The 53,602-nt window shown below is 65.6% G+C and carries 68 protein-coding genes and 1 tRNA gene (2 of these 69 only partly in view); 45 read left to right on the plus strand and 24 right to left on the minus strand.

The window, feature by feature from the left end; genetic code table 11:
* Positions 1-170 carry the final stretch of an ATP-binding protein gene (locus tag D8896_RS02600; RefSeq protein WP_121820507.1) on the plus strand. Its footprint begins 1,690 nt before the window's first position, so only the last 170 of its 1,860 coding nucleotides appear in the window; its start codon lies off the left edge, out of view; the stop codon is at positions 168-170.
* 90 nt (positions 171-260) lie between these two features.
* Positions 261-689 (plus strand): universal stress protein, encoded by a 429-nt coding sequence (locus tag D8896_RS02605; protein WP_121820508.1) that lies wholly within the window; start codon positions 261-263, stop codon positions 687-689.
* Positions 690-714: 25 nt separating this feature from the next.
* On the opposite strand, the gene D8896_RS02610 is transcribed toward D8896_RS02605, so the two are convergent.
* Positions 715-966 (minus strand): amphi-Trp domain-containing protein, encoded by a 252-nt coding sequence (locus D8896_RS02610; protein WP_121820509.1) that lies wholly within the window; start codon positions 964-966, stop codon positions 715-717.
* Between the two features lie 109 nt (positions 967-1,075).
* Between D8896_RS02610 and D8896_RS02615 the strand changes: the two genes are divergently transcribed.
* Positions 1,076-1,711 carry a hypothetical protein gene (locus tag D8896_RS02615; protein WP_121820510.1) on the plus strand — a complete coding sequence of 212 codons (636 nt, stop codon included), beginning with the start codon at positions 1,076-1,078 and terminating at the stop codon, positions 1,709-1,711.
* A 93-nt stretch (positions 1,712-1,804) separates the two neighbouring features.
* Positions 1,805-2,596, plus strand: a complete 792-nt coding sequence (locus D8896_RS02620) for an alpha/beta fold hydrolase (RefSeq protein ID WP_121820511.1) — start codon at positions 1,805-1,807, stop codon at positions 2,594-2,596.
* Between the two features lie 137 nt (positions 2,597-2,733).
* On the opposite strand, the gene D8896_RS02625 is transcribed toward D8896_RS02620, so the two are convergent.
* Positions 2,734-3,879: a KaiC domain-containing protein gene (locus D8896_RS02625; protein WP_375137046.1), complete on the minus strand. Its 1,146-nt coding sequence runs from the start codon at positions 3,877-3,879 to the stop codon at positions 2,734-2,736.
* A gap of 188 nt (positions 3,880-4,067) precedes the next feature.
* Between D8896_RS02625 and D8896_RS02630 the strand changes: the two genes are divergently transcribed.
* Both D8896_RS02630 and mptA read left to right on the plus strand, forming a co-directional pair.
* A complete protein-coding gene (locus D8896_RS02630; protein ID WP_121820512.1) occupies positions 4,068-4,892 on the plus strand; it encodes an NAD(+)/NADH kinase in 825 nt (274 codons plus the stop codon).
* A 74-nt stretch (positions 4,893-4,966) separates the two neighbouring features.
* Positions 4,967-5,902 (plus strand): GTP cyclohydrolase MptA, encoded by a 936-nt coding sequence (gene mptA, locus D8896_RS02635; protein ID WP_121820513.1) that lies wholly within the window; start codon positions 4,967-4,969, stop codon positions 5,900-5,902.
* 362 nt (positions 5,903-6,264) lie between these two features.
* Here mptA and D8896_RS02640 read toward each other — a convergent pair whose 3' ends face one another.
* Positions 6,265-7,068, minus strand: coding sequence for a TrmB family transcriptional regulator (locus tag D8896_RS02640; protein WP_121820514.1), 804 nt, complete (start codon positions 7,066-7,068; stop codon positions 6,265-6,267).
* A 117-nt stretch (positions 7,069-7,185) separates the two neighbouring features.
* Complete coding sequence (locus D8896_RS02645) at positions 7,186-8,847, minus strand: DUF255 domain-containing protein (protein ID WP_121820515.1); 1,662 nt, start codon at positions 8,845-8,847, stop codon at positions 7,186-7,188.
* A 99-nt stretch (positions 8,848-8,946) separates the two neighbouring features.
* Between D8896_RS02645 and D8896_RS02650 the strand changes: the two genes are divergently transcribed.
* The 12 genes from D8896_RS02650 to D8896_RS02700 all read left to right on the plus strand — a co-directional run bounded on the left by D8896_RS02650 (position 8,947) and on the right by D8896_RS02700 (position 16,731).
* Positions 8,947-9,459, plus strand: coding sequence for an FxsA family protein (locus D8896_RS02650; RefSeq protein ID WP_121820516.1), 513 nt, complete (start codon positions 8,947-8,949; stop codon positions 9,457-9,459).
* A 71-nt stretch (positions 9,460-9,530) separates the two neighbouring features.
* Positions 9,531-9,604 (plus strand) — tRNA-Ile (locus tag D8896_RS02655).
* A gap of 174 nt (positions 9,605-9,778) precedes the next feature.
* On the plus strand, positions 9,779-9,967 hold the full coding sequence (locus D8896_RS02660) for a hypothetical protein (protein ID WP_162991400.1): 189 nt from the start codon (positions 9,779-9,781) through the stop codon (positions 9,965-9,967).
* Complete coding sequence (locus D8896_RS02665) at positions 9,964-10,347, plus strand: hypothetical protein (protein ID WP_121820518.1); 384 nt, start codon at positions 9,964-9,966, stop codon at positions 10,345-10,347. The genes D8896_RS02660 and D8896_RS02665 overlap by 4 nt, the downstream gene beginning before the upstream one ends.
* A 210-nt stretch (positions 10,348-10,557) precedes the next feature.
* Positions 10,558-11,067: a hypothetical protein gene (locus D8896_RS02670; protein ID WP_162991401.1), complete on the plus strand. Its 510-nt coding sequence runs from the start codon at positions 10,558-10,560 to the stop codon at positions 11,065-11,067.
* A 1-nt stretch (position 11,068) separates the two neighbouring features.
* Complete coding sequence (locus D8896_RS20210; protein ID WP_449404861.1) at positions 11,069-11,230, plus strand: DUF7563 family protein; 162 nt, start codon at positions 11,069-11,071, stop codon at positions 11,228-11,230.
* A gap of 53 nt (positions 11,231-11,283) precedes the next feature.
* The gene (locus D8896_RS02675; protein ID WP_121820520.1) at positions 11,284-11,715 is read left to right on the plus strand and encodes a hypothetical protein; all 432 of its coding nucleotides are present in this window, start codon (positions 11,284-11,286) and stop codon (positions 11,713-11,715) included.
* A 187-nt stretch (positions 11,716-11,902) separates the two neighbouring features.
* Positions 11,903-13,654, plus strand: a complete 1,752-nt coding sequence (locus tag D8896_RS02680; protein ID WP_121820521.1) for a hypothetical protein — start codon at positions 11,903-11,905, stop codon at positions 13,652-13,654.
* A 3-nt stretch (positions 13,655-13,657) separates the two neighbouring features.
* A complete protein-coding gene (locus D8896_RS02685; RefSeq protein ID WP_162991402.1) occupies positions 13,658-14,227 on the plus strand; it encodes a hypothetical protein in 570 nt (189 codons plus the stop codon).
* Positions 14,224-15,024, plus strand: coding sequence for a hypothetical protein (locus tag D8896_RS02690; RefSeq protein WP_121820523.1), 801 nt, complete (start codon positions 14,224-14,226; stop codon positions 15,022-15,024). The genes D8896_RS02685 and D8896_RS02690 overlap by 4 nt, the downstream gene beginning before the upstream one ends.
* Positions 15,021-16,190, plus strand: coding sequence for a P-loop NTPase family protein (locus D8896_RS02695; protein ID WP_121820524.1), 1,170 nt, complete (start codon positions 15,021-15,023; stop codon positions 16,188-16,190). The genes D8896_RS02690 and D8896_RS02695 overlap by 4 nt, the downstream gene beginning before the upstream one ends.
* A gap of 154 nt (positions 16,191-16,344) precedes the next feature.
* Positions 16,345-16,731, plus strand: a complete 387-nt coding sequence (locus D8896_RS02700; RefSeq protein WP_121820525.1) for a hypothetical protein — start codon at positions 16,345-16,347, stop codon at positions 16,729-16,731.
* A gap of 28 nt (positions 16,732-16,759) precedes the next feature.
* Here D8896_RS02700 and D8896_RS19110 read toward each other — a convergent pair whose 3' ends face one another.
* The 3 genes from D8896_RS19110 to D8896_RS19115 all read right to left on the minus strand — a co-directional run bounded on the left by D8896_RS19110 (position 16,760) and on the right by D8896_RS19115 (position 18,111).
* Positions 16,760-17,461: a hypothetical protein gene (locus D8896_RS19110; RefSeq protein WP_162991403.1), complete on the minus strand. Its 702-nt coding sequence runs from the start codon at positions 17,459-17,461 to the stop codon at positions 16,760-16,762.
* 111 nt (positions 17,462-17,572) lie between these two features.
* Positions 17,573-17,962, minus strand: coding sequence for a type II toxin-antitoxin system VapC family toxin (locus D8896_RS02705; protein ID WP_121820526.1), 390 nt, complete (start codon positions 17,960-17,962; stop codon positions 17,573-17,575).
* Positions 17,959-18,111 carry a hypothetical protein gene (locus tag D8896_RS19115; RefSeq protein WP_162991404.1) on the minus strand — a complete coding sequence of 51 codons (153 nt, stop codon included), beginning with the start codon at positions 18,109-18,111 and terminating at the stop codon, positions 17,959-17,961. Before D8896_RS19115 ends, D8896_RS02705 begins: the two co-directional genes overlap by 4 nt.
* Before the next feature lie 190 nt (positions 18,112-18,301).
* Between D8896_RS19115 and D8896_RS02710 the strand changes: the two genes are divergently transcribed.
* From D8896_RS02710 to D8896_RS02720, 3 genes are all read left to right on the plus strand, one after another.
* Positions 18,302-18,847, plus strand: coding sequence for a hypothetical protein (locus D8896_RS02710; RefSeq protein WP_121820527.1), 546 nt, complete (start codon positions 18,302-18,304; stop codon positions 18,845-18,847).
* Between the two features lie 301 nt (positions 18,848-19,148).
* Positions 19,149-20,426 (plus strand): hypothetical protein, encoded by a 1,278-nt coding sequence (locus D8896_RS19120; protein ID WP_162991405.1) that lies wholly within the window; start codon positions 19,149-19,151, stop codon positions 20,424-20,426.
* A 182-nt stretch (positions 20,427-20,608) separates the two neighbouring features.
* Entirely contained in the window at positions 20,609-21,214 is a 606-nt protein-coding gene (locus D8896_RS02720; protein WP_121820529.1) for a tyrosine-type recombinase/integrase, read from the plus strand.
* Between the two features lie 17 nt (positions 21,215-21,231).
* On the opposite strand, the gene D8896_RS02725 is transcribed toward D8896_RS02720, so the two are convergent.
* On the minus strand, positions 21,232-21,468 hold the full coding sequence (locus D8896_RS02725) for a winged helix-turn-helix domain-containing protein (protein WP_121820530.1): 237 nt from the start codon (positions 21,466-21,468) through the stop codon (positions 21,232-21,234).
* Between the two features lie 84 nt (positions 21,469-21,552).
* Between D8896_RS02725 and D8896_RS02730 the strand changes: the two genes are divergently transcribed.
* The 3 genes from D8896_RS02730 (at position 21,553) to D8896_RS02740 (ending at position 24,082) form a co-directional block, all read left to right on the plus strand.
* Positions 21,553-22,278, plus strand: coding sequence for a DNA methyltransferase (locus D8896_RS02730; RefSeq protein WP_205596750.1), 726 nt, complete (start codon positions 21,553-21,555; stop codon positions 22,276-22,278).
* Positions 22,271-23,053 (plus strand): DNA-methyltransferase, encoded by a 783-nt coding sequence (locus D8896_RS02735; RefSeq protein ID WP_121820532.1) that lies wholly within the window; start codon positions 22,271-22,273, stop codon positions 23,051-23,053. The genes D8896_RS02730 and D8896_RS02735 overlap by 8 nt, the downstream gene beginning before the upstream one ends.
* Positions 23,054-23,197: 144 nt before the next feature.
* Entirely contained in the window at positions 23,198-24,082 is an 885-nt protein-coding gene (locus D8896_RS02740) for a hypothetical protein (protein ID WP_121820533.1), read from the plus strand.
* Between the two features lie 28 nt (positions 24,083-24,110).
* On the opposite strand, the gene D8896_RS02745 is transcribed toward D8896_RS02740, so the two are convergent.
* From D8896_RS02745 to D8896_RS20115, 5 genes are all read right to left on the minus strand, one after another.
* Positions 24,111-24,344, minus strand: coding sequence for a hypothetical protein (locus tag D8896_RS02745; protein WP_121820534.1), 234 nt, complete (start codon positions 24,342-24,344; stop codon positions 24,111-24,113).
* A 215-nt stretch (positions 24,345-24,559) separates the two neighbouring features.
* Positions 24,560-24,910 carry a hypothetical protein gene (locus tag D8896_RS02750; protein ID WP_121820535.1) on the minus strand — a complete coding sequence of 117 codons (351 nt, stop codon included), beginning with the start codon at positions 24,908-24,910 and terminating at the stop codon, positions 24,560-24,562.
* Positions 24,911-24,970: 60 nt separating this feature from the next.
* Positions 24,971-25,177 carry a hypothetical protein gene (locus D8896_RS19125; RefSeq protein ID WP_162991406.1) on the minus strand — a complete coding sequence of 69 codons (207 nt, stop codon included), beginning with the start codon at positions 25,175-25,177 and terminating at the stop codon, positions 24,971-24,973.
* Positions 25,178-25,282: 105 nt separating this feature from the next.
* A complete protein-coding gene (locus D8896_RS02755; protein ID WP_240451988.1) occupies positions 25,283-25,570 on the minus strand; it encodes a winged helix-turn-helix domain-containing protein in 288 nt (95 codons plus the stop codon).
* A gap of 6 nt (positions 25,571-25,576) precedes the next feature.
* Positions 25,577-25,894 carry a PhiH1 repressor gene (locus tag D8896_RS20115; RefSeq protein WP_121820537.1) on the minus strand — a complete coding sequence of 106 codons (318 nt, stop codon included), beginning with the start codon at positions 25,892-25,894 and terminating at the stop codon, positions 25,577-25,579.
* A gap of 213 nt (positions 25,895-26,107) precedes the next feature.
* On the opposite strand from D8896_RS20115, the gene D8896_RS02765 reads away from it, so the two are divergent.
* Genes D8896_RS02765 through D8896_RS02790 form a run of 6 tightly spaced genes read left to right on the plus strand, consistent with a single transcriptional unit; the run spans position 26,108 to position 30,287 of the window.
* Positions 26,108-26,905 carry a hypothetical protein gene (locus tag D8896_RS02765; RefSeq protein ID WP_162991407.1) on the plus strand — a complete coding sequence of 266 codons (798 nt, stop codon included), beginning with the start codon at positions 26,108-26,110 and terminating at the stop codon, positions 26,903-26,905.
* The gene (locus D8896_RS02770; RefSeq protein WP_121820539.1) at positions 26,902-27,273 is read left to right on the plus strand and encodes a hypothetical protein; all 372 of its coding nucleotides are present in this window, start codon (positions 26,902-26,904) and stop codon (positions 27,271-27,273) included. The genes D8896_RS02765 and D8896_RS02770 overlap by 4 nt, the downstream gene beginning before the upstream one ends.
* The gene (locus D8896_RS02775; protein WP_121820540.1) at positions 27,270-27,518 is read left to right on the plus strand and encodes a hypothetical protein; all 249 of its coding nucleotides are present in this window, start codon (positions 27,270-27,272) and stop codon (positions 27,516-27,518) included. Before D8896_RS02770 ends, D8896_RS02775 begins: the two co-directional genes overlap by 4 nt.
* Positions 27,515-28,420 (plus strand): beta clamp domain-containing protein, encoded by a 906-nt coding sequence (locus D8896_RS02780; RefSeq protein WP_121820541.1) that lies wholly within the window; start codon positions 27,515-27,517, stop codon positions 28,418-28,420. The genes D8896_RS02775 and D8896_RS02780 overlap by 4 nt, the downstream gene beginning before the upstream one ends.
* Complete coding sequence (locus D8896_RS02785; RefSeq protein ID WP_205596751.1) at positions 28,417-29,256, plus strand: DNA adenine methylase; 840 nt, start codon at positions 28,417-28,419, stop codon at positions 29,254-29,256. The genes D8896_RS02780 and D8896_RS02785 overlap by 4 nt, the downstream gene beginning before the upstream one ends.
* The gene (locus D8896_RS02790) at positions 29,238-30,287 is read left to right on the plus strand and encodes a tyrosine-type recombinase/integrase (RefSeq protein WP_205596752.1); all 1,050 of its coding nucleotides are present in this window, start codon (positions 29,238-29,240) and stop codon (positions 30,285-30,287) included. Before D8896_RS02785 ends, D8896_RS02790 begins: the two co-directional genes overlap by 19 nt.
* Before the next feature lie 116 nt (positions 30,288-30,403).
* On the opposite strand, the gene D8896_RS02795 is transcribed toward D8896_RS02790, so the two are convergent.
* The 4 genes from D8896_RS02795 to D8896_RS02810 all read right to left on the minus strand — a co-directional run bounded on the left by D8896_RS02795 (position 30,404) and on the right by D8896_RS02810 (position 35,044).
* Complete coding sequence (locus D8896_RS02795; protein ID WP_121820542.1) at positions 30,404-31,339, minus strand: alpha/beta hydrolase; 936 nt, start codon at positions 31,337-31,339, stop codon at positions 30,404-30,406.
* Between the two features lie 98 nt (positions 31,340-31,437).
* Positions 31,438-32,697, minus strand: coding sequence for an antibiotic ABC transporter permease (locus D8896_RS02800; protein ID WP_240451989.1), 1,260 nt, complete (start codon positions 32,695-32,697; stop codon positions 31,438-31,440).
* The gene (locus D8896_RS02805; protein ID WP_121820543.1) at positions 32,694-33,926 is read right to left on the minus strand and encodes a carboxylate--amine ligase; all 1,233 of its coding nucleotides are present in this window, start codon (positions 33,924-33,926) and stop codon (positions 32,694-32,696) included. Before D8896_RS02805 ends, D8896_RS02800 begins: the two co-directional genes overlap by 4 nt.
* A gap of 2 nt (positions 33,927-33,928) precedes the next feature.
* Positions 33,929-35,044: a GNAT family N-acetyltransferase gene (locus tag D8896_RS02810; protein ID WP_121820544.1), complete on the minus strand. Its 1,116-nt coding sequence runs from the start codon at positions 35,042-35,044 to the stop codon at positions 33,929-33,931.
* Between the two features lie 454 nt (positions 35,045-35,498).
* On the opposite strand from D8896_RS02810, the gene D8896_RS02815 reads away from it, so the two are divergent.
* The 7 genes from D8896_RS02815 to truA all read left to right on the plus strand — a co-directional run bounded on the left by D8896_RS02815 (position 35,499) and on the right by truA (position 40,226).
* Complete coding sequence (locus D8896_RS02815) at positions 35,499-35,702, plus strand: hypothetical protein (RefSeq protein WP_121820545.1); 204 nt, start codon at positions 35,499-35,501, stop codon at positions 35,700-35,702.
* A gap of 560 nt (positions 35,703-36,262) precedes the next feature.
* Positions 36,263-36,520 carry a hypothetical protein gene (locus D8896_RS02820; RefSeq protein ID WP_121820546.1) on the plus strand — a complete coding sequence of 86 codons (258 nt, stop codon included), beginning with the start codon at positions 36,263-36,265 and terminating at the stop codon, positions 36,518-36,520.
* 58 nt (positions 36,521-36,578) lie between these two features.
* Complete coding sequence (locus D8896_RS02825) at positions 36,579-36,929, plus strand: DNA-binding protein (protein ID WP_121820547.1); 351 nt, start codon at positions 36,579-36,581, stop codon at positions 36,927-36,929.
* A gap of 1 nt (position 36,930) precedes the next feature.
* Positions 36,931-37,524, plus strand: a complete 594-nt coding sequence (locus D8896_RS02830; RefSeq protein ID WP_121820548.1) for a DUF7411 family protein — start codon at positions 36,931-36,933, stop codon at positions 37,522-37,524.
* Positions 37,525-37,601: 77 nt separating this feature from the next.
* The gene (gene hisS, locus D8896_RS02835; RefSeq protein ID WP_121820549.1) at positions 37,602-38,906 is read left to right on the plus strand and encodes a histidine--tRNA ligase; all 1,305 of its coding nucleotides are present in this window, start codon (positions 37,602-37,604) and stop codon (positions 38,904-38,906) included.
* Positions 38,907-38,976: 70 nt separating this feature from the next.
* Positions 38,977-39,432 carry an SHOCT domain-containing protein gene (locus D8896_RS02840; protein ID WP_121820550.1) on the plus strand — a complete coding sequence of 152 codons (456 nt, stop codon included), beginning with the start codon at positions 38,977-38,979 and terminating at the stop codon, positions 39,430-39,432.
* Complete coding sequence (truA, locus tag D8896_RS02845) at positions 39,432-40,226, plus strand: tRNA pseudouridine(38-40) synthase TruA (RefSeq protein WP_121820551.1); 795 nt, start codon at positions 39,432-39,434, stop codon at positions 40,224-40,226. Before D8896_RS02840 ends, truA begins: the two co-directional genes overlap by 1 nt.
* Here truA and D8896_RS02850 read toward each other — a convergent pair.
* The gene (locus D8896_RS02850) at positions 40,223-41,608 is read right to left on the minus strand and encodes an outer membrane protein assembly factor BamB family protein (RefSeq protein WP_121820552.1); all 1,386 of its coding nucleotides are present in this window, start codon (positions 41,606-41,608) and stop codon (positions 40,223-40,225) included. The genes truA and D8896_RS02850 overlap by 4 nt on opposite strands.
* A gap of 115 nt (positions 41,609-41,723) precedes the next feature.
* Between D8896_RS02850 and pepF the strand changes: the two genes are divergently transcribed.
* The 5 genes from pepF (at position 41,724) to D8896_RS02875 (ending at position 47,427) form a co-directional block, all read left to right on the plus strand.
* The gene (pepF, locus tag D8896_RS02855) at positions 41,724-43,514 is read left to right on the plus strand and encodes an oligoendopeptidase F (protein WP_121820553.1); all 1,791 of its coding nucleotides are present in this window, start codon (positions 41,724-41,726) and stop codon (positions 43,512-43,514) included.
* 67 nt (positions 43,515-43,581) lie between these two features.
* A complete protein-coding gene (gene pan2, locus D8896_RS02860; RefSeq protein ID WP_121820554.1) occupies positions 43,582-44,820 on the plus strand; it encodes a proteasome-activating nucleotidase Pan2 in 1,239 nt (412 codons plus the stop codon).
* Positions 44,821-45,273: 453 nt separating this feature from the next.
* Positions 45,274-46,356 carry a sulfite exporter TauE/SafE family protein gene (locus D8896_RS02865; protein ID WP_121820555.1) on the plus strand — a complete coding sequence of 361 codons (1,083 nt, stop codon included), beginning with the start codon at positions 45,274-45,276 and terminating at the stop codon, positions 46,354-46,356.
* Positions 46,357-46,493: 137 nt separating this feature from the next.
* Entirely contained in the window at positions 46,494-46,970 is a 477-nt protein-coding gene (locus tag D8896_RS02870) for a pyruvoyl-dependent arginine decarboxylase (protein ID WP_121820556.1), read from the plus strand.
* Positions 46,971-47,031: 61 nt separating this feature from the next.
* The gene (locus D8896_RS02875) at positions 47,032-47,427 is read left to right on the plus strand and encodes a DUF5811 family protein (RefSeq protein WP_121820557.1); all 396 of its coding nucleotides are present in this window, start codon (positions 47,032-47,034) and stop codon (positions 47,425-47,427) included.
* Positions 47,428-47,433: 6 nt separating this feature from the next.
* Here the strand turns inward: D8896_RS02875 and D8896_RS02880 are convergent, their stop codons facing one another.
* The 3 genes from D8896_RS02880 to infB all read right to left on the minus strand — a co-directional run bounded on the left by D8896_RS02880 (position 47,434) and on the right by infB (position 50,504).
* Entirely contained in the window at positions 47,434-47,652 is a 219-nt protein-coding gene (locus D8896_RS02880) for a hypothetical protein (protein WP_121820558.1), read from the minus strand.
* A gap of 100 nt (positions 47,653-47,752) precedes the next feature.
* On the minus strand, positions 47,753-48,427 hold the full coding sequence (locus D8896_RS02885) for an alpha/beta hydrolase (protein WP_121820559.1): 675 nt from the start codon (positions 48,425-48,427) through the stop codon (positions 47,753-47,755).
* Between the two features lie 274 nt (positions 48,428-48,701).
* Positions 48,702-50,504, minus strand: a complete 1,803-nt coding sequence (gene infB / locus D8896_RS02890) for a translation initiation factor IF-2 (RefSeq protein ID WP_121820560.1) — start codon at positions 50,502-50,504, stop codon at positions 48,702-48,704.
* Positions 50,505-50,672: 168 nt separating this feature from the next.
* Between infB and D8896_RS02895 the strand changes: the two genes are divergently transcribed.
* The 3 genes from D8896_RS02895 to D8896_RS02905 all read left to right on the plus strand — a co-directional run bounded on the left by D8896_RS02895 (position 50,673) and on the right by D8896_RS02905 (position 51,632).
* Entirely contained in the window at positions 50,673-50,855 is a 183-nt protein-coding gene (locus D8896_RS02895; RefSeq protein ID WP_121820561.1) for a hypothetical protein, read from the plus strand.
* Positions 50,856-50,921: 66 nt separating this feature from the next.
* Entirely contained in the window at positions 50,922-51,167 is a 246-nt protein-coding gene (locus D8896_RS02900) for a PRC-barrel domain-containing protein (protein ID WP_121820562.1), read from the plus strand.
* Positions 51,168-51,632, plus strand: coding sequence for an NOB1 family endonuclease (locus tag D8896_RS02905; RefSeq protein WP_121820563.1), 465 nt, complete (start codon positions 51,168-51,170; stop codon positions 51,630-51,632).
* Between the two features lie 4 nt (positions 51,633-51,636).
* Here the strand turns inward: D8896_RS02905 and D8896_RS02910 are convergent, their stop codons facing one another.
* From D8896_RS02910 to D8896_RS02920, 3 genes are all read right to left on the minus strand, one after another.
* Positions 51,637-51,789, minus strand: coding sequence for a CopG family transcriptional regulator (locus D8896_RS02910; RefSeq protein ID WP_121820564.1), 153 nt, complete (start codon positions 51,787-51,789; stop codon positions 51,637-51,639).
* Between the two features lie 46 nt (positions 51,790-51,835).
* Positions 51,836-52,990, minus strand: coding sequence for a CPBP family intramembrane glutamic endopeptidase (locus tag D8896_RS02915; RefSeq protein WP_162991408.1), 1,155 nt, complete (start codon positions 52,988-52,990; stop codon positions 51,836-51,838).
* An 84-nt stretch (positions 52,991-53,074) separates the two neighbouring features.
* On the minus strand, positions 53,075-53,602 hold the 3' portion of the coding sequence (locus D8896_RS02920; protein ID WP_121820566.1) for a glucose-6-phosphate isomerase. It continues 765 nt past the right edge of the window; 528 of the gene's 1,293 nt are visible here — the last part of the coding sequence; its start codon lies beyond the right edge, outside the window; the stop codon is at positions 53,075-53,077.

A 53,602-nucleotide genomic window follows, 5' to 3' on the forward strand; every position in this document is an offset into this window, starting at 1 on the left:
TGAACCTCGGCGACGAGGACGCCATCTCCTCGGTGAACATCCCGTCGAACCTCGAGGGGAAGGTGCCGTACATGGAGAAGGGGCAGATGGTCGTCTACTCGCCGGACAACTCCGAGCCGGTCGAGCTGATCGGCCTGCCGACCTGCGTGACGAAACATGGCCGGGAGTAGCGCGGGACCGCGTAGTTGAGAGACTTCCCGGTCGAGCCGGCGGGGCGCAGGGTCGGGGATTTTTCATCATGGGGAGTGCTACCGTCGCGCATGGGAAAGCGGATACTCGTGGCGTACGACGGCTCGCCCCAGTCCGAGGACGCGCTGGACTACGCGCTGACGGAGCACGCCGGCGACGAACTCGTCCTGCTGTACGCCATCGACCCCGGCGAGGCCGGCTACGGCGGCCGTGCGGCGACCCCGAGCTACCCCGAGGAGTGGTACGAGGAAGCCCGCGAGGACGCCGCGGAAACGCTGTCGTCGGCAGCCGACCGCGCCGATGCCGCCGGCGTCGACGCCGAGACGGCCATCGAGGTCGGCGGTCCGGCCAACGCCATCGTGGAGTACGCCGAGGCGGAGGACATCGACCACATCGTCACGGGGAGCCACGGCCGGTCCGGCGTCACGCGCATCCTGCTCGGGAGCGTCGCGGAGGCGGTGATCCGGCGCTCGCCGGTGCCGGTGACGGTCGTGCGCTGACCCACAGGGCTGCTCTCGTCGCCCGCTACGTCCCCTCTCGCCGCGGCTTCCAGCGCATCTCGATGCTCACCGTCTCGCGGTCGCTCCGCAGCCGCGACGACCGCTCCACGACCTCCACGTCGCAGGTGATCGAGTCCGAGGGGTGGAGCTGTACCTTCCGGTTGTCCACCGGCACGGTGACGTTCCCCTCCCCCTCCAGTTCGTCGGCCAGCCGTCGCAGATACCCGCTCAGTTCCTCGCGCGTCATCGACAGCGTGGCGTCCGTCCGCTGAACCATGCCGCCGGATACGACGGATTCCGGCAAAAGAATGCGCCGGTTACCGGGGGCGACCCCCGGCGTCGCCACCACCCCGACCTTTTTCGACGTGTCGGTCCAAGCCGCCGCTGTGAACCGTCGGACGCTGCTCGGGCTGCTTGGCTCCGGGACGGCCGTCGGCGTCGCCGGCTGCGTGAATGTCCCCGAACCGCTCCGGTCGACGCCGACCGTCACGGACGGTCTCCAGCGGCGGGTCGCCATCATCGACCAGAACGCCGTACCGGACGGACACGGCGTTCGGATCCGCGCGGAGCTACTCGACCGACGGATAACGGGGGAGAGCACCGCGACGGTGCGCCTCACGACGACGAACGAGGGGGAACCACGGGAGCTTTCGGTGGGCACCGGCGGGTGCGTACTGCTAAACCGGGAGCGTCAGGGCAGCGACCCGGCAGGACTGTGGCTCCGACGCCGCGCGGGGATGGACCAGTCGGACGACGTGGGACCGCGGTGGGTCGCGACCGACCTGCCGGCGTCGCCGGGCGGGTTCGGCGGGTACGGTTGCGCCGCCCGGACGTACGCCTCGGGGGAGTCAGTCGCCACCGACTACGCCGTGTTGCACGACGGCCGCGTCGACGGCTACCTGTCATCCGACGAGTACCGGTTCGAGGCGGCGGTGACCGTCGGGGAGCCGTCGCCCGACTCCGACGGATCGACTGAGTCGTTCACGTGGGGGTTCTCGATGCGGGTCAAAGATCCCGACTGATACGATGTCCCGACCGCCCCGCACGCGGCCGGGGACCGGTGCTGACAGCTGCGCGATGGAAGGCGTTTTCCGACGAGCGCGTGAGACCGACGCATGACGCTGCCCGACGACTGGACTGCGGGGACCGTCCGGGCGAACGGTATCGACCTCGGGTACTACCGAACGGGCGAGGGGCCGCCGGTCGTTCTCGCGCACGGGATGTTCGACAGCGGCCGACGCTGGGTGCCGCTGGGGTCGGACCTGGCCGACGAGCACGAGGTGATCGCCTACGACGCACGCGGTCACGGCCGGTCGGACGCCCCGGAGTCCGGGTACGACATCGACTCGCGGATCGCCGACCTCGTCGGACTCGTCGAGGGGCTGGACCTCGCCGATCCGGTCCTCGTCGGGCATTCGATGGGGGCTGCGACGGTCGCGCTGGCCGCCGCGGAGCATCCTGACCTGCCTCGCGGCCTCGTGCTCGAAGACCCGTCGCGATTCCGGCGACGCCCGGAGATGAGCGTCGAGGCGGCACGGTCGGCCGCCCGGGAGCGCCTGAAGGAGGCGAAAGCGCAGTCCGTGGCGGAACGGATCGACGAACACTACGACGACTGCGACCCCGACCACGCGCGCCGGCTGGCGGCAGCGGTCGACGACTGCAGCCCCCACATCGCGAAACTCGCGCAGGAACACCGACCGGTCGCGGCGGCGTTCGACGGGATCACCCGCCCGACGCTCGTGTTGCGCCGCGACCTCGACGTCCCGGACCGCGTGGACGACCTGAACGCCGCCGACCGGCTGACCGACGGCCGGCTCGTCCACATCCCCGACGCCGGCCACTACGTGTTCCGCGACGCGTCCGACGCCGCAACTGCCGAACTCCGGACGTTCCTGCGGCGGCTGTGAGCTGACGACCCGCATCCAAGCATCCGCGAGCGACCGGCGGGAGCGCCCGGAGTTTTTGGCCGAGCTTTTTGCCGGGAGGGTGCCCGCAGCGGGGCGAAGCCCCGCGAGGACACCCGACCGGGAAAAAGGTCGTCGTTTTAGAAAATGTTCGCCTGCCGGTAGACGCTGATCCCCTCGTTGGTGATCTCGTAGGGCTTGGTCTCGCGGGAGTGGTTGGCGTCGCGGATCTTCTGGATCTCGACGGCCAGCCGGGTCTCCCGGAAGTCCGAGGGGCGGACGTACTGGAGGACGAACACGGCGTCGGTGAGGTACTCGACGATGCCGTGCCGGGAGGCGTAGGCGTTGTCCTGGCTGGCCTCGCTGGTCAGCATCGTCGTCACGCCGGCGCGCTTGAGGCTCTTGGTGAAGTCGTAGATCTCGTTGCGGCGGGTCGCGCGGTCGTCGTACATCATCTCCAGCAGCGAGACGGAGTCCAGCACGAGCCGCGAGGCCCCGAACTCCTCGATGAGCCGGGGGAGTTCGCTCCGGATCGAGGCGAGGCTGTTTGCCATCTCGATGGGGTCGATGTCGACGATCGCGAGGCGGTCGTCGTCGACGTACTCGTCGAACGCCCAGCCTTTCTCGGTGGCGCTGTTGATCACCCGCTTGCGGCTCTCCTCCAGCGTGATGTAGATGGCGCGCTCGCCGGCCTCCAGCGCGTGGTTGAGGAACTGGAGGCCGAAGGTGGTCTTCCCGGTGCCCGCGCTGCCGATGGTGACCATCAGCGAGCGCTCGGGGACGCCGCCTTGGATCATCTCGTCTAATCCGTCGATGCCGAGTTCGATCCGCGGGAGGTCGGAGTCGAGCCGCTCGTCGTCGAACTCGCCGGCGGACCCGCCGCCGAAGTCGCCGCCGACCGCGCCCATGCCGAAGTCGCCGCCCCCGACGCCGAACTCGTTGCTCACCGGGTCGCCGTCGTCCTCGCCGAACGGTTCGTCCGGCACGTCGAGGGCCTCGCCGAACCCCTCGGCGTCGTCGTCCGGCAGGTCGGTCCTGCCGGCGTCCGACAGCGCGTCGGCGAAGTCGTCCTCGAACAGCGAGTCGTCGTCGGTGTCGGTGTCGTCAGCCGAGGTGTCGGGGTCGGCGGGTGGAGCGTCGTCGGTCGAGGGCTCCGCCTCGGCGGTGCCGTCGGCCGGGTCGTCGGCTCTCGGCTCCGTGTCGTCCTCGTCCGTCTCGTCCGCAGAGCCGTCATCGACGGCGCTCTCGAACCAGTCGTCGTCGAGGCGGTCGCTCACGGCGACCACCCTGGTCGACCGGCGGCGTCGACGGTGTCCGCGTCGCTGGGGAGTGTTGCCGTCGGCCACTCCGCCGTCGTCGCCGCGGTCGTAACGCGCTGGGTCGCCACAGTACTACCGGAGGATTGACCGCCCGGGATAAATAATGCTTGTTGCCCAACGGGGAGTTTTTCACGCGCCGACGGCAACGGGGAGCCATGCACGTCGGGCTCGTCGGACAGCGGGGTAACGACCGCGCCGCCACACTGGTCGCCGACCTCCGCGAGACGCTGTCGGCCGACGGCGTCGACTGCCTGGTCGACGCGGCGACCGCCTCGGCGCTGTCGGTCGACGGTGTGGCGGTCGACCGGATGGCCGACTGCGACCTCGTGGTGAGCATCGGCGGCGACGGCACGTTCCTCTTTGCGGCCCGCGGCGCGGGGTCGACGCCGATCATGGGCGTCAACCTCGGCGAGGTCGGCTTTCTCAACGCCGTCCCGCCGGCGGAGGCGGTCGACGCGGTCCGCGACGAGGTCGCCCGGCTCCGCGAGACCGGGACGGCGAGATACCGCGAGGAGCCCCGCCTGCGGGCGGCGGGCGACGGCTGGTCACTGGAGCCGGCGATAAACGAGGTGGTCGTCCAGGGCCGCCAGCGCGGTCCCGACAACGGCGCGACGATCACGGTCGAGGTCGACGGGGCGGCGTACGCGAGCGGGCACGCCGACGGCGTCCTCATCGCGACCGGGACCGGGAGCACGGCGTACAACCTGAGCGAGGGCGGGCCGCTGGTCCGGCCGGGCGTCGACGCGCTGGTGGTCACGGAGATGTGCGCCGAGGACGGGATGCCGCCGCTGGTGACCGACGACGGGAGCGAGGTGACGGTCCGGATCGAGGACGCCGAAATCGGCTACGCGATCAGCGACGGCCGGACACAGCAGGAGCTGTCGCCGCCGGCGACCGTCCGGGTGACGACCGCGGAGACGCCGGTCCGGATCGCCGGGCCGCCGGTCGACTTCTTCCAGGCGCTCGATAAGCTCGACTGACCGGCACGTCCCGGATCTCGGCAGGACTCCCGGTTCCGAAAGGCCTAATCGCGTTCTTTCCCTAACAGTGTCCGATGAGTGAGCAACTGCCGGACGTGCAGGCCGCCAGTCCGGACGTGACTGTCGGGCTGAGTCAGGTCGGTGTCACCGGCGTCGAGAAGCTCGTGAAGATCGCACGGAACGGCAAGCGCCCGATCGTGTTGAACGCCGAGTTCGAGGTGTTCGTCGACCTGCCGAGCTGGCGGAAGGGTGCGGACATGTCCCGCAACATGGAGGTCGTCGACGAGATACTGGAGGAGGCGGTGAGCGAGGAGACGTACCGCGTCGAGGACGTCTGTGGCGACGCCGCCGAGCGCCTGCTCGACAAGCACGACTACACCACCAAGGCGGAGGTGTCGATGGAGGCGGAGTACGTCGTCCGCGACGAGACGCCCGAGAGCGGCAAGCCGACCCAGAACACCGTCGACATCATCGCCAGCGCGACGGCGAGCGAGGACGGCACCCGCGAGGAGATCGGTGCCCGCGTCACGGGGATGACGGTGTGTCCCTGCTCCCAGCAGATGATGAGCGGGCGCGCCCGGGAGAAGCTCCGCGAACTCGACGTCGCCGAGGACGACGTCCGGGAGTTCCTCGCCGAGGTTCCCCAGGCCGGCCACGCCCAGCGCGGCCACGCCACGCTGACCGTCGAGAGCGAGGGCGCGCCGGAGGTCGACCTGAACGAACTGATCGAGGTGGCCCGCGACTCGATGAGCGCGCGGATCTACAACCTCGCGAAGCGCCCCGACGAGGACCACATGACCTATCAGGCCCACGCGAACGCGAAGTTCGTCGAGGACTGCGTGCGCTCGATGGCCCAGGGCGTCGTCCGGGAGTTCCCGGACCTGCCCGACGAGGCCATCGTGACGATGAAGCAGTCCAACGACGAGTCGATCCACCAGCACAACGCCCACGCCGAGCGCCAGGTCGAGGTCGGCACCGTCCGCCGCGAACTGGCCGCGGACTTCGAGTAACGCGGCTCGTTTCTCACCTTCGGTTCCGACGTGCACTGCCTGGAGCGACCGCCGTATCCAGACCGTTTTGGTTTCAACCGTTGTGGTCACCGATATGGTTACCACATCGGTCACCGATCCAGTCACGAAACCGCTGTACGTAGCGGTATTCGACATTGCCACGCGGCCAGCGCGAGCGCGCGGCGCTTGCACGCGCCGCGGGCGAGCGTCCGGGGAAGGGCAGGCACTCAAAGCGTGCGCTGACGACCGTCAGCGCTCGCGCAAACTAGCGGGCTTGGACCGACGCGCGAGCTACGCGAGCGCGTCGTGGAGGACATTGAAAGGGCGCAGCGCGCCGCGCCAGCGGCGCGCAAGGGCTTTCTTTAGAAGGAAAGGGGTTCGGCCTCCTCCCACGTCGGCTGGAAGGTTTCGTGCACGTCAGCGGCGAACTCGGGGTCCTTGAGGTCGATCATGGCGAACGGTTCGTCGGCGTCGAGCGGGTTGGGCACCTGGATGCACACCTCGATGTCGTCGATGAGGTTGAACGTCCCGGAGATGGCGTCGGTGGTGCGGACGTTGAAGTCGGGGTGGTCCGACAGCGACCGGCGGTAGCGCTTGCCCACGGCCGGGGGGAGCGAGTCGACGAGGCCGGGGGTCATCAGCAGGTCGACCTCGACGCCGCGGGAGAGCGCCTCCTCCAGTTGCTCGGTGATCAGGACGCCCACCTCGCTGATGTCGAACTGCGGGGACTGGTGGGAGGCGACCATCACGACCCGCCGGTCGGCCGCCGAGAGGCGTTCGAGCAGGAGGTCGGTCGTCTCCTCCGGGCCGACCGCGGCGGTCCAGAACTGCTCCTCGACGGGTTCGGCGGCGTCGAGTTCGTCGCTCAGGTCGTCGACGATGCTCTCGTACTGCTCGGCCTTCTCGTCGAGTTCGCGCTTCTTGTCCTCCAGCAGGCGGTCGAGCGCGGTCGACGGCTCGACGGCGACGTACTTCTTCGGCCGGCTCGCCGTCTGGCTCCGGACGAGGTTGTACTGCTCGATGCTGTTCAGCACGTCGTAGATGCGGCCCATCGGCACGTCGCTGGCCCGTGACAACTCTTTGGCGGTTGTCGGTCCCGTGTTCAGCAGCGCACGGTACGCGCGCGCCTCGTACTCCGACAGCCCCAGGTCCCTCAAACTCGCCATACGTCCCGTTCTCAGGCTACAACACCATAAACGCACCGAAGGTTTGTAGGCTCGGTTACAGATGTGGCACGGGAATCCGGCGACGGCCGCGACGGCCGGCGACGACCAGCTGGCGGTCTACTGGACGCGCTCGGCGACGAGGGCAGCAAGTTCGTCCGGCGTCGTGGCCGGCTCCGAGACCGTCTCGGGGTCGGGGACGCCGCCCTCGACGACGTAGGCGCTGCCGCGCTCGTAGGCGTCGCCGGTAGCGTCCGGGACGACGACCTTCTCGTGGTCGGCCATCCGGAGCGCGGCGCGGTGGAGGTCCGACCTGGCGTCGTCGGCGACGGCGACCGTGAGTCCCCCCCGGCGGACGCGCGACGCGACGGCGGCGTAGTGGGCGACCTGCGGCCCGAACCGGTCGCTCGCGCCGGCGAAGGCCTCGACGGCCTCGCGGGCGGCCTCGCGGTAGCGCTCCGCGCCGGTCAGCGCGTGGAGGTCCAGCAGCGCGTCGGCGAACTCGACGTTGGCGTCCAGCGGGCGGAGCGGGCGGTCCAGCAGCGCCGGGCCGCTGGCCGGGCCGTCCGTGAACGACCCCGCCGAACGGAGGTCGTCGAGGACGTAGTCGGCGAGCCGTTCGGCGTCGGCGAGGGTGTCCGCGCCGAGCACCTGCCGGGCGGTCGAGAGCGCAGCGACGACGCGGGCGTGGTCCGCGAGCAGGCCGCGCTCGCCCGTTTCGTCGCCGTCGCGGTAGTGGACCACGCGGTCGCCGTCGACCAGTTCGGTCCGGAGGTGGTCGAGCGTACGCTCGGCGTACTGCCGGGCGCGCTCGTCGTCGGTGTAGGCGTGGAGCGTGAGCAGGCCGTCGACCGCGACCGCGTTCCAGTCGGCGAAGACCGTGTCGTCGACCGGGGGCGCGTCCGCGTCCTCGCGGTCGGTCGGGTCCAGCGTGTAGTACTCCGCGCTCGCCCCGGCCGACTGGCTGCCGGCGAACGCCTCGCCCGTCCACAGCGTGGTCGTCAGGTACTCCAGCGTGCGCTCGGCCGGCTCGCGGTACGACTCGTCGCCGGTGTAGAGGTAGCCGTTGGCGAACGCGCGCAGCAGGGCGGCGTTCGTGTCCAGCACCTTCTCGTACTGGATCCCGCTCCAGTCGGCCTCCGTGGCGTACCGGAAGAAGCCGCCGGCGTAGTCGTCGAGCAGGTTCGCGCTCACGGCCGAGAGCGAGCGCAGCGCCTGCTCGCGCTCCCGCTTCAGCGCGAACTCGACGGTGCGGGGCATCGGGAACTTCGCGTCGGTCCCCCACCCGCCGGCCGTCTCGTCGTAGGCGGCGCGAAGCTGGCCGACCATCCGCCCCTCCACGTCGTCGGTGAGTTCGCCCGCCGGCGTGTCGTTGCCCTGGACGGCGCGGGGGACGCTCCCCGCGCTCGTCCCCTTCGCGTCCCACGTCTTCCGCACGCTGTCTATCACCTGTCGCATCCCGTCGGGGCCGAGGTAGCCCGCCCCCGTCAGCACCTCGCCGTCCGGCGTGAGGAACACGGTCGAGGGGAACCCGCCCATGTTGTACCGCTCGCCGACCCGGGGGTGCCGGTCCACGTCGACCCGCACCGGGACGAACCCGTCGTTGACGTTCGCCGCGATGCGTGGCTCGGAGTACGTCGCCTCGTCCATCTCGTGGCAGTGCGTACACCAGGTCGCCGCCAGCGAGAGCAACACCGGCTTGCCGGCGCGGTCGGCCGCCTCGAACGCCGCCGGCCCCCACTCGCGCCACTCGACCCGCGTCGCCGCCGCGCTGTCGTCCATACCTCGGGGTAGGCGGCCCGCGGCGTAAGGCCTTCGCACCGGCCCTGCGGCCGTCGCGGCTGTATAAAGGGTTTTGAGGCCGGCCCGGGAAGGACGAGTATGATCTGGTGGCTGCTGGCGCTGCTGCTCATCCCGCTGCTCGACGCGCTGTTTCTCATCTACGTCGCCCTCGAACTGCTCGGTGCCGTCGAGACGGTCCTGCTCGTCGTGCTCACGGCGCTCGTGGGGATGTTGCTCGTCCGCGCCGAGGGGCGCCGCACGATGGCGAAGATCCAGCGCTCGCTCGCTCAGGGCGAACCGCCCACCGACGCCCTGCTCGACGGCGGCCTGCTCATCGCCGCCGGCGCGTTCCTCCTGACCCCCGGCCTCGTCACCGACGCCGTCGGCCTCCTGCTTGCGCTCCCGCCGACCCGCGCGCTGATACGGATGGCGCTCAAGCGCTGGGTCGTCACGCCGTACGTCGACGAGAAGACCGGCGGCTTCGCCACCGGCAACGTGTACACGTTCGGGTTCCCCGACGGCGACGCCGACCGGGAGCGCGACGGCCCCGACGACACCTACGATCTCGGCGACGACGCGTACGACGTGGACTTCGAGGACGACGACCGCTAACCGGACGACGGCGGCGTGGTGCAAGAAGGAAACGCTTAAAGGTTCCAACCGACAACGACTGAGTGCGTTCGGGGCCAATAGCTCAATCAGGTTGAGCGCTCGGCTGATAACCGGGAGGTTCGCGGTTCAAATCCGCGTTGGCCCATCTTCAATTTTACCGCTTTTCAGCCGAACTAAAGCGGCGTCTACAGCGTCGTAACCGTCCGTTTTCGGTCGTCTCAGCGAAAACGGAACCGGCCGATCTGAATCAGCCCGGAAGCACCTCTCCCGGTACCCCTCGCAGTCCCTCACTTCCCGTAGCCACGCGGAGGTGGTCCGCGTGACGCTCCGGTGTGAGTGCGGTGGGCCGGTGCGCGTCACGGAGGGCAGCGATCCCGACCGCGACGGCCGCCACTGGGAGGAGTACGAGTGCGAGATCTGCAGCCGCGTCGGGACCTACGAGTTCGGCGGCGGCGTCTCGGACCGTGTCAGCGGGTGCCTCACGAAGACGAGCGAGGTGCCGCTATGAGCAAGGCCGTCGAACAAGCGGCCGCAGAGCTGGAGCGCAAGCTCGGCGAACCCGACCGACTGACGTTCCCCGACGACTGGACCATGTCGGCATCCTGGCGGCGCGCCCAAGAGGAGGCTGACGCTGGCGGGCCAGTCTCGGCCGCTGAGCGGGTCGTGTTGCTCGGCGAGGGAGATCCCCACCGCGTGCTGTTCACCATCTACGACGGTACCCTGCGGGCCGAGTGCGACTGTGACGGCTACCACTACCGCGGCTGGTGCGCTCACGTCGCTTCGTGCTGGTGGCGGTGGGTCCGCTCGGACCTCGCAGTGACCGACCTAGACACCGGACAGACGCACCTCTCGCCGCCCTGGTGGCTCTCTGTCGGGGGTGAACGATGACGGTGCGACGCCGAACGCGGCGGCAGTCACGCGCGGGCACGCCCGAGAGCGCGCACGACACCCCCACCGCATCCCCTGGGGGGTGTGGTACCCACGTTGCGATCACGGGGGTCGGCCGCTCCCTGTCCCGTGGTTTTGCCGTGGTACCACCGCGGTACCAGAGTGGTACCATTCCTGTAAGCAAAGCTAAGAGAAACGGAGGGGTTCGCCGTGAGTAAGCAGATCCACGAGGAGGGCGACCGTCGTAAGCAGGTGAAGTTCCGCGTCGACGAGTCGAAGTGCGACGCACTCGACGAGGTAGCCGACGAACTCGACATCTCCCGCGCCCGGCTGCTCCGGGACGCCGTCGACGACATCCTCGACGAACACGGCGACGCCACCCGCGACGTGGGCGGCGAGTACTGGCCCGACCGTGAGGACCTGACCGAGCTGTACCGGGCCTGCCTCCGGCACGCCAACAAGAAGCTCATCCTGAACCTGCGGGTGAAAGGCGGAATGGTCGCCGAGGACACCCGGTACAACCGGAACGATCTGGTCGGGGCGCTCCGCCCGCTCGAAAAGCGCGGGTACGTCCGCATCCAGTGTAGCGGTGTCTTCGGGCGGAATCTCAACTCCGAGGTAGCTGTACGGGTCAAGCCGAAGTGCGCCGACCCGAAGCAGTGGAAGTACCGGAAGGTCGAAGACGAGAAGGGCCAGCGACAGGCCACGGGGGCGGATTAGCGTGCCAACCTGTCGCTCCTGCGGTGAGGAAGTCAGCTCGAAATACGCCCGTGTCTGCGGTGTCGATGGCGTGGTGACCGACTGCCCGTGGTGCAACTCCCAAGTACGGGACGGACAGCCCCCGAGTGGAACGCTCTACCACATCCGCGCCGAGGGCGTTTAACTTCCACCCTGCTGCATATCCTTTTCCTAGCCGGTTTCGGACAGCGCGGCGGTATGGCACTCAACATACCCCAACAGTACGTGCCTTCCGGCCTTCGCCGGGAGGACGGTATCGACCTCACAGACAGCGTTCTTGCGCCGTTGTTCGTCCTCGCGTCGTTCAGCGTCGGGGCGGTCGGGACGCTTCAGTTCTCCGACCCGCTGAACCTCGCGCTGTCGGACGCACTGTACGCGGCTCACGGCACCGAGATCACGTTCGCGTTCATCGTCAGCATGTCCGTCCTGGTGGTCGGGTGGCTCACCAACGAGAACACGCCTGAGGACTACACGGACATCGAGACGATCGTGATGCTCCTGGCGGTGCTGCTGAACGTCCTGACTGCGCTGGTTCCGGCCGTCAGCGTCGCCGTCGCCGACATGTGGTACATCGGTTGGTTCAGCGTGTTCCTCAACGGCGCGGCGTTCTACCTGATCGCCTACAAGTAAACCTGGATTCGGAGGATTCAGACCATGATAAACCGCTTTTCGACGTTCGTAGAAGAGAACGAAGACATCCTATTGGCGGCGTACGGCGGCGCATCGGCCGCGCTTGCGTTCGCTGCGACACTGCTGGCGCAAGTGGGGGGACTATGACAGCCCATCAGCCCATGCCCAAAGCTGAGAGGGGGAACCGATGACGCGGCGGATCGTCTCTCTCGCGCTCGTCGGGCTGCTGCTCGTCTCGTCGCTGGCGGGACCGGCGGCGGCCGCGGCGACCGCGCCGAGCGCGGACACCAGGAGTGCGGCGACGGCCTCGACGCCGACTGCGACGACGGCGACCGCGCAGGATAACACGTCAGCGGTCGACTACGCGATCGTCACGGCCGCGAGCGTCGGATGTGTCACGAACCCGGTGGGTTGCGCTTCCGGTGCGGCGTTGGCGAGCTATTCGACGGGTGTGACCGCTCAAGACACCAAGGTCAGCATTCACAGCATTGGTACCGGAGAGTACGAGAGCGCGTCGGCGTATTTCTCACTCTTTGGGAACTACTTGCAAGATACCGGAACGGTCGCGTCTATCGATGCTCGGAACGCAATCGCAACCGCGTACGAGCAGGGGAACACGACGACTCAAGCGGACCAGATGGCCCGGTCAGCAATCCGTGATTACTATTCCGTTCATCAAAAGAATCTTGTAAATTACCACAACAAGCAGGTGGCTCAACTCAATCAGGGCGCGGACATTGCACAGAGTTCCTCAGAGATAGATGACACGTTTATCTCCGGGCCGCCTGTGACCGACCACGGAGAGGACGACGAATACGATTCGTGGAATACGACTGCATTGGTCGATGTTCACGAGAACACGGGGACGCTGAACAACGGGACAGAGATCACGTATCTCGTCCCCGAATTTGCCGTTCAGTTTGACGACAATTCGTTCGATGAGGTCGTTAATATCCGGTTCCGTCTTGACCCCCTGTCCGATAAGTACACAGTCACGGACGACGGGCGGATTCGGTTCGATGCTAACGACGTTGCGAAGTTCGAGAACGTTGGTTCGGAAAATAAGAGTGCGGACATTATGGGTTACATCGAAGTTGAGCCGGTTATGACCGTCCAGTCCGTAACCGGGTCGGGCCTTCAATCGGCGACTGTGTACGATTTCGAGCAGTGGTATGAAACCAGCCAAGAAATCCAGACACAGGCGTCAACGGTCGCAGGAAACTACGTCAGCGGGTTCTCCGAAGACATCTACACCGCGCTCGACAACGGGGAGATCTCCGTCTCCGACCTTCGCGGGATCGACGGCCAAGCGCGTCATCTCATCGGCGACGACGACGCGAACGTGACGAGTGACCGCTACGAGACCGCGGCGCTGACCCTGCTCGGCATCGCCCAACCCAACGCGTCACAGACTTCTACGATGGTCGTAGAGTACAGCGGTTATACTGACCGAACCCGGAATGCGACGACCGGCGAGTGGGAGTACACCGGGTACGTCGAGAACCGGACGTATCAGGGCCTCCTATTCGCTCAGAACGTTCCGACTGGCGGGTTCTCGACGGGAACGACGTACAACACGACGACTCTCGGCGGAACCGTCGTCATGGCCAACGAGACAGCCGGTTCGCAGGAACGCTTTGAGAAGGGCGAATTTGTAATCAAATCGATGTTTGATGAGTCCGGCAACTCGGTCAACAAGACGGACTACGACGAACCGCAGTACGATTCCTACAATTCGACTGAGTACATCACCTACATCAACAAGTCGACGGGAGCATGGGAAGATGCCCTGAGCGAAGAAGAATCGGGACCGTCCGCGGGCGGCGGAGGGGCGTCGATCGAACTCCCTGACGGGTTCAACGCCGGGAGCATCTTCGGCGGGGTGGCAATCATGGCCGTCGCCGCCGGAGCCGTCGTCTTAGTCGTCCTGCGAGGCTAACCCATGCGCCGTATTCTTTCCGCGCTGCTGCTGGTGACAGCGGTGGCTCTGGCGATGGGCATGGGCACGTGGGCCGCGGTCGAGCCGGTGGCCGCGCAGGAAAATCAGAGCTCCAATCAGACGACCGCCGCGCCGCCGTCGACGCCGAACGGGACGCTGGCGCTCTCGGACGCGGCACGTATCACCGACTGGGAGTTTCAGAACGACACGGTTCACGTCACGGTCGAACTGGAGATCTCCCGGACAGTGGTCATCACAGACGGCATGGCCGGGGTGAACACCACTGGAGCGACCCGGCCACCGTCGCAGTCGTGGGACCTCTCCCGCGGTACGCATGAACTGACGATGCCGGTCGAGCATGTCCGCGGCGGGTCGTCCGTGACGGTCGCCACCGCGGGCGGCTCCTACCGACTCAGCAACGCGATGGACCCACCGGACGATGAAGCCAACCCCTTCGAGACGTTCGGCGGAGAGTCCGGTCTGTTCTGGGGAGTCGGCATGACCGTCATCGTGGCCGCACTGGCCGCGTGGTACACGATCCGCACCGAGGCGAGCGGGGTGGTCGAGGCATGACCGACACCAGCGGGACGTTTCAGAACTGGCGCGACCGTCTCACCTTTATCATCGCGGAAGCACAGCTACTCGTCGCCGGCCTCCTGGTGTCGGTCGGGATCGTCCTCCTGTGGTACAAACCCACCGTGCCGGGTATCCCGCCGGTCGCAGGCGGAATGTTCGCCGCGCTGCTGTTGCTCGGCCCCCCGCTGTTCGGTCTGTTCGTAAGTGGGGCGCGGTGGCTCCGACGGCGCAACATGGTCGAGGTGTACCACATCAACGGAGTCGACGACACCCGCCGAAAGCTGTACGTCGCTCCCGAACTGTGGGATGAGAAAACCGTCGAAGGGCCGAGCCCGTACGTGTGCAACGACGGCGACGCCTACGAAGTCCGCGAGTTCACCCACCACGACGACGCCGATCAGCTCGTCGTCCGCGGGTGCTACTTCAGTCAACTCGCCGACTCCAAACTCGTCACCACGAAGGCGATGCTGGAGGACATTCACGGCGACCTCGTCGACGCGTTCCTTGAGTACAACCGGCTCCGGGGTCGCATCTCCAAGATGGGGCTGGAGATACAGCGGGACGTAGTGAACGAGGAAGCCGAGGCCGACGAGCGCGGGTTGATGCACCCGCGGACGGCCGTGAAGGACCACTTCGAGGACGCCAAGCAGGACGCCGAGGAGCGCGACGTAGACGAAATCAAGGACGTGACTGAGTACGTCGAAGAGTACACCGAAGCCCACGGCCCGAGGACACCTGTGGCGGCGGACGACTCGACGAACCAGGCGGCAACCGACGGAGGGACCGACCGATGAGCGACGAACAGGACAACTACACGGTCGGCGGCTTTCGGGAGTACCAGGACGGCAACCGCGAGCGCGACCCCGAGGAGGTACTCCCACACACCGGGTTCGTCCGAGACGAGAAGGTCGACCGTCAGTTAGCCATGCGGGCAGTCCACCACGACCCAGAGAAGTGGGATGGGAAGGCCGCGGCCGACTACCTCCAGGTGCAGAAGAACCGTGACATCCTCCGGGCCGAAGGGAGCGACACCGCGCGGAACGCCTTGGAGAACGGTGATACAGTCACACTGAAGCACTACATCGGCGACCCATCCCAGCAGGCCGACATGGCGGGCATCAAAACGGTGACGCGGCTCCAGGAGATCGTTGCCGGCCCCGCCCCGGTCATCGTCGTGTTGGGCGAGATGGGTGCGGGGAAATCCGACTTCGCGGGACTTCTCGGCCAGCTCCGACAGCGGTGGGTCGACGGGAACCTCCTCGTCGGGTCGAACATCCGGACGCTGGACCGCAACGACGACTGGGTTCGGGAGGGCGGGAGCGTCGACGACGGCTGGATACCGAACTATCCGCTGCTGACCAAGTGGGTCGCACAGGACGGTGACCCCGTCGAGAACCCCCAGCAGCCGAAGCTGTTCATCGGCGACGAGTTCAGCAGCGCGGCCAGTGGCTCCGGCGAGCAAGGGCACAAGGTCCGGAAGTTGATGGGGCCGCTGGTGTTCAAGATCCGCAAGTACGGCGGGGCGCTCATCTACATCGGCCACGACGAGAGTTCGATTCACCCGCTCCTCTGGCGCGTCGGCACGATCATCAAGAAGCAGTCCAAGAAGAAAGCCGTCGTCGCGGACCGCATTTCGGGCGGGAAGCTCGTCGACGTCGACCCGCGGCCGCTCGAAGGCATCCCGCCGACTGATTGGAACATGGCGACCGAAGAGGCGTCAGATTGGTCCTGGGAAGCGCCGAGCGGCGAGGAGAAGGACGGCGAGGCGGTCGCCGAGGAGGACGTGAAGCGGGTGGCCATGTGGACGATGAAGGCGTGTCGGGACCGGGGGATGTCGCCGTACGAAATCGAGGATTTCGTGCCGTACACGCGCACTACCGTCAAGAACTGGCTCGACGACTACCAGGACGGTGGCGAGAAACGCGAGTGGGTTTCGACGGTGGAGCAGGTGATCGCATGAGAGCGTCGGGTTCGAAAGTTCGAAAGCGAAAGCAACCCCCCTTTAGCCCATACGTCGCCCGACACCCTGGCGGGCGTCGGACGACCCCGATGGGCGCGCCGTCGGCGCGGCGGCGGAGTAGTATATATATCGGCGCGCGAAGCGCGTGGTCCGCGTGAGTCGGAATCGGTCGCACCGGGCGAACCGGTTCGGGACGCTTGCCGAGCGGCATCTCGCGGAGGAGTACCGCCTCGAACTTGACCGATGCAGCTGGCACGACGCCCGCGATAGCGACGGGCGGCCGTGGGAGCTGAAGGCCGCGATGATCGAACATTCGAACGGCCAGCCCGGCACGTTCAAACTGTACAAGCAGTATCACGGGAGGCTCCGGGACCACGACGGGATGTACGCGTTCGCGGCGTACAAGCCGTGGGGGCGTGGGATTCGGGTTCTCAAGTCGAAAGCGGTTCACTCCTCGAAGTTACCGATACTTCGGTGGCACGGTGGCGGCGATCATCGAGATACGAAGCAGGCGAAAGTTGCGATTGATACGGTATTTTAGTCGGTAAGGAATGCCGGCAATATGGTTTCTACCGCCATTTTTCGTGCATAGTCACACCTAATGGACCGATCTCATCTCTTGTGATGCTACTATCAATTCGATTCCACCGAATCATCCCAAATCCGTTCGCGTCTCTGAATTTCAGTAGATGGAATTTTATCGTTTTGGACTCGTCACTGGGATGATCATATTCTGCAAAACTCCATTGGCTATCCACAGCGATATCGAGCTGTATTGTTTCGTCGGCTTCTATACCTCCCGTTATTCTCCGAATGTTGATGTAGTTATAGAACTCCTGCGCATCTTCTACATTCTCAGCTAATACCGCACTACAGTGCAGAACCTCCGACTTGTTGTCTCCCCGAGCAAAGGCCCGGTTTGACTGTCGCTCAGCACCTGCAAAGACGGGCGGCTCTTTGGATTCCCACCCATCCCCTGGCAGCTCGGACATATTAAGAACCAATTCTTCAGGGGCTTTTTCGATAGGTACCGAATCGTCCCCTTCCGTAGCGAATCGCGACTCTGTTGCAGTTGTAGCCTCTGTCCCCTGTGTTTCTGTGGTCTGGTCTTCAGTAGTCTGGTCAGCTTCAGCCGACGTGTTCTCAGGTTCCGTAGTTTCATCACCAGCACTATCTCGGCCCCCGCTTGAACAGCCAGCCAAGGCTACTACCGTACCAGAACCAACAATTGCTACAACCCGTCTCCGAGAAATCAGTGAGTGATCAGCCACGGTGACAGAGAACACTTGGAGCAGAAACCAAAAATCTTTGATTTAGTTACATAAGATGGGTCCGAACAGGGTTTCATCTGTTTTTGTTTCCTACAGAAGCGCGCAGAGTCCCTACACTACGTCTTTCGGGTGTTCCGCGCCATGGTCGACAAGTTCGGCGTCAAACGAAACGAGAGTAGCGTCGACGGCGTCGGCCGCGGCGAGAACGAGGGCATCCATCGGGTAGAGGAGCATCTCGGACTGGAGCCGGTTGGCCTCCATCATATCGGAGGCGTCGGGAAACGTGACCGTGACGCGGGAGGTGATCCGGTTCTCGATCTGCTCGATCCGGTCGCGCTCGAACTGCTTTTTCTTCGTGAGGACGCTACGGAGTTCCATCAGGTTCAGCACGGAGACGTACGTCTCGTCGGCTTCGTTGAGGAGCTTCACCGCGTCGTCGGACCGCTCCGTGTCACGGGTGACGGCGGCGACGAGAACGTTCGTATCCAGAAGGAGTCTCATAGCCGCTCGCGGACATCACGGACTTCCTCGACGGAGTCGACCTCGACATCTACTGCCAGCTCGTCGAGTGCGTCACCGAGCGGGAGACTCGGATCGTCCTCGGGGTCCTCGGCCATGAACTCGGTGAAGTCGTCCGTGGTGAGGCTCATACCGGCTGATTGGATTGCTGTTTGGAAAAGCCTGCTGGTGGTATGACCCGAGTGGTAAGTGGATGGACGAACTGAGTAATTTCGAACCCGAGAACGTTAGAAGAGACTGACTGACTGTGGTCGATAAACGGGTACATTTCTATCAGTGGTTGCACAACCATTATTATCAGACGGTTCGCTGTAGCTGTCGATGGCCGAGTCCATCCCGTCACTCGTTGCATTTGTGTGCGTGTACGGACTCATCGTGTTCATTCACGAGTTCGGCCACTATAGTGTCGGACGCTTGCTTGTCGGGATTCCGAGATCTGACATCAGGATCGTTCTTCTCGATTTCCCCCAGCACGTTGCATTACGTGACGGAGACGATTGGGTGAAACCACACGAACAGCCTCGATATGGCGAAGCATATTCCGAATACAACGCTGAGAGAGCACAATTCCAACACATCGATCTATACATCGCTGGGGGATTGATAGGGCAGACAGTCGGGGTTGCAGTGATCGGAGGACTCTGTCTCGTTGTCGGCGAACGGCTCTGGGCCGAACTGTTCGTCGAACTATCGATTCTCCTATCCGGCTCGTACTTTCTCTTCGATATTGGATCGTATCTCAGTTCCTCTCGGAAACGCGGATACACTGGCGACTTTTCAGCACTCTGGATGTACTCCCCTGCTGGCATCATTATGGTCATTTCCTTCTTCGTTCTCGTCCACGGGAGTCTCTACTTTCTGTTGTGAGCGAATGTGAACGGTGAATACCGACGTGGCCAGCCGCAATGCACGTTCAGTACGTCCTTCACCGGTGTCTCTCAACTGCGTGTTTGTACAGAAACGTGAGAGTAGAGCCGTATCTCAGGAGATGCTAGCCACGATGGTGGTAAGTGGAGAGGGCATGCTCCCCATTCCGATAACCGTTTCATTCGTTTGCTGAAAGGGGGGAGTGAGTAATACTCCTCGTCCCCCTGTATGACACTCTATACTCTCTCATATGGTTGGAACAGAAATATATACTAATCCAGAGTCGCCATCCTGTGGTGAAATGGATTCAAGATGGTCCCGCCGTGAAATACTTGGTACTTTAACAGCAGGATCCCTGATTGGTCTGGCCGGTTGTAATTCCATCACAGCACGCTTAGACCGCGGCAGTCGGACGAACACTGTTAAAAAAATCTACCAACCAGGCGACCTCTCGGCAACGATCTCGCTGGAGGAGGGCCAGGCAGTATCTCGGAAGACAATAGATGGGGCATCGGTGAGAGTCCCGCACCGATCCGTATCATCGCTCTTCCATAGGGAGACCGGTGAAGAACTTCCATTACGAGATGAAGACGCACCAGGCGCACTTTCGAACGTAAGTGTCGGGTACGCTGACGGGATCGGAGCCCCAGCTAGCGGCACGTATGTCTGTGCCATCGTGCCATTAATGCCGCCGATGGATGGACAGATTGAGACCGATCCGAAAGCAAAACGGAAACTCGAAACGTTTGGGGAGTCCGGTTCGTATAAACCTATTAGTGAGAACCCGTACCCGATCAAGGATGCGGTTGAACTACTAGAAACTGCCCGGGAAAACTTTGGTACGACACCAAAAGGATATAATGGGTATCCACTTGGTCAAGCTGGCTATCCTATCCCGGCATCATACCTCTATTTCCGTACCGATGGTGCAGGGTCGCAACATATCGGTGTAGAGGGAGCACCAGATCCTCCAATCGATGGCGAGGTGATCTATGTCCCCGGGAATAAGTTATTTGAACTCGTGACAGTCGAACTGGTTCGTGCGCGCACTGTAAAATCCCTCTCCGAAAGCAAACGCGAGGAGTACATATCACGCTTGACCGCTCTCCTCCCGGCAGTCTACAGCGAATATGGCCTGATGTTTCAGGGACGGGAACTGACTGCTCAGGAAGACGAATTCATCGACAGTATTACCGACGAAGTGCTTGGTGAGATAGGAACCAGTGCTTCTCGAGTCGCAGAGCGTGTCACTGAAGCGATCTCCGATGAGGTTGGAGGAGATTATGAATGGGAAGTCAGCGAAGTTTCCGAGGAAGCAACCGTTGAGGACCCGACTATCACCGCCACATGGTTCCTGACTGGCGAGTCAGAAATAGACATAAGTGATGATGAAGCCCAGTTTGAACCAATAGAGGACGCACTTCCGGCTGGTGCTTCCCCGGTGTTTGATCTCTCCGTTTCAGTACCGTTCTCGTGTACGACGATGCTCGAACTGACTGACCAATTTCTGGTCGGGTCCGATGTCAGGACGGACAGACGACTGCGAAATGCCCAGATTGATCTAAACTATAAGTCCTGAGCTAGAAACGAAGATGTTTGAAAGGTAACTACACGGTACCTATCAATTGCGTGTTTTTGTAGAAACGTGCAACCACCGCGGCCCACAGCCCACGAACCCCCGCTATTCCGCCGTTCTGAGTGAGTCGGTCGACTGGTCCGGTGGAACGAAGTGCACGTAACTCAAGAAAAGTGCGAAGCGCCATGCGTACTGAACGCAATAGAGACGGGAGCTGGAACGTGTGGATGAGTCGGGAGGAGTACCGCGAGCTACCCCGAGCGGCGGACACCTTCGAGCACGAGATCGCCGTGCGGTTGATGGGCGACTGTGGGCTCCGGGTCGCGGAGGTGCTCGACGTGCGGCCCGAGCACATCGACCGGATGAGCGACGGGCGGCACTACGAGCTGGAGGTAGTCGGCGGGAAGGACACCACCGGCGAGTACGAGGGGGGCAAGCACCGCGAGACGTGGCTCCCCGTCGAGTTCGAGGCGGTCATCAATCGTTACGTCCAGGAGCGTGGGCTCGCCGACGACGAGGCGCTGATCGACCGCTCGAAGCGGACCGTGCAGTACTGGGTGGAGGAGGCCGCGGCTGATGCGGCGGCGGCGACCGGCGACGACGATTACCGGCGGCTGTCGACGCACGACCTTCGGCGCTGCTGGGCGAACCACCTGCTCGTCGAGGAGAACGTGAGTCCGCGGATCGTGATGGCGCTCGGTGGGTGGTCGTCGTACGATGCGATAGAGCCATATCTGGCTGCTCCTACGGAGGAGAACATCATTGACACTATGGCAGTAACTGAGCTCTGAACCAACCGATACCGTGGTTACTCTCCGGCACGTTCCGCCTGAAGGGTCAGTTCTCCTCGTTCGGTGAGTGAATATACCTTTCTTCGACCGTCCTCTCTACTCTCCACGTAACCGGCTTCTTCCAGTTCTTGAAGATGCTCGTACACGGTAGGGCCTTGCTTTCCAAGATCTTTGGCGAGAGCGTAGCCGTGGCGGGGTTCTTCATCTAATAGAGAGAGAATCCTACGCTTTGCATCAGTCAACGTCAGCCCCATCTCCTTCAGGGTTGGAATGGGTTGCTGATAAGCGATGGATACCCGAATACCTATGCATAGGCGTACAGCTATGTATTGGTGAGAATGGTGAAACGGTCAAGTACCCCAGGTGGTAAACTGGATACCAATCAAATGTATCTCGTCGATTTGAGCCGGGTGGTATCTGCAGCCGACTCACAGAACGAGGTTCTTGAGAAGACGCGGGGGGTCTGGGATGGGATCTATGATCGAATGGAGCCGACTGAAACACTGTGGGTCGTTGCTCCAAATGACTACCGCGATGGACGTTTCTGGCCAATTTCGATGGCAGTATCGGATTATGCCCGGCAAGAAAGCTCTCTTACCCTGAAGAACACGATCACGGTCCATCAGTGGAACGAACGCGGCGCCGACATGGAATCGGCGTACGATGAGATCCTGCTTTTGGTTAAAGACAAGAGGCAGTATCAGTTCCACAAGGACGAAATCCGAGTTGCCCACGTGTACGAGGGGAACGAATGGGGCGGTGAGCGAAAAGAGGGAAATAGCGCCTACCATGATACGGAGGTTCGACGTTATAATCCCGACGGGAAGGATCCGGGGAACGTATGGCTGGAGGAGAACCGAACTTTGACTAACAACCAAGAGGTCGACGAAACCGCGTCGATCCCATTGGAAGAAGCTATTCGTCGATGTGTACTCGTGGGCTCCACTGAGGGTGAGACTGTTCATACCCTCTGGGTGAATGACTTTGAGAGCGTTATCACGGGGGAGAACCGGCAGGTCAACCAGCTCGAACCGGAGGAGGTTCAGGTGATACAAAATGACTGATCTGGATTCTTTCGACAATCTGGAAGTCCACTGGGAGTCGAGCGAGGACATGAGTGCAGTTGACGACGGAAGCGTTCAATCGGTCATCACATCACCGCCGTACTGGGATCTGAAGGACTACGGGCACGAAGATCAAATCGGGACCTCCGACGAGTCTTACGAGAAATACCACGACCGAATGGAAGCGGTCTGGAGTGAGTGTTATGACGTACTCTCCGACGACGGGACCATGTGGATCGTCGTTGATACAGTAATGGAACGTGGGGATCTCCAGCTCCTTCCATACCACATCGCTCAGCGAGCAGAAGATATCGGATTCGTCCTACAGGATTTCGTCACCTGGTACAAGCCCACCGCCATCGCGGGGATGACGGATCGGAACGTCGTCAACAAGAAAGAGTACGTCGTTTATCTCTCGAAGAACCGGGATCACAAGTTCAGAGAAGACGGGGTAGAAAATGGGCTTGAAGACCCGGCCATATCGGAAGAGCACCGACTCGGGAACGTATGGCGACATCCCGTGAAACGCGGTTCAGTGGGTCAGAATGTTCTTCACAAGGCGCCGTATCCTGCTTCCCTGATCAACCGTATCGTCGAAATTTCCACAGATCCAGGTGACACTGTCCTCGATCCGTTCTTCGGTAGTGGCACTACTGCCGCTTCCGCACTTGGCCTTGACCGCGCCTGTATCGGATACGAGTTGAACGAGGAGTTCGAGTCGGTGATAGCTGAGCGGCTCGCCTCTTTACAGCAGCGATCACTCACCGAATTCTAAGTCCCAGTTTTTTGCCTGAGACGGCCACTCGGGAATCCGAAGCAGGAAGTGATGAGTGACTACCTTGGATATACAGAGATATTTGCCTATGCATAGGTATTCGCGGATTTATTCGTTATCCCACCGCCGTGTCCGGGATTCTATGTGGCTGATAAGAACCCTTGGACTGACGATCTCGGATTCACCGATTTAGGAACTGAAGAACGCGAGCAGACGTTAGAGGAAATCAAGGATCTAATCAAGACCCTCGGCAACGAACACCCTGAAATCTTCGAAGGCCGGGATATCGACGCTGGCGACTACCAACGCGAATTGAAGGACGCCGTTTTCTCTTTGGGCGGGACGTTTCGGCAATCTCACGGCGCGGATAACGAGGATATCGTCCGAGACGTTTTCCTCGAACCAGCGGCGGAGCAGGGATACCTCACCTTCGACGATCAGCGCGGTAGCGAACGTATCGATTTCAAAGGCCGTATCGAGAGTACCGGAGACGTGTTTGCGATGGACGTGAAGGGCGGTGAAGGCCAAAGTATCGGTCACCTGCTTGTGCCGGAGAACACGGATTCCCTGATGCTGTGGAGCGAACGGAACGCCCGAAACACCAAATCGCCAGCGTCGCGGTTGAACGAAGTCATCAACCGAGCTGTCCGGTGGGGTCTGAACCAAGCCGAGGATCCGCAGTTCATGATCATCCGCGACCCGCCGGCAGGCGCCCGAACTGAGAACGGTCGCGTCATCCCAGACCTGGTAGTGTTCCCTACCGAATATCCGTCGCCTGCGAATCCCGATCCCGAAATGCCCACTTTCGATGACCTCCATTTCGCCGAAATTCTATTCGAGGTGACGACGGGCATCGGAGATCTCGAAGAAGATCAGTGTTTGAAACACATCTGGTGGCACGAAATGGAGTACGAGGACCGCGATGGCGGGAAGATCGAGAAAAACATCTACAACGCATACGACGAGAGTATTCAACTACAGACACACAGTATCGACTATTCCAGGATTTCAGACGTTGAATCGGGCTAATTGCAATTAACCAGCCCACAAAGAGTAATCAGCGTTGACCGCTCCTGACAAGTGAAATCACAATTGCCAGTATCACCGTGATAAAAATAGCCGGCTGAATAGCATTAGCGATTGCATTGATACCCGCTCGGGAAGCAGCGATCATATTGAATTCGGGATTTGTCATCTGTTGAGTCATAACAAAGAGCAGAATAAACGCAGGAATAAGCCCAATTAGCGTTATAATCGCACCAGCATCCTCGAATGCCTGTCCAAATCCCATATTTGGTTCATACACGTTACAGGTAATAAATCGTTCACCGTGAAAACCAGAGAGTCGAGTGCCGACTCGGTCCAGAAGTGGGCTCGACTCGGAGGAGCCACCCTCCGGCCCCGCTGTCCATACTGGGGGGTCAAAAGGTTTCTCGACTGTCGGGATAATTCCTCCAAGTGTAGAATGCTATGCTCGCAAGATTTGGTTCCGTTGGTGAGGAGAGACTACAGTAAGTCGCTATCTTCGTCGACGATCTCCTCATCCCACTCCAAAACAGCTCTCTGGACTGCGAACTTTCGTTCAGTTATATTCATGACTCGGTTTTCTAATTGGTCGATGTAGTCTTCCAATTCATCTTCATCCTGAATAACAAAGTATCCTTTAGTGGAGGCAGCCACGGGGAGGTAGTCATCCATAACCAATTCACGTATTATTGCTCTCGTAGAAGGGAAAGAACCGATGTCATCCACACCGATTTCTTCATTGATTTCGCGGGATGAGATAGGGTTGTCCTCACCTTTGTGATTTAGGAGGATCTGCTTGACTTGTTCTTTTACTGCGGGGTCATCTGCCATAGTACAAATGACTCTCCCCCGGGCACTTAATAATCTAGTACCGAATTGACAGAAAGATAGTTAACGGCCCAGTTGGCAAGCGTAGTAATGCGATTTCAGTTCATTCTCTAAAACTACTGCTAAATTCTGTCTACCGGCTTCTCGTGCCTGTTCAATGGCCTGGACAAGCGTTTCATCTAATTCTGCATCAGCCTCGGTGTCATATTCCCTGTCGGTCGGAAGATCAGTAATCGTGGTACTTTCGTTGACGGATTCTGTGGTTGCCATGCTGGCGTCTATGAGGTCCTCCTATCTAGTTTTTTCGGCGCAGGACCCCCCATAGCACAAATTGAAGTGTTTCCAGGCAAACTGATTTTGCTCTTGGAGTCTCGACTACAGCAACGCGACCTGCGGGCGCGGCAGCCCACGTGCATCCAGCTCGCCATCAAGGAACTCCTCGCCCTTCGTCGTGATCTCGTAGTGTCCCCAGTTCTTGCTAACCGGCGCGGCGAGTTCGGCCCGTACCAGCATGATACATCGTTCTCTCACCCGTCCCGTCGACGCGTATAACGAGACTTCGCGAGCGATGTAGGAGGGCGACGCCATGTCTTCATTGCGGAGGATTTCAAGCGTGCGCTCATCGAGGGGGCACATCCAGGTAGCGGCGTGTCGTGTGGTCATCTTATCTTAGATATCGCCAGTTTCGGATGCTGTTGGCCCGTTATTCTCGCCGTTGCCGTTGATGTAGGCTTCCTCCTCTGCATTGTACTCGCCGTCGAGGTACGCCTCGCCTTCGTCAGTCATTCCGTACACTCCATTTCCGAGGGGGAGAAGTAGACCCTTCTCTGCGAGTTTTCGGCACCGTCGAGATACGTGCGAGTTGGAGACGTGGATAATATCGCTATTGGCTAATTCCCCCACAGAGGCGGATTCACCTTCTGTCTCGCGGATATACTCCAATATACGGTCATCCCATACTGTCATCCACGTCCCGGAATGTCGCATTACCTGTGCTTCTACACTTGTTCCCCTATCAGTTGTCTATTCGGATTTTAGGGTCCAGTTTCCCCTATTCACCTCACCATAACATATATGCAGAATGACCCCGTTTGTGCGAGTGGAGCCGCCGACTCGGTCCAGATGTCGCTCGCCGGTTTCGTCGTGCCGGGCGATGCTGGCACATCGCCCGGCTTAGTGCGGCTCCGTGGAGAAACCGCTATGTCGCAATCAAGCAACGCGGGCACGAAGGCCCGCACGACCCGAGAAGAGTCGTCTCCCAATAAATCCGACGCCGCGCGGACGGTGCTCATCAACCCCGAGTCCGAGCGCGACGCGTTCCACCGCGGGCTCGGCTGTGCCAGCAAGGCCAGCGGCCCCACCCGCTCGGTCTCCCTGTCGTGGGCGCGAGAGCAGGGCCTCGACGCCTGCGGCAACTGCGCGCCCGATCTCGCCCGCGAAGTCGTCACCGACGGCGGCCGCGTCGTCGAGTCCCCCGCCGACGGCGTCGACGACCTCGCCTTCGAGTACGTCCACGACCCCCACGACCCCGAGGCGTTCCTCGTCCGCTGCACCACCTGCGGCGAAATCGACGAGTGCTCCGACCGCGGCGACGCCCACAGCCGGGCCGACACCCACGGCCTGAACTGCTCGGCCACCGGCGTCACGCCCGTCTCCTCGAAGCGCGTCGCCACCGACGGCGGCCGCGATATCTACGGCTGCGACACGCCCGACTGTGACGGCGAGAAGGAAGTCGTCACCCCCGACGGCTACGTCTGCCAAACCTGTGCGGACCAGCTCGCCGCCGAGTACGAGGACGAAGATCCGCGGCTCCTCACCGACGGCGGTGAACCTGCCGAGGAGTGCGATCACGAGGTGAGGTACCTGGAGGACTTCCGGGAGCCGTCTTACGGGGATTCTCACAATGGGCGGGGAGATCTCAGTCTCGAAGCAGACTGCGCTGCGTGCGGGACGGCCGTTCTTATCGACGCGAAGGTGAACGAGGTGATGGAATTTTGAACGAGTCTTCCAGCAGCGGTCAACCCGAGGACCAGTCGATCAACCCGCTCGACCTGCCGTCGTACTGTGACCCCGCGGTCATCCAGACCAAGGCCCGGTCCAACGGCCAGGAAGTCACGGAGAAGGTGGGCGTCGCCAACGTCGACGTACTCGATTCCGGTGCTGCCCGCGTCCGCCAGTGGGACGGCCGCACGAAGGTCGTCCCCGAGTGGCGCTGGTGTACGGTCATCTACCTCCGGACCGAGAGCTACGACAAGAGCCCGGAGGACGCCGAAAACCAGTACCTCCACGCCGAGCGCGTCGTCCAGTCCGACCGCGAGCACGTCCCCGTCGACACCACGCCCACCCGCGAGGAGGTGACGGCATGAGCGACGCCGACGCGACCCGCGAGACGAAGACCTTCCACCGCGCGGTGTGTCCCTCCTGTGACACCGAGAACGGGCTGAACCGCCCGTCAACGCTTCGCGTCCGGGCGAAGGTCGACCGCAAGATCCACAACAACAAGCATCACAGCGGCGCGCCCGTCGCCGAAGTCGAGACCTTCGACGCCGAGGCGATCGGGGCCGTGCCCACCGACGCGCCGCCCCTGCCGGGCGAGGAGGTGGACGCATGAGCCGCGCCGTCGACGCCGACGACCGGACCGACGACCTCGCCGCCGACGCCGACGAGGATCCCGCCGTCAGCATCCTCACGAACGGCGACCCCATCCGGTCGCTGACCGAACTGCTCGACCCCGTCGCCGACGAGTTCCGAGTGCGGTTCGACGAGGACGGCATCCACACGCGGGCCGTCGACCCGGCCAACGTCGCGCTGGTCGACCTGACCGCCCACGCCCAGGGCTTCGACCGGTTCGATGTCCACGAACCCACGACGTTCGGCCTGTCGCTCCCGGCCTTCGAGAACGCCGTGACGTGGGCGCGCAAGCGCGGCGGCGACGGCGACCCCGTCGCCATCGACGTGTTCGACGACCCGGCCCGCATGCGTGTCCGGGTGACTCGCCCCGACCAGGAGATCACCCGCGTCACGGAGTGGTTCGGCGTCGACCCCGACATGCTCCGGGAGGATCCCCACATCCCGACGGATCTCACGCTCCCCTGCCGCGCGGACCCGAGCGTGAAGGCGTTCAACCAGGGCATCAAGGCCGTCGAGAGCAACCACGACCACGCCTTTGTCACCCGCGACGACTCGACGTTCGTACTCGGGAGTCAGGCGGGCGGCGATACGACGCCCTCCGACGACGAGGACGGGCGGACCGACCCCGAGGACGCCGTGATGTTCGCCAACTGCGCGTGGGCCGAGACCGACGACGTGGAACCGTTCTCGACGGTGTTCAGCCTCGACTACCTGACGGACATCGCAACCGGCATCAAGCGCGGGAAGGCCGACCGGCTCCTCGTGAAGTGGGGCGACGAGTTCCCCGCGAAGTTCGAGATCGAACACGACGACTGGGGGTTCGAGGCGACGTACATGCTCGCCCCGCGAATCAAGAAGGACGACCAGGAGGGATCTGCGTGACGCTGAGCGCGTTCCCCTACATCGGCGGTAAGACCCGATTGGCGGACTGGATTACCGACCACTTGCCGCCGCACACTACATACGTCGAACCGTTCGGCGGCTCCGGGGCGGTGCTGCTGAACAAGCCCCGAAGCAAAGTCGAGGTGTTCAACGACAAGGATGACGACGTGGTGACGTTCTTCCGGGTTGTACGCCAGCGCCCGGAGGAGCTGGCCGACTGGTGCCGGATGACGCCGTTCTCCGAACAGCTCCACGGTGAGTGGGCTGATCAGTTCTTCGGCGGTGACCGCCCTGACGACGAACTCAAGCACGCCGGGCGGTGGCTGTTCCTCCGCTACAGCCAGTACGCTTCGAAGGTATCGGGGAAGAGCGGCTTCAAGCGTGAGAGTCCAAACTACGAGACTGGCAGTAAGAACGCACGAAATTGGGCCAACGTCCCTGTCCGGATTGACCAGGTAGCCGACCGCTTCCGCGGCGTCTCCGTGGTCAACGAGGACTATCAGAGGATCATCGAACGGTACGACTCCGACGAGACGGTGTACTACCTTGACCCTCCGTACTTCGGGAACGAAGATCTCTATCGGGAGGCTGCGGATCACGCTGCCCTCGAGCAGACGCTCCGGGACATCGACGGCTACGCAATCGTCAGTTACTCCGAGATCCCGCCGGGGCTGTACGAGGACTGGCACACCGTCGAGAGGACGACCCACCACTCCGCTGCGGGCAACGGCAAGGAGGCCGAGGAGCGGCTCCTGATGAACTTCGACCCGGAGACGGTCGAACCGTGGGTACCAGCACAGCAGACGGCGGCGAGTGAATGGGGGTCGGAAGCGTGACCGACGACCTCGAACCCATCACGCCGGAGGCCGCGCTGGAGTACTATCTCGACGACCGCCGGTACGACCTCGCCGACTCGACGTACCGGAGCCACGAGGCCCGGCTGCGTTCGTTCATCGAGTGGCTGGAGGACCAGGGCATCCACAACATGAACGACGTGGACCTGCGGACGCTCCACTCCTACCGCGTGTACAAGCGGGAGGACAACGGGGAGGACGACCCCTGCAACGCGGTCACGATGCAGGGGCAGATGTCCACGATACGGAAGTTCATGGAGCGGTGCGTCGACCTGCACGCGGTTCCCGAGAGCCTCCCCGACCGCATCCGGCTCCCGACGGTCCGGGCGGAGGACCAGAGCGACGACACCAAGCTCGAACCCGAGCAGGCGCAGGCGACGCTTGACTTCCTCCGGCAGTACCGGTACGCGTCGAAGGTCCACGTTACCCTGCTCCTGATGTGGCGAACCGCGGCGCGGCGGGGCGGCATCCGCGCGCTCGACGTGGGCGACTTCGACGCCGACGAGAACGCGCTGTGCTTCCGCCACCGCCCCGAGGAGGGAACGCCGCTGAAGAACGGGCCGAGCGGCGAGCGCGACGTGGCGATCCACGAGCACACCGCCGCCGTGCTGGCGGACTACATCCAGAGTCCGAACCGCGACCAGGTGACCGACGAACACGGGCGGCGGCCGCTCATCACGACCACCCACGGCCGCCCGTCGCTCTCGACGATACAGAACTGGGTCTATCGCATCACTCGCCCGTGCGTCATCGGGGACCCGTGCCCCCACGACCGCGACCCGGAGACGTGCAAGGCGATGGACAACGACTTCGCCAGTACGTGCCCGTCGTCGCTGTCTCCACATCCGGTCCGGACGGGGTCGATCACTGCCCACCGCGACAAGGGAACGCCCCGGCAGGTGGTGAGCGACCGCGGCGACGTGAGCGAGGAGATCTTGGAAAAGCACTACGACAAGGCGTCGAAGCGCCAGCGGATGCGCCGGCGTCAGGAACACATCCCGGAGGACCTGTAACCATGCCTGCGAACCCCCAAACAGAGCGAGTCAGCGACCCGTGGGAAAATCGGAAGACACAGACCGCGTTGGCCCATCCCGAATTCTCACGCTTCTCAGCCTCCATAGAAGGTCGGTCACTCGCCGCTGAGCACGTCGCCGAGTTCGCCGCCGATCTCGGCGATGGCGTCGTGGGTGCGGTCCACGCCGCGGAGCGTCAGGAACCCGTGGACCATGGCCTCGTAGTTCTCGTAGCGCACGTCGACGCCGTCGCCGGCGAGCTGGTCGGCGTAGGCTTTCCCGCCGTCCCGGAACGGGTCGAACCCGGCGGTGACGACCGTCGCGGGGGCGACGCCGGCGACGTCGCCGGCGTTCGTCGGGTCCGCGTAGGGGTTGCGCTCGTGGATCTCGCTTTCGTAGTAACACTCCCGGAACCAGTCCAGATCGGCCTCGTCGAGGACGATACCGCTGTGCTCCCGAACGGAGGGCTGGTCCGGCTCGACGCCGACGCCCGGGTAGAGCAGCGTCTGGTGGTCGATCGCGGGCCCGTCGCGCTCGGCGGCCATGAGCGCGGTGACGGCGGCCAGCGCCCCGCCGGCGGAGTCGCCCGCCACCGCGAGCCGGCCGTCGCCCGCGACCGAGTCGGGGTTCGCGGCCGCCCACTCGACGGCGGCGTAGGCGTCCTCGACCGCCGCGGGGAAGGGGTGTTCCGGGGCGAGCCGGTAGTCGACGGAGAGGACGGCACAGCCGCTCTCCCGGGTGAGGTGCCGGCAGAGCCAGTCGTGTGTCGCGATGCTCCCCAGCACGAACCCGCCCCCGTGGAAGAAGACGACCGTCGGGAACGGGCCGTCGGCGTCGGGCACGTAGAGCCGGGCGTCCAGATCCCCGGCTGGCCCGGGGATCGTCCCGTCGACGGTCGCGCCGACGCTCGGCGGGTTGCGGTTCCGGACCCACATCATCGCCCGGGAGAACTGCCGGAGCAGCTTCAGCCCGCGGCGGCTGTGGGGCAGCGGTATCAGGGCCTGTCGCTCGACCGCGGCCTTCGCCTGCGGATCGATCTCGTCTGCGTGCATGGCAAACCCTTCGGCGAGCCGACAGTAAAGCTTCGGGGCGGGACGACGGCCCGTCTCGGACGCGCTGTGGGGTCACCCGTCGCGGCCGAGCGCGGCCGTCAGCGGTCGCTGTCGGCCACCGCCGGCGACGGGAGTCCCGGCAGGTCGACGCCCGCCACGACGCGGAGGTGTTCGGCCATCGCGTAGGCCATCCACGCCTGACACCAGCGCATGAGCGTGTACCGCTTCGAGACGACCCGACCCTTGCGGAACCGAAACCGACCGTCGCCGGCGTACAGCTCCTCGTGCACCCAGTCGAAGATCCGGCGGGCGAGGTCGTGCTCGCCGGCGTAGGTGAACGTCAGGATGCCCTGCGCGGCGGCGTGAACGTCGCGGGGGTACGCCGACGACTCGTCCCAGCGCGGCGCGCCCGAGTCCTCGAACATGGTCCGGTAGAACGCGAGCGCGTCGTCGACGGTGTCGGCGTACCGGTCCCCGACGGCGTCCTCGTAGCGGAGGAACGACTCGACGACGAAGCCGTTGTGGAAGTTGTCCATCGACAGATGCGACGCCTCGGGCGGGTCGCGGTAGTGCCAGCCGCCGCGGTCGGTCTGGAGCGCGGCGACGTGGTCGAGGATCGCCGTCGCGCGGTCGCGCAGGTCGGCGTCGCCGAAGTGGTCGTAGAGGTCGACCAGCAGGCGCGCGCCGATGGCCCCGGCGTTGATGGTGTAGTACTCGTCGGCGTCGTTCGTGTGGTAGTCGATGACCGCGCCGTCGTCGACCTCGCGGTAGCGCAGGTCCTCGACGACGAAGTCGGCGGCGGTGCGGGCCACGGTCGCGTACTCCCGGTCCAGCGTCGACGCGGCGAGCAGCGCGCGGACCGGTGGGGCCGTCGAGACGACCGAGGGGTCCGCCGGGTGACTGAGCGTGTCGAGCGTCTGGATCCGGTGCTTGTGGCCGCCGCAGAACCCGCGGTAGCCGGTCGACTGGTTGTCCAGCAGCCAGTCGACGAGATGTCGCGCCTCGCCGGCGTAGTCGACGCTCGGGTCGGTTTCGGGGAAGTCCCCTGCCGCGAGGCGGTCGACGGCGAGGTTGGCGGCCGCGAACAGCCCCGTACTCATGAAGTTGCGGCGGCGCTCGACGAGAAACAGCGGGCGGACGTTGACCGGGGCGCGCTTGATCGTCTCCTGGAAGGCGAGGTTCACCCACTTGTTGTCGACGGGGAGCGCCCGCAGCAGGCGGCTGCTCAGGCCGTCGCAGTAGTCCCAGCCGACGTAGTTGCGCGCCCGGGAGTACGCCAGCGTCTCGCGCAGGGTGCGACTCATCCGGCGGACGGTCTCCGTCGCGTCGACCGCCACGGCGTCGGTCGTCTCGCTCATCGTCCCTCCCGCGGGTCGAGGCGAGCCAGCAGCGGTTCGACGCGCCCCCGGATGTTAGCGGCCCTCTCCGTCGACTCGTCATCGGGGTCCGCCTCCGTCGACCCGTCGTCCGGGTCCGTCCCGTCGGCGGGCGGCGTGAACCATGCCCGATAGTCGTGGAGATTGAAATCGGGTCGCGCGGGCGGCCACAGCATCGACAGCGCGGCCCGCGGGACGGACCCATCGGAATCGCGGCGCGCGAAGTCCAGCTCCCGGAGCGGAAACACCATTTCGCGGCGCTGGTCGGGCGTCGGCGGCCGCCAGTCGAGGCCGAGCAGCGCCGCGACCATTGTCGAGACGAACCGGTAGCCGGCCTGGCTCGCGAGGGCGTAGGAGGCCCACAGCTTCGGGTTGACCTCCATCAGGGCGTACGAGCCGTCGTCCCGGCGCTTGAACTCCACGAGGGCGAACCCGTGCCAGTCCAGTTCCCGGAGGAGGCGGATCGCGGCCGCCTCCAGTTCGGGGTCGCGGAACACCCCGACCCGCGTGCCGCTTCCGCCCTGCCGGGGGATCGAGCGGCGCTCCTCGTGTTCGAACAGCGTCCGGACCGCGCCATCGAGAAACAGCGCGCCGCAGGCGTACGTGGTCGACCCGCCGACGTACTCCTGGACGAGCACGTCGTCGCTCTCGGCGTCCAGATCCTCGTACGTCGGCCAGAACTCGCGTGGCTCCTCGACGACGGCCGTCACGTTCTCGCCGGACTCGTGTCCGGCCTTGAGAAAGAGGGGGAACGGCAGGTCCCGAACCGCGGCGGGCGTGCGCTCGGCGTCGGCGAGCGTCGCGGAGAAGTCCGCGGGCGTGTCGATCCCGAGGTCGTCGGCGAGCGCGAGCGTCCGCCGCTTGTCGACGGCGGCCGCGAGCGAGTCGGACGGCGGCAGACAGCACGCGACGCCGTCGGGGAGCTGCTCGCGGACCTCGTCCATCGCCGTGACCGACCGGTAGCCGACCGGAACCACCACGTCGGGGCGGTGCCGGTCGGCGGCCGTCAGGAGTTCGGTCGGGTACCCGTCGCCGGTCGTGGCGACCGTCTCCGCGATGTCGCAGTGCGTCGAGCGCAACAGCCTGCTGTCCGGCGACGTGCCGACGCCGACGACGGTGGCGTTCAGGTCGGTCGACAGCTCCGTCGCGACCTGGATCGCGTTGTCGAAGTCGCCGTCGAGCACCATCACACGGGGTGGTCGCTCGCCCATGTTCAGAACCGGTCCTGTTCCGCGAAGGTGAGCGCCCAGTTCGCCGGCGTCCGGAGCGTCGCCCGCGGGAACCGGGGCGACGCCCCGTCGCCCGCGAGCGGCCGCGCCGCGAGCCGAACCCCCGTGCAGAACCGGGAGACGACCGGCGCGTCGTCCGGAACGAACCCGAACCGCGCCAGCAGGTCGGACGGCACCGCCGACTCGCCGACCGAGAGCACCGCCGCGTCCGCGTCGTCGCGGACCCACGACTCGAGCAGGCGACAGTACGCCGCCCGGTCACCATCCGAAAGCGGCAGCGCGTCGAGCAGCCTGACGCGGTCGCCGTCGCGGGTCCGCGTGACGAACGCGGCGACCGGCCCGTCGTTCCGGCGCGCGACGTACGTCGTGTGGTCGAACGACGGGTTCGCGAACCACCAGTCGAAAAACGCCTCGTCCCGCTCCGCGTGGAGTCCGTCCGGGGCGGTCGCGGCCACCTCCGAGAGCACCTCGGTCGGCGCGCCGTCGTAGCGGGCGACGGCAAGGTCCTCCGCCGCGGGCGCGACGCGGTCGCAGACGCCCAGCACGCCGTCGACGAGCGGCCGAGCGCCCCGGGCGAGCGTCTCCGAGGTCCCACCGTCGTCCGTGACCGCCGTGGGGTCTTGGAGGCGGTAGTGCGTGGTGACACGGTCGACGCCGACCCAGCCGAGGTCCTGCTGTGCGCGGAACGCCCCGGGGTTCGGGTAGTTGAAGAAAAACGCCGGGCGGCCCGTCTCGTACCGGCCTATCGCCGCCTCGGTCAGGCGCGTGTACAGCCCGTTGCGGCGGTGGTCCGAGTCCACGATAGCGTCGGCGGGCTGGAGCGCCAGCGCCGTCCGGTCCCCGTGGCGGAGCCGGAACGGGACGTACGCCTGCACCCCGACTACCTCGGGTGCGTCGTCAGGGCCGGCCTCCCGGACGGCGACGTTCACCGGGACGTGCGAGAGGTACGGGTCGTCGAGGTACTTCCAGTCGAACCACTCCCGGCTTGGCCGTCGCCCCCACTCCCGCTCGTACAGCGACAGGATCCCGTCGCGGTCCCCCGGCTCGTACCATCGAACGGCGTACTCGTCGCCGGATCCGCGTGCAACCGTCTGGCTCATTGCTACGGCCGTACCCCGGGGACGGGCATTGTAATGGAGGGATTAGCGCCCGGTCCCGCGGTGTCGGCGGACGGGTGGCGGGGGGAAAGCAACGCTACCAGAGCCACTACCGCCGTATCAGCACGGTCCGGCGACTTTTCGGCCCGTGCCACGATTAGCCGGTCATTGTGCCGTTAGGGACCATCTGACGGCACCGTCGGGAGCCGGTTCGCGGAGCGTCGCTTCGGTCCGTCGCGCGGCGGGCGTCCCGTCAGGAAACCAATTAACGTGATTTATAGTTGTCGAGCTGTTAGATCCGCACGGACGCACAGTGTCACACGCTCCATCGTGCGTCCACCCCCTTTGTGATCGAGAGATTCACGCCGCTCCAGTTCCAACGGTGGCGCATGAACGACACGAGGATCAGCGACGGCGGCGGGGCCGAACGGCGGGGCGGCCACGGAGGTGACCGGTAGTGGTCTCGGAGAAAGTCGCCTTCGGCACGGTGCTCGCGAGCGGCGTGATCATCCCGGGGCTGGCGAAGTACTTCCTGTCGAGCGCCGGCTATCCGGATCTGGGGTCGCTGATCTGGGTGCTCGGTTTCGGCACGATGGTCTTCGTCATCTGGTACGTGTGGCTCCGCCCGCTGGAGATCACCGGCCCGATCGGGTCGGATTGACATCCTCTTCCGCGTAGGCGCGGAGGAATCCCGAGCGGTGGGAGTTTCAGGTATGCAGTCCAGTCACCGGACTACCAGACCGTTCGGGTCCGGGTAGTCCCACAGTATCGGACTGGTGGACTGCTGGCGGTGCCAAGCCGCCGTTACCCCTATCCTCGACCATATACGGCGTCCCAGTGTTGGTTTTTCCACGGGGACGCCGGCAGACATTAGCGGAGTCGGGGGTATCGTAGCGCGGGCTTTGAGCAGTCGGCACGTTGGCACACCCTTCAAGGATGTGGCGTTCACCGACGGCCCTTTCGGATACTGCCTCGTTACGTGGGCGGACAGGCCGCCTCCGAAGGCCGTTCGGAACCCGCTCCGCTCCGACCTGACCTTACCGTCGGATAGCGGTTCTTGGAAGTTCAAAGTATGGGTTAGAAATTCGGCTATGAAATCAGCCGTGGAATGTGTCACTAAGTGACTGCGCGTATCCACGGCCTTCAGGCCGTGGTGATTGCGCCTGTTCGGGGTAGAATAACAAGTTTAAAGGCCGACTCGGCGGCAACCTTTCGATAGGGATGACCGAGATACCGCTGCAGGCGCTCGACAACTTCCTGCTCAACTATCACGTCGGGCACGCTCTGCTGCTCCTGTTCGTGCTGTCGATCCTCGGCTCGCTGCCGCTGAAGTCCCAGAAAGTGCTGTCGGCCAACGCGGTGGCGTTCGGGCTTCTCTTCGTTATCACGCCCAGCAGCGAGGCCCCGATCACCTTCCGCTACCTCGGTATCGTGTTGCTCGTCGTCGGCCCGGTGCTGTACGCCACCGCGCGCCGATAGCGACCCGACACACCAGTCCGTAATGATTTTGCCGTCAGCTACGTAACTTCGGGACACGATGAGCAACAGCCCCGACGAGGACGAACTGGAGGAGCTTCGCCAGAAGAAGATGGAACAGCTCAAGGAGCAACAGGGCGAGGGCGGCGACGCCGAGGCCCAGCAGCGCCGCCAGGAGCAGGCCGACGCCCAGAAGAAGGCGGTGCTCCGCCAGCACCTCACCGACGGCGCGCGCAAGCGCCTGAACTCCGTCAAGATGAGCAAACCCGACTTCGGCGAGCAGGTCGAGCGCCAGGTCGTCGCGCTCGCCCAGAGCGGCCGCATCCAGGGGAAGATAGACGAGGAGAAGATGAAGGAGCTCCTCAGCGAACTCAAGCCCGACTCCCAGAGCTACAACATCAAGCGTCGCTAGGATGGAGCTCGGCCTGCTCTACAGCGGCGGGAAGGACTCCACGCTCGCGGCGCTCCTCCTGGACGAGTTCTACGACGTGACGCTCGTCACCGGCCACTTCGGCGTGACCGACGAGTGGGAACACGCCCGCGACACCGCCGAAACGGTCGGGTTTCCCTTCGAGCGGATCGACCTCGACCGCGAGGTCGCGGTCGACGCCGTCGACCGCATGCGCGAGGACGGCTACCCCCGCAACGGGATCCAGCGCGTCCACGACCACGCGCTCGAACGCGTCGCCGGGCGGGAGTTCGACGCCGTCGCCGACGGCTCCCGGCGCGACGACCGCGTCCCCACGGTCTCCCGCGCCGAGGCCCAGAGCCTGGAGGACCGCCACGGCGTCGACTACATCGCCCCCCTCTCGGGCTTCGGCCGCAGTGCCGTCGACCGGCTTGTCGACGCCACCCTCGAACTCGACGTGGGACCGAGCGAGGAGATCCGCCGCGCGGACTACGAGGGCGAACTCCGCGCCCTGCTCGCCGACCGCCACGGTTCCGAGGCGGTCGCCGACGTGTTCCCCGACCACGACCAGACGCGCGTGACGGGCGTCCGGGAGTGAGCGACGCGCTCGCTGGACCGCCCGGACGACCGGCGGGGATAGCAGGTTTCAAGCGCGCCCCGGCGCAATCCGGGGACATGTACGACCGACTGAAGGGGTTCCGTGACTTCTACCCCGGCGAGATGAGCGCCCGGCGGGCCACCATCGACGGGCTGGAGGACGCCGCCCGCCGGTACGGCTTCCGCGAGGTGGGGACGCCGGCGCTCGAATCGACGCAGATGTACGTCGACAAGAGCGGCGAGGGGATCGTCGAGGAACTGTACTCCTTCGAGGACCAGGGCGGCCGCGAGGTGGCGATGACGCCCGAACTGACGCCGACCGTCGCGCGGATGGTCGTCGCCAAGCAGCAGGAGCTGTCGAAGCCGATCAAGTGGTTCTCGACGCGGCCGTTCTGGCGCTACGAGGAGCCACAGCAGGGCCGGTTCCGCGAGTTCTACCAGACCAACGTCGACATCTTCGGCTCCGACGACCCCGCCGCCGACGCCGAGATCCTCGCGTGGGCGGCCGACGCGCTGACCGGCCTCGGGCTCACCGGCGAGCACTTCGAGTTCCGCGTCTCCCACCGCGACATCCTCGGCGGCCTGCTGGCGGCGTTCGACGCCGACGTGGACACGCAGGCGGCGATCCGCGCCGTCGACAAGAGCGCGAAGATCGAGACCGCCGAGTACCACGGCCTGCTGACCGACGCCGGCCTCTCCTACGACCAGGCCGAGCGGTTCGACGACCTGCTCCGCGTCGGCGGCGACGACCTCGACGAACTCGTCGACTTCGCCGAAACGGACCGCGTCGAGGCCGCCGTGACGAACCTCCAGAACGTGCTCGACGCCGCCGAGGACTTCGGCGCGCGGGAGCACTGCACCGTCTCGCTGGAGACCGCTCGCGGGCTGGACTACTACACCGGCGTCGTCTTCGAGTGCTTCGACTCGACGGGCGAGGTGTCCCGCTCCATCTTCGGCGGCGGGCGCTACGACGACCTCATCGAGAGCTTCGGCGGCCAGCCCACGCCCGCCGTCGGCGTCGCGCCCGGCCACGCGACACTCTCCCTGCTGCTCAACCGCGCGGGCGTCGGCCCCGACGCGACGCTATCGACCGACTACTACGTCCTGCAGGTCGGCGACACCCGGCCCGTCGCCGCCCGGGTCTCGAGCGACCTGCGCGAGCGCGGCCACGTCGTCGAGACGGACGTGGCTGGCCGGAGCTTCGGCGCGCAACTCGACTACGCCGACTCGATCAACGCCGAGACGGTCGTCATCGTCGGCGAGCAGGACCTCGAAAACGACGAACTGACGATCAAGGACATGGACAGCGGCGACCAGACGCAGGTGCCCGTCGACGAGTTCCCCGGCGACCGCGAGCGGCCGACGTACGACGACCTGGTGTAGTGCGGCGTCAGCCGGGCCTCGTCGCCGCGCACCGCGTAGTTATTTGTCACCCGCGACGGATCGCCGGGGTATGAGCGTCCGAAGCGCCGTCGAAGCCGTCGTCAACCCGGGAACGATGTCGATACTGGTGCTCGGGGCGGGTATTCTCGCCGGGTCGTTCGACCACCCCCAGACCGGGCTGATCTTCGCGTTCGGCTTCGCGGTGCTGGTCCCGCTGTCGGCGATCCTGCACGGGCGGCTGTTCGAGGCGGACGACGAGGACTGGTCGTGGGACGACGGGAGCAGCGAGAGCGACGAGTCCACGACCGAGGTTGACGAATCGGCCGCCCTCGAAACGCTGCGCGAGCGGTACGCCCGCGGCGAGATCGACGAACTGGAGTACGAGCGCCGGCTGGAGGACCTGCTCGAAACCGAGAGCGTCGGCGAGGCGCGCGAGTACGTCCGCGATCGGCGACCGGGGCAGTCGGCCGGTGGCTCGGAGCCGGCCCGCGACGCCGACCGCGAGACCGAACGGGACCGCACCTGATGGACGCCTACCGGATCGCCTACGACGGCCGGCCGTTCCACGGCTTCCAGCGTCAGCCGGACGTGCCGACCGTCGCGGACGCCATCCTCGACGCTCTCCGGGACCTTGGCGTCCACGAGGGCGACACGCCGCCGGGGTACGCGGCGGCGGGGCGCACCGATGCCGGCGTCTCGGCCGTCGCCCAGACGGTCGCGTTCGAGGCCCCCGACTGGCTCTCGCCCGCCGCGTTCAACGGCGAACTCCCGGCGTCGGTCCGGGCGTGGGCGCGTGCCGACGCGCCCGAGGGGTTCCACGCGACCCACGACGCCACGGCCCGGGAGTACGTCTATCACCTGCACGCACCGGACGCCGACCCCGGGCGGGCGCGGACGGCGCTGGACGCGCTGTCGAGCGAGCACGACTTCCACAACCTGACGCCCGACGAGACCGGGACGGTTCGTGACCTCTCGGCGTCGCTGTCGGTCGACGGCGACTACCTCGCCCTGACGTTCCGCGCCGGCGGCTTCGCGCGCCAGCTGGTGCGGCGGCTCGTCTCGCTGGTCCGGGCCGTCGCGGTCGGCGATGCGGGACTGGCGAAGGTCGAGCGCGCGCTGGCTCCAGTCCCGCTACCCGGTCACGAGGGAATCCCGCCAGCGCCGGCGTATCCGCTCGTGCTGACCGCGGTCGACTACCCCGCCCTCGATTTCGCCGTCGACGCCGACGCCGCGGCGAGCGCCCGGTCGGTATTCCGGGAGCGCCGTGCGGAGTGGCGAACGCGGGCGCGGGTGGCGGGCGAGGTGGCCGACCGCCTCTAAGTCGCCAGAGCGTACAACGTCCCGTCGCGGTCGACGGCGTACAGCGTTCCATCCACGAGCGCCGGGGAGGCGACCACAGCTCTCTCGGTCCCGAACGCGAACTCGCGTTCCCCGTCTGCGAGGCCGAGCGCGACCACGCCGCGATCGGTCCCGACGTACGCCCGCTCCGGCCCGGCCGCGGGCGACGAGCGCACCGGCGACCCGGCCTGCTGTTGCGGCCCGAACGCGGCCCCGTCTGCGTCCGGCGCGGTCCACAGCGGCTCGCCCGTCCCGTCGAACGCGTGCGTCGCGCCGTCGCCGCGGAGGACGACGGCGGCGTCGCCCCCGGCCTCGGCGACCGCCGGCGATGAGTCGACAACGAGCCGCTCCTGTTCCGATCGTTCCGATGGCGGGTACGCCCGCCCGCCGCGAGCGGCCGACCAGTCCGGATCCCCGTTGTCGGCCGCCAGTGCCAGAACCGACCCGTCGAGACTGGCCGCGTGGACGACGCCGCCGCGGACCGCGGGCGAGGCGGTCACTGCGGCGGGCGCGTCGGTTCGCCACTCGGGGTCGCCGGTTTCGGCGACGAGCGCGGCGACTGTCGGCCCGGCCGCTGCGTACACGATCCCGTCGGCGACTGCGGGCGTGGCGACGGCCGGCGCGGCGACCTGTCCGCGCGGCGGGAACCCGTCGCCCCGGACGCGCCTCCGCCACTCGGGGTCGCCCGTTTCGGCGTCGAACGCGTACACCGCGCCGTCGTCGCCGCCGACGAACACCGTCCCGCCCGCGACCGTCGGCGACGAGTGGACGGCGGGGTCGATCTGCTGTGCCGTCCGGCCGAAGCCGAACGCATCGGCCCGGAGGGCGGCGCGCCACTGCACGCTCCCGTCGGTGATCCCGACCGCGTACAGCGTCCCGTCGGCGTCGGCGACGTACGCCCTGTTTCCGGCGACGGCCGGCGTCGCGGTCACCGGCGCGTCCGTCGGGGCCTCCCACGCCGGGTCGCCGTCGGTCGTGAACGCCCGCAGACCGTCCTCCGACCCCGCGAGGACGACCCCGTCCGCGACGACCGGCGACGAGAGGCCCGGTCCGCCGACGTCGGCGGTCCACCGGGTGGTCGGCGTCGCCCCCGGGCCGGCAGCCGATGCCGTCCCGGTGTTCGCCGCGTCCGCGCGGAACGTGGGCCACCCCTCGACGGACGTCTCCCCGTCGCTCGACGTCGTCGGTCCGGTCGTCGCTGATCCGTCGGTGTCTGTATCGGTGTCCGCGTCGGTCCCGCCGTCGTTGCCGAACCCCGAACCGCTACACCCCGCCAGGCCGACCGCGACCGTCGCCGCGGCGCTCCCGACGAACCGGCGGCGCGTCCGCTCGGCTCGTCCGCGGCCGCTCTCGTCTCCTGTCATGCCCGAGTCCTGTCGTGTCTGTTACTTTTCGATTCCGGTCCTGACACCGTCGGCGCGATCCTGGCAAGACCCGTGAAAGACAAGCCTTACCACCGGGCTGAACCAAGGCAGGGCCATGAGTTCGGTACCCGAACGCTCGGAGATAGACACCGAGTACAAGTGGGACCTCGAGAGCGTGTACGCGACCGACGAGGAGTGGGAGGAGGCCTACGAGGCGGTCGCCGAACGGGTCGACGACCTCTCGGCCTACGAGGGCCGCGTCACCGAGGACGGCGAGACGCTGCTCGAAGTGCTCGAACTGCGGGACTCGATCATGCGCGAGGTGTCGAACGTCGCCGCCTACGCCCGGATGCGCCGCGACGAGGACACCCGCGACCAGGAGTACCAGGCGCTGACCGCCCGCGCCCAGTCGCTCCACTCCGACGCCGCCAGCGCGGCGAGTTTCATCGAGCCGGAGATACAGGAGCGGACCCGCGAGGAACTCGACGAAATGGTCGCGGCGACCGAGGGGTTAGAGCGGTACGAACACTACCTCGACGACGTGCTCCGGATGAAAGAGCACACGCGCTCGGCGGAGGTCGAGGAGCTGCTCGCCGAACTGGGCGAGGTGACCCACGGCACCGGCGAGGTGTACAACATGCTCACCAACGCCGACATGGAGTTCCCGACGGTCGAGGACCCCGACGGGGACGCCGTCGAGATAAGCCTGAGCAACTTCACGACCCTCCAGAAGCGCCAGGACCGCGAGTTCCGGCAGGAGGTGTACGAGCAGTTCTACGACGAGTGGGAGACGGTGCGCAACGCCGTCGGCACCGCGTACAAGAACAGCGTGAAAGCCGACGTGAAGGAGGCCCGCGCCCGCGGCTACGACACCGCCCGCGAGGCGGCCCTCGACGGCCCGAACATCCCCGCGGACGTGTACGACAACCTCGTCGACACCGCCCGGGAGAACCTCGACACGCTCCACCGCCACGCCGACCTCAAGCGCGAGGCGCTCGGCGTCGACGAGCTCCGGATGTGGGACCTGTACATGCCCATGACCGAGAGCGAGAGCCCGGAAGTCACCTACGAGGAGGCCAAGGACTACGTCGTCGAGGCCGTCGCCGCGCTCGGCGAGGACTACCAGTCCCGCGTCGCCGAGGGGCTCGAATCGCGCTGGGTCGACGTGTACGAGAACCGCGGGAAGCAGGCCGGCGCGTACTCCAGCGGCACGTACGACACCCAGCCGTTCATCCTGATGAACTACCAGGACGACATCGCCTCGATGTACACGCTGGCCCACGAACTCGGCCACTCGCTGCACTCCCAGTACACCAGCGAGACCCAGCCCTACGTGTACAGCGACTACGAGATCTTCGTGGCCGAGGTGGCGAGCACCGTCAACGAGGCGCTGCTCACCCACCACCTGCTCGATACGGTCGAGGACCCCGAGTTCCGCCGGCACGTCCTGAACGAGTACCTGGAACGGTTCCGGTCGACGCTGTACCGCCAGACGATGTTCGCGGACTTCGAGCACCGCGTCCACCAGCTGGAGGAGAACGACGAGGCGATCACCCCCGACCGCCTCGACCAAGTGTACGGCGACCTGAAGGCCGAGTTCTACGAGCCGGCCGTCGTCGACGACCGGATCGCCCGCGAGTGGATGCGCATTCCGCACTTCTACCGGGCGTACTACGTGTTCCAGTACAGCACCGGCATCAGCGCCGCCGTCGCGCTTGCACAGGGCATTCTGGAGGAGGGCGAACCGGCGGCCGAGCGGTACATCGAGTTCCTCCAGCGCGGCTCGCGGGAGTACCCCCTCGAACTGCTCCGCCACGCCGGCGTCGACATGCGCTCGCCCGAACCGGTCCAGCGGGCGCTGGACGAGTACGACGAGCATCTGGACGAGATGGCCGACCTGATATAGCGCCGACAGGAGATCGGCCGCGACCCAAAGGCACATTTACGCAGCGTTTCTTAACCGTTTACAACCGATGTCACGCAGCCCCTCGCTCCCGGACAGACCGCGGCTCGAACTCGACCCCGAGATGTCCGACGAGGAGCGCCTGGAAGCGCTCCGCGAGCACTTCGCGGAGATCGTCGAGGTCCACGACGAACTCACCGAACAGCTAGACGCCGCCGACGACCGCCGCGCGGAGCTGAAAGGCGAGGTCGACCGGCTCGAACGCGAAAACGAGACGCTGAAAACCTCCTCGCTGTACGTCGCCACCGTCGAGGAGGTGTCCGACGAGGAGGCCGTCGTCAAGCAGCACGGCAACAACCAGGAGGTGCTGACCGAGGTGTCCTCGCGCATGGCGGAGCGCCTCGAGGCCGGCGACCGCGTCGCCGTCAACGACTCCTTCAGCGTCCAGACGATCCTCGACAACGAGACCGACGCCCGGGCGCAGGCGATGGAGATCGACGCCAGCCCCGACGTCCGCTACGAGGACATCGGCGGCATCGACGAGCAGGTCCGCGAGGTCCGCGAGGCCGTCGAGGAGCCGCTCGTCAACCCCGAGAAGTTCGTGGAGGCCGGCATCGAGCCGCCCAGCGGCGTCCTGCTCCACGGCCCGCCGGGGACGGGGAAGACGATGCTGGCGAAGGCTGTCGCCAACGAGACCGACGCCACGTTCATCAAGATGGCCGGCTCCGAACTCGTCCGGAAGTTCATCGGCGAGGGGTCCCGGCTCGTTCGCGACCTGTTCGAACTGGCCACCGAGCGCCAGCCCGCGATCATCTTCGTCGACGAGATCGACGCCATCGCGGCGAAGCGCACCGAATCGAAGACCTCCGGCGACGCCGAGGTCCAGCGCACGATGATGCAGTTGCTCTCGGAGATGGACGGCTTCGACGACCGCGGGAACATCCGCATCATCGCGGCGACGAACCGGTTCGACATGCTCGACCGCGCCATCCTCCGGCCCGGCCGGTTCGACCGCCTCATCGAGGTGCCCGAACCCGACCACGAGGGCCGCGTCCAGATCCTCCGGATCCACACCCGCGACATGAACGTCGCCGACGCAGTCGACTTCGACGCGCTCGCCGACCGCACCGAGGGGTACAGCGGCGCGGAGATCGAGTCGCTCACGACCGAGGCCGGCATGTTCGCAATCCGCGACGGCCGCACCGAGGTCCGGATGACCGACTTCGAGGAGTCGTTAGAGAAGATTGAGGACGACGACGGCGCGGGCGACACCGTCACCAGCGGCGGCTACCCCGACTACGCCTACTAAGACGACCTTTTTTCTCGTCGGGTCGCGCTCCGCGCGACCACTCCTCGAAAAAATGTCCACCGGGAGAGCAAAGCTCTCCCGAGCCTCGGCTCGCTCCGCTCGCCGAGAGATCAAAAAAGGCCGGGCGCTCCCGCCGGTCGCGTCCGGTGAACCGCTCGCTTCGCTCGCGGATGCTTCTCGAACGCCTGATCGCATCCCGGCCGAACCGGTGAGGGCATTGCTGGCGCTCTATCGCTGTGGCGGCCACTCCGACTACTCGTACTGAGCCGTCGGACCGCCGTCCGTGCAAACCGTCACCACACGCACGCCGACCCACAGATCTTTTACATCCGCCGTTCCGGAAGCATAGCCAATGGATCGCTGTGTTACGCGGGTTGTTTGTGATCGATCGATCATGATTTTCGGAACCGCGGGCGACGGCCACGCCGGGGAGTCGCTGTAGGTGTCGTAACGATGAGTGCGAGTGCTCTCCAGCGGCTGCAGAAGGCGTTCCTGAAGCGCCAGCACCTGTTCGTCTTCGCCGCGCCCGTGCTGTTCGTCGTCGGGGTCGTCCTTACCGCGCCCGTCGACGGGGGCGGCGGGACCGGCTACTGGCTCGACTACTGGTGGCTGTTCCCCTTCTTCCTGCTCGGCGCGACCATCGTCAACACCGTTGGGATCAGCGGCTCGGCGCTGTTCGTCCCGTTTCTCATCTTCGTGTTCCCGCTGTTTGCCCGTCCGCTCGACCCGTCGACGATCGTGAAGGTCGGGCTGATAAGCGAGTCGTTCGGCCTGTCGAGTTCGGCCGTCGCGTTCGTCCAGTACGGGCTGGTCGACCGGCGTCTGGGGCTCACGCTCGTCCTCGGCGGCCTGCCGTTCGTCGTCGGCGGAGCGATCCTGTCGTTTTTCATCCCCGAGCCGGTGTTCCACGCGCTCCTCGCGCTCGCGCTCGTCGCCGCGGCGTACCTGATGTTCACCGCGGACCTGGGACACGGCGCGCCGGAGAGCGACGAGCAGAGCGTCGCGACCGACGGCGGAACCGACGCCACCCTGCCGGACGACCACGGGAAGCTCGGTCCCGCGGGCGTCAGCGTCGACGATTCGGGGACCGTGACCCGCGTCGACCGTGGCGGCGACACCTACACGTACACGTGGTCGGGCTACCTCGAACGGTTCGCGAACTACGCCGTCGGCGGTACGTTCCAGGGACTCGCCGGCTTCGGCATCGGTGAACTCGGGATCATCTCGAAGCTCCGGACGGACGTGCCCGTGCGCGTCGCCATCGGGACGAACCACATCGTCGTCGCGACTACTGCGATCATCGCCTCGCTCGTCCACGTCTTCGGCGGGGCGCTCGTCCCCGGTGCCCACTCGCTCTCCCTCGCGTCGACGCCGTGGAACATGGTCGTCTTTACCGTGCCTGCAACGGTGCTCGGCGGCCAGATCGCGCCGTACGTGTCGAACACGCTCGACACCGGGACGATCAAAAACGGGGTCGCCGTCATCTTCACGGTCATCTCGCTGGCGCTGTTCGGCATGGCCGCCGGCGGCATCTGATAGTGTTTGCTCTCGCCAATTACCGGTGGTCGACGGTAACGGTGTGGTCGACCACCGGTAAACAGTGAGAGCAAACACTATGACGGGCGGTCCCGCCGAACCGCAACGCATTCCGCCGCCGGGCGTCCACGTCCGGTATGAACGCGATCCGCGTCGTCTGGGGGACCGCGACGGGACCCACGGAGATGGCGGCGTACGACGCCGCGCTGGCCGCGGCCAACGTCCACAACTACAACCTCGTCCCCGTCTCGTCGGTGATCCCGGCCGACGCGACGGTCGAGGCGGTCGGCACCGCGCCGGACCTCGGCCCGGCGGGCGAGCAACTGACCGTGGTGGAGGCTCGCGCCACCGTCGCCGGGCCGGGTCGCGCGAGCGCGGGACTCGCGTGGGCGACAGGCGAGGACGGTCCGGGGCTGTTCTACGAGGCCGCCGGCGAGACCGGCGTCGAGGACGTTCGCGGGCGGGTGCTGGAGGGCCTCTCGACCGGGCAGGAGCTGCGCGACTGGGCGTTCGGGGATCCGCAGTACGAGGTCGTCACCGCGCCCGCCGAACCGGGGATGTACACCTCCGCGGTCGTGCTCGCGGTCTACGGGGAGTCGTCGTCGGTCTTCTGAACGTTGTGCCGGCCGAACGCTTTTTATCGGGGGCCGCCCTATCCGCGGTAGCAAGATTCTCATGAACGGAAACACGCCGTACGCCGGGAACCCAGGTATCACACAGGCCGGCAAGCGCGCGTCAGCGGACCTTCCGGAACTCACTACCGACCAGAAGCGGATGCTCCGGCAGGACGTCTCCCGGATCGCGGCCCGCACTCGCGAGTTCCTCCCCAACGAGTACGTCGTCGACTCGGAGATCTCCCACGGCTCCGCCGGCCCCCAGGCGACTGTCGCCGTCCGGCCCCCCGTCGGCCACCCCGTCAGCGCCGGCTTCACGCCGGACCGGGACGACCTGGACGGCGAGGACCTGATCGCGGCCGAGGACCGCGACGAGGTCGCTCGCGGCCTCGCCGCCAGCGCGGCGCTGCAGGTCAAGCAGGCGATGCAGGAAGGCGTCACGCCGACGGCGCGGTAATCCTTCTCACGCCGTCGCGCCGAACAGCACCAGAAACAGCCCCAGCCCCGCCAGAACGCCGGCCATCCCCATCGTCCGCCAGTACTGCTTCTCCGTTGCCGCCTCGGGCTGTTCCGTCCACTCCCGGGGCGACACCCAGCTCCGCGACCGCTCCATCGGGTCGCTGGCCACGTACACCGCCGCGGCGACCATGAGAAACCCGAGGAAGACGAGTGTCGGTTCCATCTCGCCGGCGGTTCGGCGGCCAGCCGAAAAATTCCGGCGGTGGGGACCGTGCCGACCCCGCCAGTGACGAGGGCTGCCGCCGACCGTCCGTTCGCCGCGCTCAGCGGTCGCGGTCGAGGGCGTCCAGCGTCTCCGCGACGATCGCCGTCCGGTTCCCGTTGAACGAGTGGGTCTCCCCGGGGATCACGGTCACGTCACCGTCCTCGACCGCCGTGGCGACGCTCTCGCAGTCCTCGGCCGATACGCCCCGGTCCTCGTCGCCGACGAGGATCCGGACCGGCACGTCGACCGCTTCGAGGTCGTCGGTACCGACCGCTATCGGGAGGTCCTCGCTGTCGTCGACCCGCTCGTCGGAGTCGTGCTCGACGCTGCCCTCGACGAGTTCGACGGCGGGGGCCCAGAGCACCACCCGCTCGACGGCGTCGGGGACGTGCGTGAGCGCGATCCCGCCGCCGAAGCTCTTCGCGATCAGGTGGATCTCGGAACAGCCCTCGTCCTGCAGGCGCTCGACCGCCGTATCGACCTCCCTGTGGAGTTCCTCGAACGTTTTCGCCTCCAGTCCGTCGATGCTCTCCCAGCTCTCGTACCGGAACACGTGTGCGCCGGTGCCAGCCAGTTCGTACGCGACGATGTCGAAGATGTTCCCGAACGGCCCGTGCCCCGCGCCGGGAACCATCACGACGCCCACGTCGGACTCCGCGTCGCCTTCAGGTACGTTCAGTCGCCCCTCGTACGTCTCCTCGCCGAACTCCAGTTCGGACAGTTCGATTCCCACCCGTCCGGCTTCTTGGGGAACTGTCATAAGCGGTTCGGGGGTGTGGGTACTGGTATCAGACCGATCGGTCGTCGGTGCGAAGGAGGGAGGAACGTCATCACAAACCGCGGGAACCAGGCAGTAGATCAAGCATACGCCGCCGAAGGCGGCGTTTCACCGCCGGAGCGGGGCGGAGCCCCGCGGAGGCGGCCTTTTTGATCGACATTTTTGCCGGGAGGGTGCCCACAGCGCGCCGGAGGCGCGCGAGGACACCCGACCGGGAAAAAGGTCGTCTTTATTTGCCCCAGAACGGGTCCCGCTTGCGCTGCTTGTCGAGGTACTGCTGGAGCGCCTCGAACTCGTCGGCCGGGATGTCGTCGGACAGTTCCTGCTCCAGTATCTTCGCGTGTTTCTCGGGGAGTTCCGTCCACAGTTCGTCGCCCTCCTCGATGCCGCGGCCGACGGTGGGCCCGTCGATGGCGACGGAGACGCGGTCGCCGCGGCGGGCCTCCTCCACGTCATCGCCCTGCTCCTGAATGCCCTTGATCTGGCCGATGCGCTCGGGCTCGTTGCCGTCGAATAGGACGACCCGGGCGTTGTTTTTCACTGTCCCCGCGAGCACCTCTACGCCGACGACGGCGGGGTCGTTCTGCCGGAACGTGTGGTCCGGCAGGATGCGGAAGCGGGCCGGCCGGGTGATGTTCTCCAGCACCGTCTCCTGCTGGGCCTGCTCGACCTCCTCGACGTACTCCTCGTACTCCTCGATGAGCTGGTAGATCACGTCGCTGGTGAACAGGTGTACGTCGTCACGGTCGACCTGGTCTTCGGCGTCGTCTAACACGTCGACGTTGAACCCGAGGATGGTGCGGTGCTTGTCGTCGTCCGCGGTGTCGGCCACCGACACGTCGCGGGGGGCCACGTCGCCGACCTCGGCGCGGACGATCGGTACCTCGGCTTCTTCCAGCGCGTTCGCCATCGCTTCCAGGCTACCGAGCGTGTCGGCCTTGATGACGACGCCGTCCTCCTCGGTGGTGACCGCGATGTCGCTGAGTTCGGCCTGCACCTCGTCGATCACCTCGTCGACCGGGCGGTCGCGGACGACGCGGACGGGCGCGCCGGCCATCGCCTCGCCGAGGTCCGGCGCGGCGATCTTCACGCCGGCCGCCGCGGAGATGGAGTCGACGTTCTCGAAGCGGCTCTCGGTGCGGATCTCCGCGAGCGGTCGGGGCTTCAGCAGCGCGCGGACCTCCGTGACGATGGGCTGGTTCTCGCCGCCGACGACGATGGTGTCGTCCTCGCTGATAGTCCCGTCGTACAGCACCACGTCGACCGTCGTGCCGAAGCCCTTCTCCTCCTTGACTTCGAGGACGGTGCCGACGCCGGGCCCCTCCACGTCGATCTCCATGGCCTCCTTCATGTACCGCTGGGAGAGGCCCATCATCACCGTCAGCAGGTCGGGGACGCCCTCGCCGGTCATGGCGCTGACCGGGACGACGCCGACGTTGTTCTGGAAGTTCTGGACCCGCCAGTACATGTCGGCGGAGAACCCCTCGTCCGAGAGGTTGCCGATGATCTCGTACAGGCGCTCGTCCAGGTCCGACCGGACGCGGTCGCTCTGTGAGTCGTAGGTCCCCCGGATCGGGGCGTCCTCCGTGGGGTTCCACCCCGGCACCGTGTCGACCTTGTTCGCGGCGACGATGAACGGCGTCTCCGAGCGCTTGAGGATGTCAAGCGCCTCAAGCGTCTGTGGCTGGAACCCGTCGTTCACGTCGACGACGAGGATGGCGATGTCGGCGAGCGCGCCGCCGCGGGAGCGCAGCGTCGTGAAGGAGTGGTGCCCCGGCGTGTCGATAAACAGCAGGCCGGGGAGGTCGAAGTCCTCGGGGTCGACGAGTTCCCCGGCGATCTCCGAGATCACGTCGAGCGGGACGGCCGTCGCGCCGATGTGCTGGGTGATCGCGCCGGACTCGCCCTCGATGACGGCGGAGCCGCGGATCTTGTCGAGCAGGCTGGTCTTGCCGTGGTCGACGTGGCCCAGGACGGCGACGATGGGGGTGCGAAGGGATTCAGACGGGTCGCGTGTATCGGTATCAGACATGGCTAACCACCCGAGAAGGTTCTTGTGTACCCCTACTCTGCGCGGCATTTAATTGTATCGTCATCGCCGTCCGTCGGGGGCCGGCACTGATCCGGCTCCGCGGTCGCCAGGGGCGGTCGGGACCGACTGCCCGGTACCGTTTTGTCGGTTCGAATGTGACCATCACACATGATCCGTGCCGCACTCGCCCGCCTGTGGAACCGCCTCGGCGATGCCGTCGCGGTCGAGGACCCGGAGGACCGGATCGAGGGGTCCGGCGAGGTGTACCTCGACCCGGCGTACAACGGGCGCTACGAGGGCGAACGGGATATCCAGCGGCTGTCGGACGCCGACGACGAGCGAAAGGAGTAGGGCCGGCCGATGCCGCCACTGTCGGTCCCCGTGGCGTTTATATTACATTAGCCGGAAGGGGCCTGTATGTCCGACGTACTCGCGGAGAACCTCTCGGGGAAAGCCGTCATGGGCTCGGACGGCACAGAACTCGGGATGCTGTACAACATCACGATGGACCTCAGGACGGGGGAACTGGACGACATCCTCGTCGACCCGACCGAGGAAACGCCGACCAGAAGCGTCGACTTCGACACCGATAGCGGCGGCCGATACCGCGTTCCCGTTTCGCGCGTGCAGGCTGTGAAAGATTACATCGTCGTTCAGCGGTAAATGTACGTTCTCGATTCCTCAGCCTTCATCGACGAGTATCACACCGACGAGCAGACGGCGACGATCCCGATGGTCCGGGAGGAGCTGGAGGACGAAAGCGCCTACCGCTTCGACGCCATGGAGGGGTCGGGGATGCATATCCACATCCCGGGCGAGCAGACCGTCGAGAAGGTCCGCCGGGCAGCCGGGGAGGTCGGCGACCTGGATGAGCTCTCGGACACGGACATCCGGCTCATCGCCGCCACGTTCGAACTCGACGGGACGCTCGTCACGGACGACTACGCCATGCAGAACGTCGCGGACCGGCTGAACGTCGACGTGGACGTGATCGCAAAGGAGGGGATCACCGAGCAGCGCGACTGGAACTTCCAGTGCCAGGGCTGTGGTCGGGAGTTCGACGACAACAAGGACCGCTGCCCGGTCTGCGGGAGCTCCCTCTCCCGAAAGAACCCGTCGAACGCGTAGCCGGCTACTGCCGCTGCCGGTCGTGCTCCGTCTGCTCTAACCCCCGCTGGATCAGCTGACGCAGCACCTCCTCCTCGGTGAGGTCGTACTCGCGGGCCAGCGACCGGACCCGCTCGGTGACGTCGTCCTCACAGACGATGGAGTACTGCCTGACCATGGATGCGATCCGATACGGGAGGAAATAAAACCCAGTCAGACGGTCGTCAGACGACCGCCGGGACTCCGCCGGTGAGTTCGACGTAGACGGAGGCGAACTGGAGGGCGTTCAAAATCCCGTGGATCGCGGCGGGGACGATGATGTTGTCGGTCTTCGAGTAGAACGCGCCGAGCACCAGCGACAGCGTGAACAGCGTGATAAGGCTGCCAAACGTCGCGATCACGCTCCCGCCGAAGTACGCCGGGAAGTGGATCAGCGCGAACAGGACGCTGGCGACGACGATGGCGGCCGGTCGGGAGAACACGTCGTACAGCCACTTCTGGACGATGTTGCGGTAGATGATCTCCTCGCAGGGACCGATCACTACCAGCGTGATCGGGATCAGCACGAGCAGGATCTCGGGGTTGTCCTCGGCCTGCTGGACCGTGGAATGGCCCGACGAGGGGACTCCGATCAACTGTAGTGCGACCGACACCAGCACAAGCCCGCCGAAGATGACGAAGATCCCGCCAACCACCCAGCCGACATCGCGCAGCGACGGCATCCGGACGTCGAAGAAGTCGGTCGTCTCGTCCGTCCAGTTCAGGAACGCGTACACCGTTACAACGGTGCCGAGAGTCAGTCCCGCGGCGCTGACGAGCTGTTCCTGGACGGGCGTGAGTTCCCCCCCGACCGCCACCAGCAGGAACAGGCCGACGACCAGCACCGCGACGTTGAACATCAGGTAGCCGAACAGCCCGAACGCCGTGCTGGAGAGCGTCGTCCGTGTCATCGCCGCGAGCCGGTCGTCCGGGATCGCCCGCCAGTCGGCGACGGCCGCGAGCAGCCCGCCGACGCCGCCCAGCAGCGTGCCGACCGCGCCGACGCCCAGCAGCGTGAGCCCGAACGCTATCGGCTCGCCGGGGCCGCCGGCGACGAGCGCGTAGCCGCCGACGCCTGCGACGGCGAGGCTCGCCCCCGCAGCCGCCGGTGCGGCGACGCCGGCGTCCAGCATGTCCCGGCGGCGAGCGAAGAAGGCGGCGACGGCGACCCCGGCGACGGCGACCCCGGCGACGCCGACCGTCGGGTCCGCGAGCGTCCCGTCGGTGAGCAGGAGGACCGCCGCCAGCAACGCGACCCCGGCGAGCATCGACCCCACGTTCGGCGCGAGCGACCGGTCGGGGGACCTGACGTACTCGCTCGCGACTTCCCTGTCGTCCATACTGACGGGTTCGGTCGCTGGAAATAAAGGATCTCTCCTTCCGGCCGAGGCGGCCGACTGCTGCCACCGAGGCGGGCGCGGCGGTCACTCCACGACGAGTCGCTCCTTCTCCGCCACCGCTTCGGCCTCCTCGAACTCGCCGCCGCCGAGCAGGCCGCGCGCCGCGCGTTTCCCCCACTCGACGGCGGGCTGGACGAACGTGTCGACGCCGTACAGCTCCCCGGCCATGACGCATGCGGCCTCCATCCCGTACAGCAGTTCGCCGAGGCCGTGCTCGTCGACGCGGTCGATCTCCACCCGGACCGACGGGCGGCCCGCGGCGGCGAGGCTGGCCTCCGTCGCCTCGAACTCGGCGTCGAGCAGGTCGCCCAGCGACGAGCCGCCGAGGTAGGCGAGCCCCTCAAGGTCCGTCTCGGGGATCGCGCGGTCCTCACGCTCGCGCGGCCGGACCATCGTCACCAGCTTGTCCCGCGGGCCGGCGCGGTAGAGCTGGAGCTGGGAGTGCTGGTCGGTCGCGCCGAGCGCGCGGGCCGGCGTCTGTCCGAGGCCGTCCTTGCCGAGACTCTCGGCCCACAGCTGGGCGAACCACTCGGCGTACGTCTCCAGGGACTC

Origin of the sequence: Halostella salina (assembly GCF_003675855.1) — an archaeon.
GTDB classification, from domain to species: Archaea; Halobacteriota; Halobacteria; order Halobacteriales; family Natronoarchaeaceae; genus Halostella; species Halostella salina.

Excerpts from the sequence above, each read along its gene's own strand:
- D8896_RS02605 (WP_121820508.1), top strand. The coding sequence starts at position 261 with ATGGGAAAGCGGATACTCGTGGCGTACGACGGCTCGCCCCAGTCCGAG.
- D8896_RS02610 (WP_121820509.1), bottom strand. The coding sequence starts at position 966 with ATGGTTCAGCGGACGGACGCCACGCTGTCGATGACGCGCGAGGAACTG.
- D8896_RS02620 (WP_121820511.1), top strand. The coding sequence starts at position 1,805 with ATGACGCTGCCCGACGACTGGACTGCGGGGACCGTCCGGGCGAACGGT.
- D8896_RS02630 (WP_121820512.1), top strand. The coding sequence starts at position 4,068 with ATGCACGTCGGGCTCGTCGGACAGCGGGGTAACGACCGCGCCGCCACA.
- mptA (WP_121820513.1), top strand. The coding sequence starts at position 4,967 with ATGAGTGAGCAACTGCCGGACGTGCAGGCCGCCAGTCCGGACGTGACT.
- D8896_RS02640 (WP_121820514.1), bottom strand. The coding sequence starts at position 7,068 with ATGGCGAGTTTGAGGGACCTGGGGCTGTCGGAGTACGAGGCGCGCGCG.
- D8896_RS02645 (WP_121820515.1), bottom strand. The coding sequence starts at position 8,847 with ATGGACGACAGCGCGGCGGCGACGCGGGTCGAGTGGCGCGAGTGGGGG.
- D8896_RS02650 (WP_121820516.1), top strand. The coding sequence starts at position 8,947 with ATGATCTGGTGGCTGCTGGCGCTGCTGCTCATCCCGCTGCTCGACGCG.
- D8896_RS02665 (WP_121820518.1), top strand. The coding sequence starts at position 9,964 with ATGAGCAAGGCCGTCGAACAAGCGGCCGCAGAGCTGGAGCGCAAGCTC.
- D8896_RS02675 (WP_121820520.1), top strand. The coding sequence starts at position 11,284 with ATGGCACTCAACATACCCCAACAGTACGTGCCTTCCGGCCTTCGCCGG.
- D8896_RS02680 (WP_121820521.1), top strand. The coding sequence starts at position 11,903 with ATGACGCGGCGGATCGTCTCTCTCGCGCTCGTCGGGCTGCTGCTCGTC.
- D8896_RS02685 (WP_162991402.1), top strand. The coding sequence starts at position 13,658 with ATGCGCCGTATTCTTTCCGCGCTGCTGCTGGTGACAGCGGTGGCTCTG.
- D8896_RS02690 (WP_121820523.1), top strand. The coding sequence starts at position 14,224 with ATGACCGACACCAGCGGGACGTTTCAGAACTGGCGCGACCGTCTCACC.
- D8896_RS02695 (WP_121820524.1), top strand. The coding sequence starts at position 15,021 with ATGAGCGACGAACAGGACAACTACACGGTCGGCGGCTTTCGGGAGTAC.
- D8896_RS02705 (WP_121820526.1), bottom strand. The coding sequence starts at position 17,962 with ATGAGACTCCTTCTGGATACGAACGTTCTCGTCGCCGCCGTCACCCGT.
- D8896_RS19115 (WP_162991404.1), bottom strand. The coding sequence starts at position 18,111 with ATGAGCCTCACCACGGACGACTTCACCGAGTTCATGGCCGAGGACCCC.
- D8896_RS02710 (WP_121820527.1), top strand. The coding sequence starts at position 18,302 with ATGGCCGAGTCCATCCCGTCACTCGTTGCATTTGTGTGCGTGTACGGA.
- D8896_RS19120 (WP_162991405.1), top strand. The coding sequence starts at position 19,149 with ATGGATTCAAGATGGTCCCGCCGTGAAATACTTGGTACTTTAACAGCA.
- D8896_RS02720 (WP_121820529.1), top strand. The coding sequence starts at position 20,609 with ATGCGTACTGAACGCAATAGAGACGGGAGCTGGAACGTGTGGATGAGT.
- D8896_RS02725 (WP_121820530.1), bottom strand. The coding sequence starts at position 21,468 with ATGGGGCTGACGTTGACTGATGCAAAGCGTAGGATTCTCTCTCTATTA.
- D8896_RS02730 (WP_205596750.1), top strand. The coding sequence starts at position 21,553 with ATGGTGAAACGGTCAAGTACCCCAGGTGGTAAACTGGATACCAATCAA.
- D8896_RS02735 (WP_121820532.1), top strand. The coding sequence starts at position 22,271 with ATGACTGATCTGGATTCTTTCGACAATCTGGAAGTCCACTGGGAGTCG.
- D8896_RS02745 (WP_121820534.1), bottom strand. The coding sequence starts at position 24,344 with ATGGGATTTGGACAGGCATTCGAGGATGCTGGTGCGATTATAACGCTA.
- D8896_RS02750 (WP_121820535.1), bottom strand. The coding sequence starts at position 24,910 with ATGGCAGATGACCCCGCAGTAAAAGAACAAGTCAAGCAGATCCTCCTA.
- D8896_RS19125 (WP_162991406.1), bottom strand. The coding sequence starts at position 25,177 with ATGGCAACCACAGAATCCGTCAACGAAAGTACCACGATTACTGATCTT.
- D8896_RS02755 (WP_240451988.1), bottom strand. The coding sequence starts at position 25,570 with ATGACCACACGACACGCCGCTACCTGGATGTGCCCCCTCGATGAGCGC.
- D8896_RS20115 (WP_121820537.1), bottom strand. The coding sequence starts at position 25,894 with ATGCGACATTCCGGGACGTGGATGACAGTATGGGATGACCGTATATTG.
- D8896_RS02765 (WP_162991407.1), top strand. The coding sequence starts at position 26,108 with ATGTCGCAATCAAGCAACGCGGGCACGAAGGCCCGCACGACCCGAGAA.
- D8896_RS02775 (WP_121820540.1), top strand. The coding sequence starts at position 27,270 with ATGAGCGACGCCGACGCGACCCGCGAGACGAAGACCTTCCACCGCGCG.
- D8896_RS02780 (WP_121820541.1), top strand. The coding sequence starts at position 27,515 with ATGAGCCGCGCCGTCGACGCCGACGACCGGACCGACGACCTCGCCGCC.
- D8896_RS02790 (WP_205596752.1), top strand. The coding sequence starts at position 29,238 with ATGGGGGTCGGAAGCGTGACCGACGACCTCGAACCCATCACGCCGGAG.
- D8896_RS02795 (WP_121820542.1), bottom strand. The coding sequence starts at position 31,339 with ATGCACGCAGACGAGATCGATCCGCAGGCGAAGGCCGCGGTCGAGCGA.
- D8896_RS02800 (WP_240451989.1), bottom strand. The coding sequence starts at position 32,697 with ATGAGCGAGACGACCGACGCCGTGGCGGTCGACGCGACGGAGACCGTC.
- D8896_RS02805 (WP_121820543.1), bottom strand. The coding sequence starts at position 33,926 with ATGGGCGAGCGACCACCCCGTGTGATGGTGCTCGACGGCGACTTCGAC.
- D8896_RS02810 (WP_121820544.1), bottom strand. The coding sequence starts at position 35,044 with ATGAGCCAGACGGTTGCACGCGGATCCGGCGACGAGTACGCCGTTCGA.
- D8896_RS02820 (WP_121820546.1), top strand. The coding sequence starts at position 36,263 with ATGACCGAGATACCGCTGCAGGCGCTCGACAACTTCCTGCTCAACTAT.
- D8896_RS02825 (WP_121820547.1), top strand. The coding sequence starts at position 36,579 with ATGAGCAACAGCCCCGACGAGGACGAACTGGAGGAGCTTCGCCAGAAG.
- D8896_RS02830 (WP_121820548.1), top strand. The coding sequence starts at position 36,931 with ATGGAGCTCGGCCTGCTCTACAGCGGCGGGAAGGACTCCACGCTCGCG.
- hisS (WP_121820549.1), top strand. The coding sequence starts at position 37,602 with ATGTACGACCGACTGAAGGGGTTCCGTGACTTCTACCCCGGCGAGATG.
- D8896_RS02840 (WP_121820550.1), top strand. The coding sequence starts at position 38,977 with ATGAGCGTCCGAAGCGCCGTCGAAGCCGTCGTCAACCCGGGAACGATG.
- truA (WP_121820551.1), top strand. The coding sequence starts at position 39,432 with ATGGACGCCTACCGGATCGCCTACGACGGCCGGCCGTTCCACGGCTTC.
- D8896_RS02850 (WP_121820552.1), bottom strand. The coding sequence starts at position 41,608 with ATGACAGGAGACGAGAGCGGCCGCGGACGAGCCGAGCGGACGCGCCGC.
- pepF (WP_121820553.1), top strand. The coding sequence starts at position 41,724 with ATGAGTTCGGTACCCGAACGCTCGGAGATAGACACCGAGTACAAGTGG.
- pan2 (WP_121820554.1), top strand. The coding sequence starts at position 43,582 with ATGTCACGCAGCCCCTCGCTCCCGGACAGACCGCGGCTCGAACTCGAC.
- D8896_RS02865 (WP_121820555.1), top strand. The coding sequence starts at position 45,274 with ATGAGTGCGAGTGCTCTCCAGCGGCTGCAGAAGGCGTTCCTGAAGCGC.
- D8896_RS02870 (WP_121820556.1), top strand. The coding sequence starts at position 46,494 with ATGAACGCGATCCGCGTCGTCTGGGGGACCGCGACGGGACCCACGGAG.
- D8896_RS02875 (WP_121820557.1), top strand. The coding sequence starts at position 47,032 with ATGAACGGAAACACGCCGTACGCCGGGAACCCAGGTATCACACAGGCC.
- D8896_RS02880 (WP_121820558.1), bottom strand. The coding sequence starts at position 47,652 with ATGGAACCGACACTCGTCTTCCTCGGGTTTCTCATGGTCGCCGCGGCG.
- infB (WP_121820560.1), bottom strand. The coding sequence starts at position 50,504 with ATGTCTGATACCGATACACGCGACCCGTCTGAATCCCTTCGCACCCCC.
- D8896_RS02895 (WP_121820561.1), top strand. The coding sequence starts at position 50,673 with ATGATCCGTGCCGCACTCGCCCGCCTGTGGAACCGCCTCGGCGATGCC.
- D8896_RS02900 (WP_121820562.1), top strand. The coding sequence starts at position 50,922 with ATGTCCGACGTACTCGCGGAGAACCTCTCGGGGAAAGCCGTCATGGGC.
- D8896_RS02905 (WP_121820563.1), top strand. The coding sequence starts at position 51,168 with ATGTACGTTCTCGATTCCTCAGCCTTCATCGACGAGTATCACACCGAC.
- D8896_RS02910 (WP_121820564.1), bottom strand. The coding sequence starts at position 51,789 with ATGGTCAGGCAGTACTCCATCGTCTGTGAGGACGACGTCACCGAGCGG.
- D8896_RS02915 (WP_162991408.1), bottom strand. The coding sequence starts at position 52,990 with ATGGACGACAGGGAAGTCGCGAGCGAGTACGTCAGGTCCCCCGACCGG.